This is a genomic window from Pseudoalteromonas sp. PSi26, assembly GCF_054960575.1.
In genome coordinates this window covers 1-54,369 of sequence record NZ_JBHNYT010000022.1, presented here as the reverse complement: position 1 = coordinate 54,369, position 54,369 = coordinate 1, and the positions used below count along the sequence as shown (strand labels likewise).

General features: G+C 39.7%; 48 protein-coding genes. 17 read left to right on the top strand and 31 right to left on the bottom strand.

What is annotated here, in order from left to right:
* Positions 1 to 269 precede the first annotated feature (269 nt).
* Positions 270 to 1,127 carry a tetratricopeptide repeat protein gene (locus tag ACFI34_RS17865; protein WP_462674460.1) on the bottom strand — a complete coding sequence of 286 codons (858 nt, stop codon included), beginning with the start codon at positions 1,125 to 1,127 and terminating at the stop codon, positions 270 to 272.
* Between the two features lie 112 nt (positions 1,128 to 1,239).
* On the opposite strand from ACFI34_RS17865, the gene ACFI34_RS17860 reads away from it, so the two are divergent.
* A complete protein-coding gene (locus tag ACFI34_RS17860; RefSeq protein ID WP_462674459.1) occupies positions 1,240 to 2,553 on the top strand; it encodes a M20 metallopeptidase family protein in 1,314 nt (437 codons plus the stop codon).
* Positions 2,554 to 2,575: 22 nt separating this feature from the next.
* Here the strand turns inward: ACFI34_RS17860 and ACFI34_RS17855 are convergent, their stop codons facing one another.
* From ACFI34_RS17855 to pomA, 3 genes are all read right to left on the bottom strand, one after another.
* Positions 2,576 to 4,516, bottom strand: coding sequence for a DNA topoisomerase III (locus ACFI34_RS17855; protein ID WP_462674458.1), 1,941 nt, complete (start codon positions 4,514 to 4,516; stop codon positions 2,576 to 2,578).
* 159 nt (positions 4,517 to 4,675) lie between these two features.
* Positions 4,676 to 5,596 (bottom strand): flagellar motor protein MotB, encoded by a 921-nt coding sequence (locus tag ACFI34_RS17850; protein WP_006794258.1) that lies wholly within the window; start codon positions 5,594 to 5,596, stop codon positions 4,676 to 4,678.
* Between the two features lie 2 nt (positions 5,597 to 5,598).
* Positions 5,599 to 6,366: a flagellar motor protein PomA gene (pomA, locus tag ACFI34_RS17845; RefSeq protein ID WP_008132143.1), complete on the bottom strand. Its 768-nt coding sequence runs from the start codon at positions 6,364 to 6,366 to the stop codon at positions 5,599 to 5,601.
* Between the two features lie 294 nt (positions 6,367 to 6,660).
* On the opposite strand from pomA, the gene ACFI34_RS17840 reads away from it, so the two are divergent.
* The 3 genes from ACFI34_RS17840 to dxs all read left to right on the top strand — a co-directional run bounded on the left by ACFI34_RS17840 (position 6,661) and on the right by dxs (position 9,760).
* A complete protein-coding gene (locus tag ACFI34_RS17840) occupies positions 6,661 to 6,903 on the top strand; it encodes an exodeoxyribonuclease VII small subunit (RefSeq protein ID WP_462674457.1) in 243 nt (80 codons plus the stop codon).
* A 2-nt stretch (positions 6,904 to 6,905) separates the two neighbouring features.
* The gene (gene ispA, locus ACFI34_RS17835; protein WP_006794261.1) at positions 6,906 to 7,793 is read left to right on the top strand and encodes a (2E,6E)-farnesyl diphosphate synthase; all 888 of its coding nucleotides are present in this window, start codon (positions 6,906 to 6,908) and stop codon (positions 7,791 to 7,793) included.
* Between the two features lie 101 nt (positions 7,794 to 7,894).
* Complete coding sequence (dxs, locus tag ACFI34_RS17830) at positions 7,895 to 9,760, top strand: 1-deoxy-D-xylulose-5-phosphate synthase (RefSeq protein ID WP_462674456.1); 1,866 nt, start codon at positions 7,895 to 7,897, stop codon at positions 9,758 to 9,760.
* A gap of 63 nt (positions 9,761 to 9,823) precedes the next feature.
* Here dxs and ACFI34_RS17825 read toward each other — a convergent pair whose 3' ends face one another.
* From ACFI34_RS17825 to ACFI34_RS17760, 14 genes are all read right to left on the bottom strand, one after another.
* Positions 9,824 to 12,910 carry a diguanylate cyclase domain-containing protein gene (locus ACFI34_RS17825; RefSeq protein ID WP_462674455.1) on the bottom strand — a complete coding sequence of 1,029 codons (3,087 nt, stop codon included), beginning with the start codon at positions 12,908 to 12,910 and terminating at the stop codon, positions 9,824 to 9,826.
* A 36-nt stretch (positions 12,911 to 12,946) separates the two neighbouring features.
* A complete protein-coding gene (locus ACFI34_RS17820; protein WP_006794265.1) occupies positions 12,947 to 13,432 on the bottom strand; it encodes a phosphatidylglycerophosphatase A family protein in 486 nt (161 codons plus the stop codon).
* Positions 13,429 to 14,403: a thiamine-phosphate kinase gene (thiL, locus tag ACFI34_RS17815; RefSeq protein WP_462674454.1), complete on the bottom strand. Its 975-nt coding sequence runs from the start codon at positions 14,401 to 14,403 to the stop codon at positions 13,429 to 13,431. The genes ACFI34_RS17820 and thiL overlap by 4 nt, the downstream gene beginning before the upstream one ends.
* Before the next feature lie 85 nt (positions 14,404 to 14,488).
* Positions 14,489 to 14,899, bottom strand: a complete 411-nt coding sequence (nusB, locus tag ACFI34_RS17810) for a transcription antitermination factor NusB (RefSeq protein ID WP_006794267.1) — start codon at positions 14,897 to 14,899, stop codon at positions 14,489 to 14,491.
* Positions 14,900 to 14,914: 15 nt separating this feature from the next.
* Positions 14,915 to 15,379 carry a 6,7-dimethyl-8-ribityllumazine synthase gene (gene ribH, locus ACFI34_RS17805; protein ID WP_006794268.1) on the bottom strand — a complete coding sequence of 155 codons (465 nt, stop codon included), beginning with the start codon at positions 15,377 to 15,379 and terminating at the stop codon, positions 14,915 to 14,917.
* Positions 15,380 to 15,478: 99 nt separating this feature from the next.
* A complete protein-coding gene (ribBA, locus tag ACFI34_RS17800; protein ID WP_006794269.1) occupies positions 15,479 to 16,591 on the bottom strand; it encodes a bifunctional 3,4-dihydroxy-2-butanone-4-phosphate synthase/GTP cyclohydrolase II in 1,113 nt (370 codons plus the stop codon).
* A gap of 29 nt (positions 16,592 to 16,620) precedes the next feature.
* Positions 16,621 to 17,274, bottom strand: a complete 654-nt coding sequence (locus ACFI34_RS17795; protein ID WP_006794270.1) for a riboflavin synthase — start codon at positions 17,272 to 17,274, stop codon at positions 16,621 to 16,623.
* Between the two features lie 4 nt (positions 17,275 to 17,278).
* Complete coding sequence (gene ribD, locus ACFI34_RS17790; protein WP_277053554.1) at positions 17,279 to 18,430, bottom strand: bifunctional diaminohydroxyphosphoribosylaminopyrimidine deaminase/5-amino-6-(5-phosphoribosylamino)uracil reductase RibD; 1,152 nt, start codon at positions 18,428 to 18,430, stop codon at positions 17,279 to 17,281.
* Positions 18,431 to 18,432: 2 nt separating this feature from the next.
* Positions 18,433 to 18,882, bottom strand: coding sequence for a transcriptional regulator NrdR (nrdR, locus tag ACFI34_RS17785; RefSeq protein WP_006794272.1), 450 nt, complete (start codon positions 18,880 to 18,882; stop codon positions 18,433 to 18,435).
* A 97-nt stretch (positions 18,883 to 18,979) separates the two neighbouring features.
* Entirely contained in the window at positions 18,980 to 20,236 is a 1,257-nt protein-coding gene (glyA, locus tag ACFI34_RS17780) for a serine hydroxymethyltransferase (RefSeq protein ID WP_006794273.1), read from the bottom strand.
* Between the two features lie 268 nt (positions 20,237 to 20,504).
* A complete protein-coding gene (gene thrC / locus ACFI34_RS17775) occupies positions 20,505 to 21,788 on the bottom strand; it encodes a threonine synthase (protein ID WP_462674453.1) in 1,284 nt (427 codons plus the stop codon).
* 11 nt (positions 21,789 to 21,799) lie between these two features.
* Positions 21,800 to 22,735, bottom strand: coding sequence for a homoserine kinase (gene thrB, locus ACFI34_RS17770; protein ID WP_462674452.1), 936 nt, complete (start codon positions 22,733 to 22,735; stop codon positions 21,800 to 21,802).
* 9 nt (positions 22,736 to 22,744) lie between these two features.
* Positions 22,745 to 25,162, bottom strand: a complete 2,418-nt coding sequence (gene thrA / locus ACFI34_RS17765; protein WP_462674451.1) for a bifunctional aspartate kinase/homoserine dehydrogenase I — start codon at positions 25,160 to 25,162, stop codon at positions 22,745 to 22,747.
* Positions 25,163 to 25,390: 228 nt separating this feature from the next.
* A complete protein-coding gene (locus ACFI34_RS17760; RefSeq protein WP_462674450.1) occupies positions 25,391 to 25,756 on the bottom strand; it encodes a response regulator in 366 nt (121 codons plus the stop codon).
* Between the two features lie 384 nt (positions 25,757 to 26,140).
* On the opposite strand from ACFI34_RS17760, the gene ACFI34_RS17755 reads away from it, so the two are divergent.
* Positions 26,141 to 27,907, top strand: a complete 1,767-nt coding sequence (locus ACFI34_RS17755; protein WP_462674449.1) for a sensor histidine kinase — start codon at positions 26,141 to 26,143, stop codon at positions 27,905 to 27,907.
* An 84-nt stretch (positions 27,908 to 27,991) separates the two neighbouring features.
* Positions 27,992 to 28,909 carry a recombination-associated protein RdgC gene (gene rdgC / locus ACFI34_RS17750; protein WP_462674448.1) on the top strand — a complete coding sequence of 306 codons (918 nt, stop codon included), beginning with the start codon at positions 27,992 to 27,994 and terminating at the stop codon, positions 28,907 to 28,909.
* 72 nt (positions 28,910 to 28,981) lie between these two features.
* Here rdgC and ACFI34_RS17745 read toward each other — a convergent pair whose 3' ends face one another.
* Positions 28,982 to 29,821, bottom strand: coding sequence for an HDOD domain-containing protein (locus ACFI34_RS17745; protein WP_462674447.1), 840 nt, complete (start codon positions 29,819 to 29,821; stop codon positions 28,982 to 28,984).
* Between the two features lie 288 nt (positions 29,822 to 30,109).
* Between ACFI34_RS17745 and ACFI34_RS17740 the strand changes: the two genes are divergently transcribed.
* A complete protein-coding gene (locus ACFI34_RS17740; RefSeq protein WP_462674446.1) occupies positions 30,110 to 31,798 on the top strand; it encodes a dipeptidyl-peptidase 3 family protein in 1,689 nt (562 codons plus the stop codon).
* A gap of 46 nt (positions 31,799 to 31,844) precedes the next feature.
* On the opposite strand, the gene ACFI34_RS17735 is transcribed toward ACFI34_RS17740, so the two are convergent.
* Complete coding sequence (locus ACFI34_RS17735) at positions 31,845 to 32,372, bottom strand: protein tyrosine phosphatase family protein (protein ID WP_462674445.1); 528 nt, start codon at positions 32,370 to 32,372, stop codon at positions 31,845 to 31,847.
* A gap of 32 nt (positions 32,373 to 32,404) precedes the next feature.
* Positions 32,405 to 32,803 carry an HIT domain-containing protein gene (locus ACFI34_RS17730; protein ID WP_462674444.1) on the bottom strand — a complete coding sequence of 133 codons (399 nt, stop codon included), beginning with the start codon at positions 32,801 to 32,803 and terminating at the stop codon, positions 32,405 to 32,407.
* Between the two features lie 113 nt (positions 32,804 to 32,916).
* Here ACFI34_RS17730 and ACFI34_RS17725 point away from each other — a divergent pair, with 113 nt between their 5' ends.
* Together ACFI34_RS17725 and ACFI34_RS17720 are read left to right on the top strand one after the other, a co-directional pair.
* The gene (locus tag ACFI34_RS17725) at positions 32,917 to 35,142 is read left to right on the top strand and encodes a S9 family peptidase (RefSeq protein WP_462674443.1); all 2,226 of its coding nucleotides are present in this window, start codon (positions 32,917 to 32,919) and stop codon (positions 35,140 to 35,142) included.
* Between the two features lie 201 nt (positions 35,143 to 35,343).
* Positions 35,344 to 36,981 (top strand): methyl-accepting chemotaxis protein, encoded by a 1,638-nt coding sequence (locus ACFI34_RS17720; protein WP_462674442.1) that lies wholly within the window; start codon positions 35,344 to 35,346, stop codon positions 36,979 to 36,981.
* A gap of 50 nt (positions 36,982 to 37,031) precedes the next feature.
* Here ACFI34_RS17720 and ACFI34_RS17715 read toward each other — a convergent pair whose 3' ends face one another.
* The 3 genes from ACFI34_RS17715 to ACFI34_RS17705 form a co-directional block, all read right to left on the bottom strand.
* Positions 37,032 to 38,567: a M17 family metallopeptidase gene (locus ACFI34_RS17715; protein ID WP_462674441.1), complete on the bottom strand. Its 1,536-nt coding sequence runs from the start codon at positions 38,565 to 38,567 to the stop codon at positions 37,032 to 37,034.
* Positions 38,568 to 38,683: 116 nt separating this feature from the next.
* Entirely contained in the window at positions 38,684 to 39,736 is a 1,053-nt protein-coding gene (gene dinB / locus ACFI34_RS17710) for a DNA polymerase IV (RefSeq protein WP_462674440.1), read from the bottom strand.
* Positions 39,737 to 39,809: 73 nt separating this feature from the next.
* A complete protein-coding gene (locus ACFI34_RS17705) occupies positions 39,810 to 39,986 on the bottom strand; it encodes a hypothetical protein (protein WP_462674439.1) in 177 nt (58 codons plus the stop codon).
* A 145-nt stretch (positions 39,987 to 40,131) separates the two neighbouring features.
* On the opposite strand from ACFI34_RS17705, the gene ACFI34_RS17700 reads away from it, so the two are divergent.
* From ACFI34_RS17700 to ACFI34_RS17690, 3 genes are all read left to right on the top strand, one after another.
* Positions 40,132 to 40,563, top strand: coding sequence for an acyl-CoA thioesterase (locus ACFI34_RS17700; RefSeq protein WP_462674438.1), 432 nt, complete (start codon positions 40,132 to 40,134; stop codon positions 40,561 to 40,563).
* Between the two features lie 12 nt (positions 40,564 to 40,575).
* Complete coding sequence (locus ACFI34_RS17695) at positions 40,576 to 41,628, top strand: aldo/keto reductase (RefSeq protein ID WP_462674437.1); 1,053 nt, start codon at positions 40,576 to 40,578, stop codon at positions 41,626 to 41,628.
* A gap of 136 nt (positions 41,629 to 41,764) precedes the next feature.
* Positions 41,765 to 42,688, top strand: coding sequence for an ABC transporter substrate-binding protein (locus ACFI34_RS17690; RefSeq protein ID WP_462674436.1), 924 nt, complete (start codon positions 41,765 to 41,767; stop codon positions 42,686 to 42,688).
* Here ACFI34_RS17690 and ACFI34_RS17685 read toward each other — a convergent pair.
* The 6 genes from ACFI34_RS17685 to ACFI34_RS17660 are packed head-to-tail and all read right to left on the bottom strand — an operon-like array spanning position 42,639 to position 48,801.
* Positions 42,639 to 43,259, bottom strand: a complete 621-nt coding sequence (locus tag ACFI34_RS17685; protein ID WP_462674435.1) for a fumarylacetoacetate hydrolase family protein — start codon at positions 43,257 to 43,259, stop codon at positions 42,639 to 42,641. The two genes, ACFI34_RS17690 and ACFI34_RS17685, sit on opposite strands and share 50 nt — an antisense overlap.
* 19 nt (positions 43,260 to 43,278) lie before the next feature.
* A complete protein-coding gene (locus ACFI34_RS17680; RefSeq protein WP_462674434.1) occupies positions 43,279 to 45,243 on the bottom strand; it encodes a response regulator in 1,965 nt (654 codons plus the stop codon).
* 10 nt (positions 45,244 to 45,253) lie between these two features.
* The gene (locus ACFI34_RS17675) at positions 45,254 to 45,715 is read right to left on the bottom strand and encodes a response regulator (protein ID WP_462674433.1); all 462 of its coding nucleotides are present in this window, start codon (positions 45,713 to 45,715) and stop codon (positions 45,254 to 45,256) included.
* The gene (locus tag ACFI34_RS17670; RefSeq protein WP_462674461.1) at positions 45,716 to 47,200 is read right to left on the bottom strand and encodes a sensor histidine kinase; all 1,485 of its coding nucleotides are present in this window, start codon (positions 47,198 to 47,200) and stop codon (positions 45,716 to 45,718) included. It lies immediately after the preceding gene.
* A 34-nt stretch (positions 47,201 to 47,234) separates the two neighbouring features.
* Entirely contained in the window at positions 47,235 to 47,444 is a 210-nt protein-coding gene (locus ACFI34_RS17665; protein ID WP_006793673.1) for a hypothetical protein, read from the bottom strand.
* A 13-nt stretch (positions 47,445 to 47,457) separates the two neighbouring features.
* A complete protein-coding gene (locus ACFI34_RS17660) occupies positions 47,458 to 48,801 on the bottom strand; it encodes a sigma-54-dependent transcriptional regulator (RefSeq protein ID WP_462674432.1) in 1,344 nt (447 codons plus the stop codon).
* A 217-nt stretch (positions 48,802 to 49,018) separates the two neighbouring features.
* On the opposite strand from ACFI34_RS17660, the gene ACFI34_RS17655 reads away from it, so the two are divergent.
* From ACFI34_RS17655 to ACFI34_RS17640, 4 genes are all read left to right on the top strand, one after another.
* Positions 49,019 to 49,534, top strand: coding sequence for an NUDIX hydrolase (locus ACFI34_RS17655; RefSeq protein ID WP_462674431.1), 516 nt, complete (start codon positions 49,019 to 49,021; stop codon positions 49,532 to 49,534).
* Positions 49,535 to 49,746: 212 nt separating this feature from the next.
* Entirely contained in the window at positions 49,747 to 51,126 is a 1,380-nt protein-coding gene (locus tag ACFI34_RS17650; protein WP_462674430.1) for an NAD-dependent succinate-semialdehyde dehydrogenase, read from the top strand.
* Positions 51,127 to 51,403: 277 nt separating this feature from the next.
* A complete protein-coding gene (locus ACFI34_RS17645) occupies positions 51,404 to 51,592 on the top strand; it encodes a hypothetical protein (protein ID WP_006793677.1) in 189 nt (62 codons plus the stop codon).
* A gap of 285 nt (positions 51,593 to 51,877) precedes the next feature.
* The gene (locus ACFI34_RS17640) at positions 51,878 to 52,234 is read left to right on the top strand and encodes a hypothetical protein (protein WP_462674429.1); all 357 of its coding nucleotides are present in this window, start codon (positions 51,878 to 51,880) and stop codon (positions 52,232 to 52,234) included.
* A 44-nt stretch (positions 52,235 to 52,278) separates the two neighbouring features.
* On the opposite strand, the gene ACFI34_RS17635 is transcribed toward ACFI34_RS17640, so the two are convergent.
* Complete coding sequence (locus tag ACFI34_RS17635; protein WP_462674428.1) at positions 52,279 to 53,541, bottom strand: IS110 family RNA-guided transposase; 1,263 nt, start codon at positions 53,539 to 53,541, stop codon at positions 52,279 to 52,281.
* 339 nt (positions 53,542 to 53,880) lie between these two features.
* Between ACFI34_RS17635 and ACFI34_RS17630 the strand changes: the two genes are divergently transcribed.
* On the top strand, positions 53,881 to 54,369 hold a 489-nt coding region (locus tag ACFI34_RS17630), incomplete at its 3' end, for a hypothetical protein (RefSeq protein WP_462674427.1).

Sequence of the window (54,369 nt, the reverse complement as noted above, 5' to 3'; positions counted from 1 at the left end):
CTTGCCTGCAGCTTAAGCGTTGCCTGCTCTGCCGTCTCAGTGGGGTCGCATTATAGGGAGCCGCGAATTTAACGCAAGCCTTTTTTAGCTAAAAAAGCGATTTAAATTGCACCCAAAGCAAGCGCACACCCTAAACACAAGTTACTCACAAAACCCTGTGTATAACTTTACTTTTTAAGCTTATCTTCTCAGCTTCAACATTTAATAGTCATCAATAAAAAGCACCTTTAATAAAGGTGCTTTTATTTAGCCGAACTTATAGTCAGCTTTTAATATAAAATACTGTATAGCTTTCTACGATATTTAGCTGCGAGCGCATCGCCATCTGGTAGAGAAGCTATTATAGCTAAAAAGCTTGGTTTAGCTTCGTTATAGTTAAGGTCCTTTTGTAGTACTTTGAATAGCACTTCTAAAGCCTCTTCTTTTCTTCCTGCTTCGTTTAGTAAAGCACTGAGCTCTTCTTTAAGTTCTAAATCGTTCGGATACTTATCTACTTGCTCTTGCTTTTGTTGTATCTCTGGAGAATCTTTTGCATCTAAAGCAGCTTCGCATTTTGCTTTAATGTTATTGAAGTACGCATCTTGATCTTGCGAGTCAATCGTTTCTATTAATGCTTGAGCTTCATCTAATTTGTGAATTTGAATACAAATATCTGCAAGCACTAATTTAATACGTACATTAGTATTATCTATTTCGTATGCTTGCTTTGCATAATTAAACGCTGCATTGAGGTCTGACTTAAGTAGCGCCTGCTTAGCTTGTTCTAATAGCAGATCCTGTTGAGCAGGTAAGTGCTTAGATAGGGCTTCCCGTATTTGTGACTCAGTTTGAGTACCTGCAAGCAAATCGACAGGGGCTGAGTCTTTTAATAGCACAAGCGTAGGCAGCGTTTGTAAGCCAACCTGTTGTGCTAATTGTGAAGCTAGTGCTTGCTCAACATCACAATCTAAATTCGCTATTACTATATGGCTTGTATATTCAGCCGCTATTTTATCTAAAATTGCAGCCTGCCCAATACAGTCAGGACTTTGAGGTGAGAAAAAGTTAAGTAATACTAATTTTTGTTGTGATGTTTCCCCAAGGACCTGCTGAAGGTTTTGTGCATTAATACTTACTATATTACTCATTGAATTGATTGCCATACTTATCTATTTAGGGTTTTATATGGTGATTAACATAATAAATACAAGTCGTATAACTAAATCACTCGGCATACATAATCAATTAATGAGGCAAATCATGAAACTATCTTACCTTAGCGCTGCATTTTTATTTGCAGCTCCGCTTTTGCAAGCTAAAGGACTTGACCTAGACCTAAACAAAACAATGCCTAGTATTGAAAAGTTTTACCTCGATTTACATCAATCGCCAGAACTTTCATACAGCGAAAAAAATACAGGTAAAAAAATAGCTAACAAGCTTAATATGCTTGGATTTGAGGTTACAGAAAATGTAGGTGGGTATGGTGTTGTTGGTATTTTTAAAAATGGCAATGGCCCAACAGTTATGATACGCACAGATACGGACGGCTTACCTATCACCGAGCAAACAGGTAAACCCTACGCTTCAACTGTAAAAGTTATTGACGAGCATGGTGCAAAAGTTGGTGTTATGCATGGCTGTGGCCATGATATTCATATGAGCTCATTTATAGGCACTGCCGAGCAACTCATTACTCATAAAAATAAATGGAAAGGTACATTAATGATGGTTGCACAACCTGCAGAAGAGGTTGGAGGTGGAGCTAAAGCGATGCTAAATGAAGGGTTATTTAGTAAATACGCAAAGCCCGACCACGTTATTGCATTGCATGTTAGTGCCAGTGTACCTGCGGGTAAAGTAACTATGAAAAATGAATATACCATGGCAAGTGTGGATTCTGTTGATATTAATATAAAAGGTAAAGGCGGCCATGGCGCGTACCCTCATACCACTATTGACCCGGTAGTTATTGCTGCGCGCACAGTACTTGCTTTGCAAACGATTACAAGTCGCGAACTTTCACCTTTAGAACCATCTGTTATAACAGTCGGTTCTATACATGGCGGCTCTAAACATAATGTTATTTCTGATGAAGTGAAACTGCAACTTACACTGCGTAGTTACAACCCAGATGTACGCAATGCGCAAATTGCTGCAATAAAACGCATAACCGCAGGTATTGCGCAAAGCGCAGGGCTTGATGAAAGTGATTACCCTGTTGTTATAGTTCATGAGGATGAATCAATTCCATCTACTTATAATAATCCTTCGCAAACTAATATAGTACGAAGTGCTATTAAAAATGCGATAGGCGATACAAACGTACTTGAAACCCAAGCCGTAATGGCAGGTGAAGACTTTGGTCTTTATGGCCGAACCGACGAAAATATCCCAATTACATTATTTTGGTTAGGCGGTGTTAATCAACAGCAATACGCAAAAGCAATAAAAAACAACGAAACACTCCCTTCATTGCACTCAAGTAAATTTGCACCAGATTATAAAGTAGCTTTACCTACTGGTATAAAAGCCATGAGTAATGCGGCAGTTGCATTATTTAATACAAAATAAATCCCACTTAAGGGCTCAGCCATTAAACTGTTGTTGAGCTCTTTTTATAATTAGATTTTTTAAATGGTGCTTTTTTACTGCGCATGCCAAAACGCTTTTTAGGCGGTGTTTGGGGCAGTTTTGAAAATACATGGCTATCGCAATTAGCTGCTTGCATTACAAAGCCTTCAAGCTCCACCAGCAGCGGTTGTAAAAATTGTTGGTAGCTCATTGCTTGTTGAGCAATACTGCCTAAACTCGCCTCCCACTTTGCTGTTAAGTCAGGACTTGCTAAACCTTCAGGCAAAACACTAATTAATGCAAGACCTGTTTCAGTAGCTTTAATTATTTTGCCTTCACGCTTTAAAAAACGCCGTTTAAATAACAACTCTATAATGCCTGCACGAGTAGCCTCTGTACCTAAACCATCAGTATCTTTTAATATTTTTTTGATATGTGGATCTTTTACATAACGGCTAATCCCCGTCATAGCACCTAGTAAAGTTGCATCAGTAAAATGAGCGGGAGGTGAAGTATGCTTTTCTACTACATTACCTTGTGTACATAGCAGGTCCATCCCTTTTTCAAGGTAAGGTAAAGTAGCCTCTTCTTTTAATTCTGATTTACCCATTAATACCTTAAACCCCAAACTGACTTCTTGTTTAGCGTTGGCTTTAAATAACCCACCAGCAATTGTCACCTCTGCTTTAGTTTCGTTATAAATATAGTCTGGGTAAAACTGAATCAAATAATGTCTACAAATAAGCTGATACACTTTTGCTTCATCCTTGGCTAAGCTAGCTGACTTTAATTGCTTTGCCGTAGGTACTATAGCGTGATGCGCAGCTACTTTTGAGTCATTAAAGCACTTACTGCGCTGCTTATCATTTGCACCATTTACTAACTCCACTTTTTGACCGTCATTAGTTGCAATTGCTTTTAAAATTGAAGGTGCATCTAAATGATGTTCTTTAGGCAAATATCGATTATCTGAGCGAGGATAAGTAATTAATTTATGGCGCTCATAAAGTGTTTGGCAAATATCAAGCACCTGTTGGGCAGCCATACCAAATGCCTTTGCTGCATCTATTTGCAGTGCTGATAGATTATAAGGTAGAGGTGCACTTTGCTTTTTTTGTTTTTGTTCAAGCGATGTCACCTCTCCTGTTTGATTAGTTATACGCGAAGCCACGTTTTCGGCCAATGCTTTATTTAGCACTCGCCCCTCTTCATCTTGATAAGGTTCGCAAGCTTTACTCGGTACCCATTTTGCTTTAAATACCTGCTTCTCAGGAGTAACTAAACTAGCTAGCACCTCATAAAATGGTTTTGATATAAAATTAGCTATCTCAGTGTCACGATTTACCACTAAACCCAAAATTGGCGTTTGTACGCGCCCAACTGAGAGTACATTACCAAACCCTGCTTTTTGTCCCGCTAAAGTATAAGCCCGAGTGAGGTTCATACCAAAAAGCCAATCAGCTCGAGAACGTGCAAGTGCTGATACACTTAGTGGAATAAATTCCCGATTAGAGTGCATACTACCAAGCGCTTTTTTAACTGCAGCTAAGTTTAAATCGCTTATAAGTAGACGCTGAATACCTTGCTTTTTAGCTTTGCTTATTTTGGCTTGTTCTATCACTTCATCTACAAGTAACTGCCCTTCACGGTCGGGATCGCCAGCATGAACTAACGTTGATGCCTGTTTAATTAGTTTTTTTAAAATAGTTAATTGCTTACGAGTTTTAGGTTTAGCTTTTAACCGCCATTGCTCAGGTACTATAGGGAGATGTTCTAATTGCCATTTTTTATAGCGTGTATCGTAATCATCTGGTTCAGCTTGTTCTAACAAATGGCCAATACACCACGAGACACAATCACCATTGGCGACTTCAATGTAACCGTCGTGTTTTTTATGTGGTTTTGGGAGCGCATCTGCAATTGCACGTCCAAGTGATGGTTTTTCTGCGATGTAGAGTTTCATGCGCTAGCCTACAACTGGTTATATAAACAGTAGTTTAGCATAACTATTTTAAAGAGGGGGAGTTTTTGATTTATTGTCGGTTCAATAGATAGATACTGGTAATAATTTGTAAAACTCAAAGCTGGGCTACTAATTAAGCCCAGCTTTATAATTTGAGCATTACCTCACATCAATAGGGTCAGACTCTTTTGCCTTACCTTGTAATATAGATATTTCAACTCGGCGATTCCGGCGTCGGTCTTCATTTGTCTCGTTAGGCACAAGCGGCCGAGTTTCAGCTCGCCCTACAACCATCATTCGTGTTTTATCAAACCCTTGAACTGTTTGCAATTCGCTAGCAACAGCCACTGCACGCTTAGACGACAAATCCCAGTTATTTACATATAACTCATTTGATACCTGAAAATCATCTGTATGCCCTGATACTGTAATTTCACCTGGTACGTCTTTTAAAAGTTCGCCAATGTCTTGAATAATCGGTTTAAACTTAGGTTGTAAAAAAGCACTGCCCGAAGGAAACGAGCCATTTTCTCTAATACGAATAATAATTTGCTGACCTAATGATTCAAGTTCTATGGCACCATCTATTATTTGCCTTTCTAACTGCTGCGCTATTTTTTTAACTAGCTCATTTGTTTGCTCTTGATCTGCAGCGGATATTGCTTGTTCTGATGACTGCTCTTGTGAGGTGCTTCTAGATTCACCGCCACGTTTATCGCCTCGCTGTTCTTGCCTGCCGCCCGCTGAACTTTCATCACCAGCCTGAAACTCTAGCATTTGCTGGGTCATTTCAACGGTTTGCTGTTGAATAGTTTCAATAGGTGTAGGTTCTGGCTTACCTGGGGTAAATTCCATAGCGATAACCGATGTCCCTTTTGGGATATCTTTAACCTCAATTTTATTTTGCACACCAAAAGCAAACTTCATAGAACCTGCAATTTGTTTAAATTTAAGTACATCCATTTCTGAGAATGCCAATAAGAGTACAAAAAAGCACATCAATAGCGACATTAAATCAGCAAATGTACCCATCCAAGCAGGCAAACCGGGGGGCGGGCATTTGCACTCTTCATCAGACATGGTTACTCCTCGGTATCAACTTTACGTTTAGACTCAGCCAAGTAATTTTTCAAAATACCTTCAATAACTTTGGGGTTTTGACCATCTTGAATTCCTAAAATAGCATCAAGAATCAAACGCTGATTCATCGCTTCTTCGTCTTTACGCAGCTCGAGTTTTACCTGAATTGGAATTGCTACTACATTCGCCAAAAATGCCCCATACAGGGTGGTCAATAGTGCCACGGCCATTGCAGGTCCGATCGCTTTGGGGTCGTCCATGTTTGATAACATGGCAACGAGGCCTATCAATGTACCAATCATTCCCATTGCGGGAGCTATGTCGGCAAGTGCTTTAAATAAGCCAGCACCTAGTTCATGACGGGTGGTGGTTAGAGAAATATCTTTTTGAAGTGTAGCGCGCACAACATCTGCGTCATGACCGTCAACAAGCATGTCAACGCCTTTACGCATAAATGGGTTTGGGATTTCTGCTTCTTCGAGTGCTAAAAAGCCACCTTTACGAGCAGAATCCGCAAGCTCTACTGCTTTTTCTATTAACTCTTCAGGCGACTCAATTTTAAACATGAATGCCTTACCAACTACCTTACCTATCCCTAAAAACTGAGACATAGTGAAGTTTGATAAAACAATAAACAGCGAGCCACCAAATACAATTACACTTGAAGGCGCATCGGCAAACATGCCCATTTCACCGCTACTACTCATAAACATAGACATGACAATTAAGCCTATTGCGCCTAGGATCCCTATTATGGTTGCTAAATCCACATTTCCTCCAGAGATTTCATGTTTAAATGCCTTATCATAAACTTTTTATTATTAACTGCTTATCGGCAACATACTGAATTGCTTAAGTCATTTTTGTAAATAAACATAAAAGTTATATTTATTATTTTATATCAAGTTAGACGCTCTGCCTAATTATCGAGTTTTCCTGACTAATTACACTGATTGACACGCGATTAATCGTGCTAAATGTAAAAAACTCATATCATCCTTTGACCTAGTTTAGCATTCCCCCTAAAATTGGCTCCTAAATTTATCATGCAAGCTGAAATAAAGATGGCGACTAAAAAACCTGAAAACTTAAGTTTCGAAAAAGCACTAGAAGAATTATCAACAATTGTTAGTGAAATGGAACAAGGTGATTTATCGCTTGAACAATCATTAAAGCAGTTCGAGCGTGGTATTGCACTCGCTGGTGCGTCATCTGAAAAATTACAGCAAGCAGAACAAAAAGTATCTATCCTAATGGGCAGTGGCGAAAAGTCAGCACTTACAAACTTTAATAATGATATGGAATAGTTGTGAGCATAAAAGACTATATTGAACGTGCTCAAATAGATGTAGCTACTACACTCAATAGCTACTTTGAACAACCGCTCGATAGTGATAAAACAATAAAAGAAGCCACTCATTACAGTTTATTTAATGGTGGAAAAAGGCTACGCCCTTTTTTGGTGTACGCTGTTGGTGAAATGCTAGGCGCTAAAAAAAGTGACTTAGACGTTTTGGCTGCAGCCATAGAATGCATTCATAGTTATTCATTAGTACATGACGACCTACCAGCTATGGATGATGATGATTTACGCCGCGGCTACCCCACTTGTCATATTGTATATGGTGAAGCGCAAGCCATTTTAGCGGGTGATGCATTACAAACTCTCGCCTTTGAACTTATAGCCACACATAACTTTAATTGCTCAGCCCAATCACAAGTAAAAATGATTGCTGCACTTGCACATGCATCAGGTATTGAAGGGATGGTGGCAGGACAAGGTTTAGACATTGCCGCAACTGACAAAGTTGTTTCTGTACAAGAGCTTGAGCGCATCCATAAGTTAAAAACCGGTGCACTAATTAACTGTGCGATAACACTAGGTGCACTGTGCAGTGAAAAAGCAGATGAACAAACTTTAGAAAACTTAAGCGTTTTTGGGTATGCTATAGGGCTGGCATTTCAAGTACACGACGATATTTTAGACGTGGAAGGCGACACCTTTATACTAGGTAAACCACAAGGCTCAGATATAGAAGCGAATAAAGCGACATACCCGGCGTTATTAGGTATGCTAGGCGCTAAAGAAAAGGCGCAAAATTTAATAACACAAGCCCACGAAGCGTTAGCACTTATTGATGCAGATACCACGCTTCTTGCGTCGCTGGCAAATTACCTTATTGAACGTGACCACTAGTCACAGTTTAAGCGTATTGCAAATAGCACTGACATTATTACTTAACATTCGTTGTTCACTCCCATTTGAAAGCGAATGTGATCGAAGGATATAAAAAAGCCATGACACTTGATAGTAGCAAGTATCCATTACTTAACTTGGTTGACAAACCAGCTCAATTACGAGACTTAGCGCAAGATAAACTTCCCGAGTTTAGCAATGAACTACGAGAGTATTTACTTAACTCTGTATCGCAAAGTAGCGGTCATTTAGCGTCTGGTTTAGGCACAGTTGAGCTTACAGTTGCACTTCATTATGTATATAACACACCAGAAGATCGTGTAGTGTGGGATGTTGGGCATCAAGCCTACCCGCATAAAATCTTAACGGGTCGCCGCGACCAAATGCATACTATTCGCCAAAAGGATGGTCTGCACCCATTCCCATTTAGGGATGAAAGTGACTACGACACATTCAGTGTTGGCCATTCTAGCACCTCAATTTCTGCAGCTTTGGGCATGTCAATTGCAGCGCAAAAAGAAGGCGCAGGACGTAAAACGGTTGCAGTTATTGGTGATGGCGCTATTACTGCGGGTATGGCATTTGAGGCGATGAACCATTTAGGCGATGTAAAATCAGACATGCTTATTATTCTAAATGATAACGAAATGTCGATTTCAGAAAACGTTGGCGCATTAACCAACCACTTTGCGCGTATTCTATCTGGTAGCTTTTACACCAACATTCGCGAAGGAAGTAAAAAGTTACTGTCTGGCGTACCGCCTGTTAAAGAACTTGCCAGCAGAATGGAAGAACATCTTAAAGGCATGGTTATCCCTGGTACGTTTTTTGAAGAACTTGGCTTAAATTATATTGGCCCAATTGATGGGCACGATGTAAACATGCTGGTTGATACATTACGTAATATGCGTAATTTAAAAGGTCCACAACTTCTTCATATAAAAACGCAAAAAGGCAAGGGTTACAAGCCAGCTGAAGCCGACCCTATTGGTTACCACGGCGTCCCTAAGTTTGATCCAAACACATCTAGCTTGCCTAAATCAAAACCGGGCGCCCCTACTTTTTCAAAAGTATTTGGCGACTGGCTATGCGACATGGCGCAGCAAGATGATAAGTTAATGGCTATCACTCCTGCCATGCGTGAAGGCTCGGGCATGGTGCGCTTTTCAAAAGAACATGCTGATAAATATTTTGACGTCGCAATTGCTGAACAACATGCAGTAACTCTAGCCGCAGGTTTTGCATGTGAAGGCTTAAAGCCTGTTGTTGCTATCTATTCAAGCTTTTTACAACGCGCGTACGATCAATTAATTCACGATGTTGCACTGCAAAACTTACCCGTATTATTTGCCATAGACCGAGCAGGTATTGTGGGTGCCGATGGCGAAACACACCAAGGCGCATACGATCTCAGCTTTATGCGTTGTATTCCTAATATGGTTATTATGGCACCTAGCGATACTAATGAATGCCGCCAAATGTTGTACACCGGTTACAAAGCTAATTGCCCGGTTGCTATTCGTTACCCTCGCGGAAGCGCTGGTACGGCAGATATTCAGAGCGATATGCAACTTTTCGAAATTGGTAAAGCAAATACAGTAAAAGAAGGTTCAAAGATTGCCATTTTGTCATTTGGTACATTGCTTGAAAACGCACAACTTGCTGCAACTGAACTTAATGCAACACTTGTTAACATGCGCTTTATAAAGCCACTTGATACCTCTCTGCTAAACGACATTATTAAAAATCACGATGTTATAGTTACCCTCGAAGATAACGCCATTGCCGGAGGTGCAGGCTCTGCGGTTAACGAATACTTAGCTAGCCAACAGGCCAATGTTAAAATACTTAACCTAGGTATTCCTGATGAGTTTATTAAGCACGGCACGCAAGACGAAATGCACGATGAAATGGGCTTAGGCGAGCAAGGTATCCTTAGCGCTATTGAATCCTTTATGCTTAAGTAATCTTGCGCTATATAAAAAGAGGCCAACAACTGGCCTCTTTTTATACCTATTTACCTTTCCTGCTTAACGCATCCACACTTTTATATCAGCCAAACCATTTCGCTGTAACATACTTAGCTGCTGCTCTACGTTAGAATTCTGCTCAAACTCAAATGCATCTAGCTGCTCGTCAAAAGTAATGTGGGCTACGCCATCACCGCCGCGTTTTTTAACTTGATGAAGTGAAATATCAGCTAAATTAATAGAGGTTTCCCAACCAATTACCTGTCCACCAAGTAAAGGTAATGGGTAGAAAGACCAACCAATTGAGGCTGTTATATTTGTCATATTACCGTTAGGTAGTTGGAATGAATACTCTGCAATCGCTTTGCAAAGTTCTGACGCGTAACTATCTATTTTATTGCATTTAAAGTCGCGTAATAGCAGTAAAAACTCATCACCACTCCAGCGCGCTACATAATCAGAACCTTGGGTACGCGAGTTTAGTAAAGCTGCCATTTGCTGTAAGCAGCTATCACCAGCAATTGGACCAAATGCATCATTTATACGGCTAAAGTTGTCAAAATTAATTATTACAAGCACCAGTGATTTACCCTGTGCCTGTAATGATTGCGAATTACGTTGAAAGTGTTCTATGTCTTTTGGTAGCTGATCAAACAAAAAGCGACGGCTACGCAAGCCTGTTAGCTCATCTGAGTGACTAACTAGCTTCAGCTGTGAATTAACTTGCCCTAATTTATCATTTGCTTGGCGCAGCTCTAAAGTCCGCTCTGTAATTAAACCTTCAAGCACCTTTTGTTTTCTGCGCTCTTGCGCCTTGAGCACCCAGAATACTAAATAAAGGAGTAAAATAAAGCCACTTGTGATCAGCAACCTAAAATAAATTGTTTCATCAAAACGCTCAGGCACTATAAAGCCATACTCTACATCTTGTGCCTTTGACCAATCTTCACCTTGGCGTTTTGCCTCTAACTGAAATAGGAATGCCCCTGCAGGTAAGTTAGTATAAATAGCCTCACGACGAGTATTTGCATAACGCCAATCAGTATCTAAGCCACTTAGTTTATATCTAAACTCAATACTATTTGGCGCGTAATAATCAATAGCAGTATAGGTAAGTGTTATATCTCGTTCGTCGGTTTCAAGTGTTGGCTTATTACCCAATACTGCTGTTGTGAGGCTTCGCTCAGGTGTGTTAATTGTTTCAATGGTCGGCTTTAACGACAGTACACCGAACAACTCTACGTTTTTAGGTATTTCAACAACACCTTGCAGACTTGGGTACCACATTGAGTTACCCATACTGACTACCGCATCATGACCCAATCCACTACAACATTGGTTTGCTTTACCATCAAGCTGTCGGTCGAATGACGAAATCACCTCTTCTACTTTTAAACTTTGAATATCTGTTTTAAACTGCCCTGCTGGCATTCTGTAAACCCCTTTCATGGTGCTTACCCAAACATTATTTAATTTTTCGTCGTATTCTAAGCTAAATATCGAGCCATACGGCAAGCCATTTGCCGCATCAAGCTGTCGCCATTGCCCTTGCGCGCTGCGGTAAAACAATCCATCATTAAGCGAACCAATTAAAATACCCACGCCATCAATATGCAAAACACTGGTGATATATGCACTTTCAAGCGAGGTTTGATCCCCTACTTTTTCAATACCGCGGTCAGTAAAATAATAAGCGCCTTTACTCGTCCCAATAACACCAAAGTTTTCTTTGTCCAACACGTAAGTTATAAATTTACTGCCTAAAAACGCGTTGTAAGCAAAAGGAGTTAAACCTGCAAAATTAAGCCTATATAAACCTCGGCCTGTGCCTATCCAAAACCCGCCTTTACTTGAACGACTAATTGCAAACACCGGGTTATCACGCAGTGCACGCCCAGGCACACTAAAGAGTTTATCGTCTTCGTATACGAACAACCCTCGCCCTGTGGCGATGTATACGCGCTCTCCATCAAACTGTAAATCGTGTACTGAGGCACGCCCATACTGACTACTTGGAATTAAGTTAATATAGCTTTTATTCAAGTCAAAATAACCAACACCACTTTTATTAGCGACCCATAATTTACCATCTGGAGCTTGGCTCAGCGCCATAACAGCTTCGGTCATTTTTGAAACTGCCGCGTGTCTTTCGACTCGGCCTTCGTGAGCAAGCCACAACCCTTCACTGAAGCTTGCTAACCAAATATTATTTTTATCATCTCTAAAAATATCAGCAAACCAAATACTTTGATCTAGCTGGCTCGGTTCAACCCATTGCCATTGGCTGGATTTATCTCTGAATAACAAACGCCCATAAGTCGAAATCCATAAACCACCATCGCTGTCACTCATAAATTTATACACAGCAGAGTTATTTGCATTGGGTAATGGAAAGGGCCTTAACTCGTCGTCTAAATCTAAAAAGTAAGCACCTAGCTCCGAAGCTAAATATAAATTCCCATTTAAAAATGCAAGATCATGAACGATAGTTTGAGCTAAACGCTCGGGTAACGATATTTTAGCAGTAAGCTCTAAACGCAGTTTGGCAAAATCGGAGGAGTTTTTAGTTAAGCGTAACAAGTGACGATCGTTTACAAGCCAAATACCTTCTGGCGAAAGCGCCATTTGACTCACTGAACCCACTATTTGAGTTATAACGGTTGCATTAGCCGTTGGTAAAATAGCTTTAGATTGACCGCGTAAGTTAACTTGACCACGACCAACGTAATATAACCCGTTTGCGGCTATCCAAGTGCCCCCTTTGGAGTCTTCAAGAATATCCCTTACAGGGCCTTTAATGTTAAATGCCTGCGCTGAAAAAGTAGCTGGGTTTATTACAACTAACCCACTTTTGGTGCCCACCCACAGTAATCCGTTCGAATCGATTAAAAGCTTATTAATGCCATTACTCGGTAAAAAAGCGCTATTTTGGGTATTGTAGTTTGTAAACGTAGTGCCATCAAAGCGGCTCAAACCAAACTGTGTGCCTAGCCAAATGTAGCCTTGCTGATCTTGCACTACGCTTTTTAGCGATTGCGATGGCAAACCATCTTTAATATTCCATTGTTTAACAACATAGTCCGTAATCGAAGCCCCACTTGGCATTGCGCACAACATAAGTACACACACCAGTAAAAATCGCATCATACGCTGCCACCTAGTTAAACTAATTAAATATAAACATTAAAACGGTAGTAAACCTGCTTTTATTAATGCTTGCAAACAAATCAATGAAAAAATACCCGCTAACACGTCATCCGCCATAATCCCAAAGCCACCATGTACGCGTTTGTCTAACATACGAATCGGGCCTGGTTTTGCAATATCAAAAAAGCGAAAAAGTAAAAAGCCAACTAATAAAGTTTGCCAATTTAATGCTGCACCTATCATGGTGATGTAGTAGCCAGCGACTTCATCCCACACAATAGCAGGATGGTCATGCACCCCCAAATCATCGGCTGTTTTACCGCATGCCCAAATACCAAATACACTGATCACAACTGCAAATACTATTTGTAACCAGATTGGATAATGCATTGTTATAAATATAAATGGCAATGCTGCAAATGTGCCAAATGTACCTGGCGCTTTTGGTGCAAGGCCAGTACCAAACCCTAAACCAAAAAACTGGTGTGGGCGTTTTAAGTTAAATAATCGGTTTTTATTCAAACCTGCTCCTTTGTAAAATGCTCAAAGCCCTGTTGCTCAAAGTTAAACATTTCACCATTTTGTAAAAGCTCAATCTTACCGTTACCGCTTTTTATCTGCCCAATGCAGGTAATATTCACACCATATTGGCTTAGCTTTAAATCAAGCATACCTTTATTGTTATCGGGAACAGTAAAAATTAATTCATAGTCATCACCGTAGCTAAGAATAAACGGTAACTGCTTATTAAAATCTAAGCTTGCTTTCATTGCCTCTGATGTAGGAATACTCTCAATATTAATCTCTGCATTTACTTGCGACATTTCAAGAATATGTGTTAAATCGGCAAGTAATCCATCTGATACGTCAATAGCTGACGTTGCAAGCCCACGGATGACCTGACCCGCAGCAACGCGCGGTGTTGGGTAGTCAAATCGATTGTTTAAGTATTCTAAATGCGTTGGATCTATATTAATACCTTGCTTACGTGCTTCAATAGCAAGACCCGCGTCCCCTAAAGGACCCGTAACATAAATCCAATCACCTACTTTTGCACCACTTCTACGAAGTGCCTTACCTTCCGGCACGGTACCTTTTGCGCAAATAGTAATGGTAAGTGGCCCTTGAGTGGTATCGCCACCAATAATTTGTACATTGAAGTATTCTGCAATTTCATGCATGCCTTCAGTAAATTCTGCAATCCACTGAGGATCTATTTTAGGTAACGTTAGTGCAACAGATACCCACGTAGGTTCAGCACCCATTGCAGCTAAATCACTTAAATTAACAGCAAGCGCTCTATGCCCCAATGCGCGAGGAGAAATATCTTCAAAAAAGTGCACGCCTTCAACCAAAGTATCGGTTGTGACTGCAAGTTGGCAGTTTTGTGGAACAGTGACAAGCGCGCAATCATCCCCTATACCTAGGTTAACATCACGACGAGAAATACCGCGACCTTTAAAGTAGCGGTTAATTAATTCAAATTCCTTCATACACAAAAAAGCCGACCTATGCCGGCTCTCCTTTTAACGGTTATATAAAGTAAATCTCTGAAAGCAAAGTCAGAGAAAAATACTATTACTTGCGTAAATGCTTTACAGCTTTATCAAGTACACCGTTTACAAATTTATGACTGTCTTCTGCGCCAAATATTTTGGCAAGCTCAATACCTTCGTTGATAGCAACTTTGTAAGGTACATCTTCACGGAACTTAAGTTCGTAGCTGCTTAAACGTAAAATTGCTCGTTCAACCATATCTAAGTCATCAAATGGACGCGTTAAATGAGGCGATACTGATTCATCAAGTAGCTTGTAATTTACAGCTACACCTGAGGCTAAATCTTTAAAGTATTCAACATCAATTTTAGTAACGTCGTTTTCGATCAACATTTGTTGCTCGATGTCGGCAATTGCATTACCGCTTAATTGCCAAGAATAAACGGCTTGAAGTGCTAAGATACGTGCTTTACGTCTTGCTGCTGGTTTCACAAAAATTCCTTAAACTTAAATTTTATCTAACACATTAACCATTTCAAGCGCACCCAAAGCAGCTTCGCCGCCTTTGTTACCCATTTTGGTACCTGCGCGCTCAATAGCTTGTTCAATGCTTTCAGTGGTTAATACGCCAAATGCAACCGGTATATCATACTCAAGTGATACTTGCGCAAGACCTTTGTTTGACTCGCCAGCAACAAGGTCAAAGTGTGGTGTTCCACCTCTGATCACTACGCCTAAAGCGATGATTGCATCATACTCTTTTTTTGCCGCAACACGTTTTGCCGCTAAAGGTAATTCAACTGCACCTGGTACATAAATCACAGTAATGTCGTCATCAGATACACCACCAGTACGTTTTAGCTCATCAACAGCACCTTCAAGTAGGCTGCTACCAATAAAGTCATTAAAACGAGAAATGACAATGGCAAATTTTTTGCCCGGTGCGTACTTATTACCTTCAATAATTTTCATTTGATAACCCTAAAAATAAGTTCAAGCGGTTGCGATTGCGCAAAAATTGCTGCGCATCATACCATAATAATAATAAAATAGCCTAGTTTAAGCGTTTGCCTATTGTGGCTCAATGTAATCAATAACTTCTAAATGAAAGCCCGAAAGTGCATGGTATTTTTTAGGGCGGCTCATTAATCGCATTTGCTCAATTCCTAAATCTGCAAGAATTTGTGAGCCTACACCAACGGTACGAGATGTTCCTTGAAATTTACGCGGTGTAACATTTTCACCCGCGTCTGCAGCAGCAAATGCTTTTACTGTTGCTTCAAGCTCTTCAGTACTTTCCTGCTTACCCAAAATAACGAGTACACCATCATTTTTAGCAATGTATGCCATTGCATCAGATAAGCCCCAGCTTCTGTCCGCACTTCGGTCAGAAAGTAAAATATCGTTAAACGTACTTTGCAAATGCACACGGACCAAAGTTGGTTCTTGCGCTTTAATCTCACCTTTGAGTAGTACGTAATGTAACTGACCGTCGATCGTATCTTTATAAGTGACTAAATCAAACTCACCATGCTCTGTAGGTAATTTACACTTAGCTACTTTTTCGATTGTGGTTTCGTTTAAATTGCGGTATTCAATTAAATCAGCAATTGTGCCAATTTTAATGTCGTGCTCTTTAGCAAAAACTTCTAAATCAGGACGACGCGCCATAGTGCCATCAGCATTTAAAATTTCAACAATAACAGAAGACGCTTCAAGCCCGGCTAAGCGCGCTAAATCACAACCGGCTTCTGTATGACCTGCTCGTGTTAGTACACCACCTGGCTGTGCCATAATCGGAAAAATATGACCCGGCTGTACTATATCGCTAGGAACAGCACCTTTAGCGATAGCTGCTTGTACCGTGCGTGCTCTATCTGCTGCTGATATACCTGTGGTTACGCCTTTTGATGCTTCTATCGACATAGTAAAGTTAGTTGAAAACGCAGCGCCATTATTTTTAACCATTAAAGGCAAGTCTAGTTGCTCACAACGCTCTTGTGTCATCGTTAAACAAATTAAGCCACGGCCATGAGTTGCCATAAAGTTAATTGCTTCTGCGCTAATATGTTCCGCAGCAATGATTAAATCGCCTTCATTCTCTCTGTCTTCATCGTCCATTAAAATAACCATTTTACCGGCTTTAATGTCATCTATAATTTCTTGTGCGCTGTGTAAATTCATAAATTCGCTCGTGTAAGTTGTCAGTTTCGTTATTTAATAAAGCCCGCTTTTGCGAGTAAGCTCATTGATATATCTGCGCCGGTTGGCTGCTCTGCGCCTTTGATAAGACGCTCTAAATAACGTGCAATTTGATCGACTTCTAAATTAACTTGAGTGCCTACTTTAAAGTCGGCAATTGTTGTTTGACCGCTGGTGTGCGGCACAATTGTTAATTTAAATTTATTACCTTCAACAGCGTTAACTGTCAGGCTTATACCATCAATACATACCGACCCTTTGTACGGTATGTATTTCATTAAACTTTCATCGGTTGTCAGCCAATATTCAGTAGCTCTTGCATTAGCTGTAATCGCCGTTATTGTTGCAATACCATCAACATGGCCAGACACTAAATGCCCACCTAAACGCGAAACCGGTTGCATCGCTTTTTCAAGGTTAACTGTTTGCCCTATTGAATAATGTGCAAAACCAGTTAAATGAATTGTTTCGTTAGATAAATCAGCGCTAAAACCATCAACATGTTTATCAACTACCGTTAAACACACGCCATTTGTTGCAATACTGTCACCCAGCTTTACGTCACTCATATCAAGGTCGGCGCTTTGAATACGAATGGCTAAATCGCCTTGTTTTTTTTGTAATAAAGCAATTTTGCCTGTGGCTTCTATTATCCCAGTAAACATAGCGCTACTCTTCTTTGTTAAATGATTTTAATGCGTGCGTTTTTAACGCGTTGATACGTAAATCGTCACCAATGCGAACACACTCATTAAAAGATAAATCGATAGTATCTTGCATACTCGTCAATTCAGGGAAGTTTACTAAACTTTTAGCATCATAACCCATCAGTTTTGGTGCGATATAAAAAACATACTCGTCAATTAAATCAAGCTCGGTCATTTTCCCCGCAAGGGTTGCCCCAGCTTCCAGCCATATATTATTAAACTGATGCTTTGCTAGTGTTTGTAATACATCGGTTAAATCAACCTTACCCTGTTGCTCGCGCACCGCTATGTGCTTAACAAAATGCGGCCACTGCATTGAATTATCAACCTTGGTAGTAAATATAATTACCGGGTGCGCTATTTTAAATAGCGCAAGGTCAGGTGTTAATCTGTTTTGCGAGTCTATTATAACACGCACCGGCTGACGTAGCGGTAAGTTGGTTGGTAATGAATATGGTAACTCACTTGGTCGAACATTGAGTTTTGCATTATCAACAAGAACCGTATCGGCCCCCGTTAAAATGGCACAGCTTTGAGCGCGGTATAGCTGCACATCTTTTCGTGCAGCAGGGCCTGTGATCCACTTACTTTTTCCGTTTTTTAGCGCTGTTTTGCCGTCTATACTGGCTGCTAATTTACAGGTTACATAAGGAAGCCCTTGCTCCATACGTTTAAAAAAGCCAAAGTTTAATGCGCGAGCCTCTTGTTCAAGCAACCCATGAGCAACTTCTATTCCGGCGTCACTCAGTATTTTAAGGCCTTTACCTGCCACTTGCGGGTTGGTATCAACCATGGCTGCAATAACCTTTTTAATACCAGCAGCCTTGAGTCCTTCAGCACAGGGTGGCGTGCGCCCGTAATGGCTACAAGGCTCAAGTGTTACATAGGCAGTTGCACCCTTTGCTTTTTCACCGGCTACAGCAAGTGCATTTACCTCTGCATGTCCTTGCCCTGCTAATTGATGAAACCCTTCACCAATTATCTGATTATCTTTTACAAGTACACAGCCAACATTAGGATTAGGCGTTGTGGTAAATCGACCTTTTTTAGCAAGCTCAATAGCACGCGCCATATATAGTTTATCGTGCTCGGTAAATGCTGATTGGCTGCTCATGCTTATTCCCCTAAGCGGGCAATTTCTTCGCCAAACTCTCGTATATCCTCAAACGAGCGATATACTGATGCAAACCTTACATAAGCGACTTTATCTAGTTTTTTAAGCGCTTCCATAATGCATTCACCCACCAAATGGCTCGAAATTTCTCGCTCACCCGTTGCGCGTAATTGCGACTTTATTATATTTACTACTTCATCAACTTGTTCTGTACTGACGGGGCGCTTCTCAAGCGCACGATTTAAACCATTTAGTAACTTATCTTCATTAAATGGTTCGCGACTGCCGTCTTGTTTTACAACACGCGGCATAACCAGCTCTGCCCCTTCAAACGTGGTAAAACGTTCGTGGCAATCGTTACACTCACGACGGCGGCGAACTTGATGGCCACCGCCAACAAGGCGCGAATCTATAACTTTGGTGTCTTTTGCTGTACAAAATGGGCAATGCATAACTAAAGGTATCCGTTTTAAAAACAAAAAAGCCGCTAAAAAGCGGCTTTTATAATAGCATGTTTGCTTATGTGATCTAAATTACCGTTTTACTTTATTAAGCGTAAACAGGTAGTTTTGCACAAATTGCTTTCACTTTTTCTTTTACTTGTGCTTGAACAGACTCATCAGCAATGTTGTCTAGTACATCACAAATCCAGCCAGCAAGCTCTTTAGATTCAGCCTCTTTGAAACCACGGCGCGTGATTGCAGGAGAACCAATACGTAAGCCAGACGTTACAAACGGAGAACGCGGATCATTAGGAACTGAGTTTTTGTTAACCGTAATGTTCGCATTACCTAATGCTGCATCAGCATCTTTACCCGTAATGTCTTTATCGATTAAATCAAGTAAGAACAAGTGATTGTCTGTTTTACCAGAAACAACTTTGTAGCCACGCTCTTGTAACACGCTAACCATTGCTTGGGCATTTTTAACAACTTGTGTTTGGTATTCTTTAAATTCTGGTTGTAAAGCTTCTTTGAATGCCACTGCTTTTGCAGCAATAACGTGACATAAAGGACCACCTTGGCCACCAGGGAATACAGCACTGTTAAGCTTTTTGTAAATTGCTTCGTCACCACATGCAGAAATAATCAAACCGCCACGAGGGCCCGCTAATGTTTTATGCGTCGTTGTAGTAACAACATGTGCAAATGGTACTGGGCTTGGGTAAACACCCGCAGCAATTAAACCTGCAACATGCGCCATATCAACAAACAAGTAAGCATCTACTTTATCTGCAATTTCGCGAAACTTAGCCCAATCAACAATACCTGAATAAGCAGAAAAACCTGCAATAATCATTTTTGGCTTGTGCTCTAGTGCTAACGCTTCAACTTGTGCGTAGTCAATTTCACCAGTCTCTTCGTTTAGGCCATACTGAATTGCGTTATATGTTTTACCTGAAAAGTTTACGTGTGAACCATGAGTTAAATGGCCACCGTGTGCTAGGCTCATGCCAAGTACGGTATCAAGCGGGCTTAATAAGGCTTGGAAAACAGCGGCATTGGCTTGCGAACCTGCATGCGGCTGAACGTTTGCGTAGTCAGTACCAAACAATTCGTTTGCGCGGTCAATAGCTAATTGCTCAACCACGTCTACGTGCTCACAGCCACCGTAGTAACGCTTGCCAGGATAACCTTCAGCATATTTGTTAGTAAGTTGAGAACCCTGTGCTTCAAGTACGCGTGGGCTACAGTAGTTTTCAGATGCAATTAACTCAATGTGCTCTTCTTGACGTGATGTTTCTTTGCTCATCGCGTCAAATAACTCTGGATCAAAGTCCGAAATATTCATGCTTCGTTCTAACATTGGGGGCTCCTGGGCAACGTGTATGGTATTTTTTAGAGGCTATATTGTACGCTTAAAACCGCACTTTGCCTACGTTCTTAAGTTGAGGATATTTAATCAGGGATTAAAACTATTTCACACCCTTTTTAAGATGATATTTTTAAATAACTTACATAATTATTTTAAATGTTTTGTATTTATTACATTTAATTAGTTAATTAACAAAGCTATTTCACGGTTTAAAATGTGCAAAAAAGCGGCCATAGCCGCTTTCGTGTTTACTTAATATTTAAGCTAACTTAGCCAGTATTTCTGTACGCAAAGCGTCGTAATCGGCGTTTATGTCGCTTGCAAGACACGGTTTAGCCAATGCGTCGCTCAATGGCTTTGGCATATCAAGTTCAATATTTAGTATACCTTCTACACTTTCTTTAAACTTAGCTGGATGTGCAGTTGCTAAAAAGATGCCCGCAGCACCCGGAGCTCGGTTATTGACTAAACCTTGGTAGGCAATTGCTGTATGTGGCTCTGCAACATACCCTGTTTGATGAATATTTTTCATCACCGTTTGAGTGTTTTCTTCGTCAACACTAATTGAGTAAAAGTTGTCGTAACTAAACCAGTTGTTGTCCAACATAGTTTGCACACGTGGCCAGTTATTCGGCTTACTCACGTCCATCGCATTTGAAAGCGATTCTAGCGTTGCATTAGGCAACCAATTTTTATCAAGTATAAAACGAGGAACGGTGTCGTTTTGGTTTGTTGTTGCACTTAACTTTCCAACTGGCAACCCTATTACAGCGCCAATCATTGCAGCGCATACATTACCAAAGTTACCACTTGGTACAGAAATATGCGCTGTTGCACGCTTTTCTTTTGGCAGTTGTGCAATCGCTTCAAAGTAATAACATACCTGAGCGACTAAGCGGCTTATGTTTATCGAATTTGCTGAATTTAAGCCAAGTGTAGATTTAACTTCTTCATCTAAAAACGACTTCTTAACAAGTTCTTGGCAATCGTCAAAACTGCCATCAACCGCGTAACAATGAATATTGCCACCTAAGGTAGTAAATAGCTTTTGCTGAGCAAGTGAAATTTTTCCTTTGGGGTAAAGAATAACCACATCAATGTTTGGTTTATTGTAAAATGCATGTGCAACCGCTGCACCAGTATCACCTGATGTTGCTGTTAGAATAGTCACCTTTTCACCTTGGTTAAACTGCGCTAAGCATTCAGCCATAAAGCGCCCACCAAAATCTTTAAAGGCAAGCGTAGGACCATGAAATAGCTCCAAACAATAGGTGTTTTCTTCTACCTCGACTAACTTAACTGGAAAATTAAACGCATTTTTAACCATGTCGGCAACAGTGCTACTTGGCAACTCATCACCAATTAAATGGGATAAAATTTTGCTACTGCGCGTAACAAAATCCATATCAAGTAATGCGTCAACATCAGCCATAGGCGCTAACGCTTCAGGAAAAAACACACCTTGGTTACGTCCAAGTCCTGTTTTTACTGCTTCTACAAACGACACTTTTTGTGAGTTATCTTTTAAATTATGTAATTGCATGACTTCTAATCCTATAAAACATTTAATTGACGCGTGCCGTCGTTGTCTAACTTACAAATATGGCAAAAACCTTGCTCATTTATGTAATTATCTTTTAACCATTTAGCGCATTGTTCAGCCGCTTCAAGTGTTTTACATACAGTAAATAAGGTAGGCCCTGCGCCTGAAATACTAACTGCCTCAGCTCCAAGTGCGGGTAAACTTGCTTTCGCCTCGCTAAAACCAGTAATAAGCGGTGCACGGTAAGGTTCTGCTATTTCGTCTTTCATTATGCTTAATGCATCGTCAAAACGTGCTGTTAATAACAAGCTACTAAAAGAGGATAAACGCTGCGCAAACTCAACGCTTGCATGCATGCTAAGATCTTTTGGCAAAACAGAACGCGCTTTTGCTGTATTAAGCGAAAAGCCTGGAAACGCCGCAACGTAATACCAGTTTTCATCAACAGGTAGTTCTATAGATTTATTAGGAATTAAATCGCCAGTTAGCTGCAAACCGCCTAAATAACAAGGCGTAATATTATCGTAATGGCGTCCGCCACTTACAACGGCTTCAAAATCTGCCATCAACTCAATTAGCTGTACTTGACTTAACTGTGTTTTTGCAAACTTATCAAGCGCTGCAAATGTAGCAACCACCGAACAAGCACTCGATCCTAATCCAGAACCAATTGGCAGGTTTTTTTTAAGCTCTAGCTTTACCGTTGGCATATCTGGTGCGACATGAGCTCTAAAGTGCACTAAACACTGATATGCTAAGTTTTCTTTCGCATCGCTTGGTAATTTATGAGCATATTCGCCTGAACAAACAAACTCATCACAAGGGGCTGCGCTAACAAGTGCTACATCTCCCAATAAACTACCATCAATTGGCGCAAGAGCAGCACCTAGCGCATCAAATCCAACTGCAAAATTACCAATAGATGCAGGCGCATATACTTCAATCATTTTCGACTCCTAGCGCGATAATGTTTTTAAAACGTCTGCAAATACACCTGCAGCAGTTACTTCAGAGCCAGCGCCGTAACCACGAATAACAAAAGGACGTGGTTGGTAGTATTGACTTAAAATTGCAAGCGCATTTTCACCATCGCGAATAACATTAAGCGCATGTGATGAATCAACCGCCTCAATACCTACTTTACAGTGGCCTTCTTTAATTGTCCCCACGTAACGAAGAACTTTTCCTTCACTTGCCGCTTGCTCAATACGTGCGTTAAAGTCAGCGTCTAAGCTAGGTAGTTTTGCCATAAACTCATCAATACTATCTCCTTCGGCAAACCCTTGTGGTAATACCGACTCTACTTCAATGTCGGATAGCTCTAATTTCATACCTGCTTCACGCGCAATAATTAACAACTTACGCGCAACATCAGTTCCCGATAAATCATCACGAGGATCTGGCTCTGTAAAACCACTTTCTTTTGCTTTAATGGTTGCCTCTGACAGTGACAAACCATCTTGCAAAGCGCCAAACATGTATGACAATGAGCCCGATAAAATACCGCTAAATTCAAGTAATTCATCTCCTGCACCAAATAAAGACTGTAAATTATCGATAACAGGAAGGCCTGCACCTACGTTTGTTTCGTATAAAAACTTGCGGTTATTTTTTTGTGTTGCTGCTATTAAATCTTGATAGTAAGTGTAAGAGCTAGTTGTTGCTTTTTTGTTGGCTGCTACAACGTGAAAACCCGCATTTAAAAAGTCAACATATTGCGCCGCCAGTGCATCAGACGATGTACAATCCACCAGCACAGGGTTAACTAAATGATTTTGCTTAACAAATTGCTCAACCAGTTTTAGGTCAAATGATTGCTCTGATACTGCTAATTTTTGCTGCCAATCACTAAAGGCGATACCCTCGCTATCAAGATGCAACTGACGAGAGTTAGCAACGCCGTACAAATTAAGTTTAATATTACGCTTTTCAAGCCATGCTTGTTGGCGCTCTAATTGAGATATCAGTTCTTGCCCTACTAAGCCACACCCTAGTAAAAACACATCAATTGAAGGCACATGCGTGAAAAAGTTCTCATGGCATATTTTCACTGCGTCGTTACATAACTCACCGTCAATCACAGCTGAAATAGCACTTTCAGTAGAATCCTGTGCAATTGCCACAATGTTTACTTGTGCTTGAGAAAGGGATGCAAAAAACTTAGCGGCTAAACCACGATGTGCTCGCATGTTATCACCCACAAGCGTTACTATGGCTAAATTACGCTGAACTTGAACAGGCTCAATTAAACCTGCTTGAGATTCAAGCTCAAACGCTGTTTGTAAAGCAGTTAAAGCAAGGGCTAAGTCGCTCTCATGTACACAAAAGCTGATGCTAAATTCACACGACGATTGCGTGATCAACACAATAGATACGTTATCGTGAGCAAGCGCATTAAAAACTTTAGAGGCCATGCCCACTTTGCCTTTCATTCCTGGACCCGAGACAGTCAGCATAGCTAAGTCTTGAAGGCTTGAAATTGCTTTTACGGGCTCTTCTGATGAATAGTCATTTCCGATTAGCGACCCTTGGGCATCAGGGTTATGCGTATTTTTTATTTCACACGGCACGCCCGCTTTGGCACAAGGCAAAATAGTTTTTGGGTGAAGTACTTTAGCGCCAAAGTAAGAAAGCTCCATTGCCTCTTTGTATGACAAAAAGTCAACTTTAGTGGCTTTTTTGATATAACGAGGATCTGCGCTATAAACACCATCAACATCAGTCCAAATTTGGCAAACATCTGCCTCTAAACACGCCGCTGCAATAGCCGCTGAGTAATCAGACCCATTGCGCCCAAGTGTTGTAAGCTCGCCTTTATCATTGCTTGCTGTAAAACCGGGCATAATATAAATCGTGGCTGGCTTTTCTTTCAATGCCGCTTGAAAATGCGCTTTACTTGCAACTAAATCAACTTCAGCATCAATAAAACCACCTGTTGATGCAACGCAACTTGTCGCCTCTAAATAAACCGCCTTATGTGAGTTTAATAAGCGCTGCATAAGCGACACACTCACTCGCTCGCCAAAGCTTATAACAAACGCACGCACTTGATCGGGGCAGCACTTAATTAAAGATACACCATCAAGCTTATTTTTTAGTTCTTCAAAATTTGGCCAGTGGTCAATTGGACCATACCCTTTTTCTACGGCTGCTTTTAGCTCGTTACAACGACTCGTTAAAGCTTCCCACAAAGAGCTAAAGTCTTGGCCTTGTTCTGCCGAACTAGCTAGAGCAACTAGTGAGTCGGTCATTCCACCGGGCGCCGATAATACCAAAAGCATTTCATCTTTTAATTGTGCTTTAACTAATTGAGCTACCTGCTCAAGGCAGGCAAAGTCGGCAAGTGATGATCCACCAAATTTTAAAACGCGCATTGTTTATGTTCCTCATCCCATAAAACGAAAAAAGGCCTGTGCTCTAAGTGAACACAGGCCTTTAAATTTGTTGCACCGACCTATGCCACTATCCAGAAAGAATGGTGGTTGTAATAATAATGGTCAGTACGCGATTAATTGTTTTCATGGGGTAAGACTGCCTTAACAAAGGCTATGCTGTCAAGTGCAAATTAAAAGATAAAACAGCCTTTTTCGATATAAAAAAACCTAATGAATGCCAAATTTATGCAAAATATTGTCCATTCTTGTTTTATCTATTGGTTTATTAATAAAATCGATAGCACCTAACTGGGCTACACGTAATTTCATTTTCTCTTGTATATCAGCAGAAATCACAAGTACAAAACACTCAATCTTGTTTGTTTTTATGTATTCAAGAACGCCAACGCCGTCAATCTCAGGCATAGTTAAATCCAAGCATAGCAAATCAAAGCGGCTAGTTTTCAGTAATTCAATAGCTTGCGCGCCATTTGTAGCTTGCTGAATATCTGCATCTATACACTGTTGCAAACATCTGATTACTTGTTTTCGTGCAACTGTTGAGTCATCACACACTAAAATAGAAAAATTCATATTATAAAACTACTAAATAAGCATAATTAATGTCGTTAAGCGCGGCTGTCGTTGGTAAACTCATATCCACACAGTAGTACCTATATTTACAACATAGTGCCTGGGCTTTTTGTCCACATTTTGTAACAATCTATTATTGAATAAACTTAACAAGCCAAAAGGGATAGTTTATTATCACTATAAAGTATAAAAAACAAACAAAAACTAGTTAATCAATAATATACAAACACTCATAAGCAGTAAGTATGTGGCAAAAAAAAGCAAAAATCAGCCCTTATTTATCATAAAATAAATCATTTATTATTTGTTTTTAAGCATTTATTGACTAAATTTTAAATAGTAGTGCAAATACTTAATTATATCCCAAGGAATTGTTGACCTCTCATGCTACAGAAAAGCCTTTCTAAAAGATTACTGACCAGTGTGTTATCGGTCTATTTTTTGCTTACCTTTGTAGTGACATGCGGGCAGGTGCTTGCTGAATATTTAAACACTAAAGATTACATAAAAGATGAACTAACAACCTTACAAAAAACCTTCAGCCGCAGCTTAACACGAGCTATTTGGGAGCTTAATACAAAACAAACAATCACCACCGCAGAAGGGCTACTCGCTATCCCAATGATAGAAGGGATCATAGTGCGTGATGACAGTGGTGAAGTTATTTCGCAACTTGGTCGCTCTTTAGATATTCATAAACTCTATAGCCAGCAACTTGTCCAAGAAGAAGCCATGCTAGAAGACTCTAAATCAGGCTTGTTTGGGTATACATTCCCACTTATATTCGAATTTTCAGGGCGAGCCACCCAAGTCGGTGATGTTACGTTATTTTCAAGCCGAGAAGTTGTATTAAGCAGAATAATGGTATCAATCTACTTTTTGATTGGTAATGCCATGATCAAGACTACATTTTTAATTATTTTATTTTTAATGGCCTTTAGAAAGCTACTTACCGACCCGCTTTATCAGCTCACCGAACAAATTGAAAACCTGCAACTCGATGAGCTAGAAGGACAGCGCATCGAAATTGAAACTGAAGAACACAATGAGCTTAAAGTAATGGAGCAATCTTTTAATAATCTAATCGATAAGGTTGTTCAGTACAGAAAAGAGCTCGAGCGAACTCAAAGCAAATTAATTGTGAGCAACGAGAAGTTAGACCAACATAATATTCAGCTAGAGCAAGATGTTGCTCGTAAAACGTCTAACTTAAGTCAAGCAATGATGGAATTACAACAACAAAAATATGAATTAGAAAAACAAAAAATAGTATTAACAGATGAGGTAGACCTTCGGCGCAGTACCGAAAAAGAACTGATCACGAAACAAGCGGAATCTCAACGCTACATTGATGAATTAAAACTGGCTCAAGAGCGGCTCGTTGGTACAGAAAAAATGGCTGCTTTAGGAGGGCTAGTTGCGGGGATCACTCACGACATAAATACCCCCATCGGCATTGGTGTAACTGCGGTATCATTTTTAGAAGAACGCTTAAATAAGCTCGAAAGTGCCTATGCTGAAAAAACACTTTCGCCAAAGGCGTTGGAAGAGTTTATTAACGAAGCCAAACAGAGCACAAGCTTGCTTACTACAAATTTAGACAGAGCCTCTGACCTCATTGCAAGTTTTAAGCAAATTGCTGTAGACCAAGCCAGTGAGGCTGTGCGTACCATAAACTTTAAAGATTATGTAAATGAAGTAATACGATCGCTTCACCCTAAATTGAAAAAAACATCGCACACTATTAATCTACACTGCCCTGATGATCTAGTATTAAATCTGCCAGCCGGCGCCATAAGCCAAATATTTACTAACCTCATTGTTAACTCACTCATTCATGGTTTTGAAGGTAAAACCAATGGTGTTATGGACATTAACATCACAAGTGACGAAACCAACCTAACCATTAACTACAAAGACAACGGCAACGGAGTCACCACTGAGCAGCTTGAAAAATTGTTTAACCCATTTTTCACCACCAAACGCGATGAAGGTGGAAGTGGTTTGGGTACTCACATAATGTTTAATTTAGTTAAACAGACACTAAGCGGCTCAATTGAAGCAACAAGTAAACCTGGTGAGGGGTTGCATTACTTTATACAGTTTCCTAAAAATATGGCTAAACCACTTTCTATATTCAATAAAAGTTAATTTAAATAGTCGTTAATCAGTCATTTCGAGGAGCGACTTTTATTGTTATGATTGAGCAAATTTTTCAGATGGATTATCTCCCCTATGTGGTTTAGTAACCTTATTTGTTACCGCTTTAAACAAGATGTTTCGTACACACAAGAAGACTTTGATAAAGCATTAGAGCAAGACCTATTTCGCCCTTGTACAGGCCAAGAGCTCTCTACCTTTGGCTGGACGAAAGCATTTGGAAAGCATAGCGAAGCACTTTCTCACTTCTCTCAAAAAAGTATTCTAGTGTGTGCTAAACGCGAAGAAAAAGTATTACCGGCTTCTGTAATAAACGAATTAGTTGCCGAAAAAGTTGATCAAATTGAAGCTGAAGAAAACCGCCCCGTTAAAAAGAAAGAAAAAGACGAATTAAAAGAAAATATTCTTCATAACTTACTCCCTCAAGCATTTAAAAAGTCGAGCTTACAATTTGCATTTATTGACCAAGAAAATGGATGGGTTGTGGTTAATAGTGCAAGCTTTAATAAAGCGGAAGAGCTGTTAGCACTGTTACGTAAATCGTTAGGTACGCTTCCAGTTGTGCCTGCATTTGCAAATTATGACCTTGATGTATTTTTAACTGATTGGTTAACTAATTTTACTACGCCAGAAGGTTTTGCAATTGGCTCTGACGCTGATCTTGAAGAAGCTGATGACAGTGGCGCGCAAGTTAAATTAAAAGGCCATGACCTGTCATGTGATGAAGTTAAATCGCACCTTGAAAGTGGTAAACGCGTTACTAAACTTGCCCTAGATTGGCAAGAGCGTGTTAAATTCATGCTGCAAAATGATGGTTCAATCAAACGTTTGAGTTATTCAGATACATTAAAAGAAGAAAACGCTGACATACCTAAAGAAGACATGGCAGTAAAACTTGATGCCGATTTTATTTTAGCATCTGAAGAAATTAAACAATTGCTAGAAGAGCTAACCCAAGGTTTAGGCGATGCTGACGATTTAGTTACCTCCTAAAACAAGCGTTTAATAGCAATAAAAAAGCACGATTTAATCGTGCTTTTTTATTGCGCTAAATTGAAGGCTTAATTAGCTAAACATGTCTTTTACATCTACAAGCATTTCATTGTATTCATCGCTTGAGAACAACTGCATAGATGAAATAACACCTTTATCTATATAAGTTTGCAGAGCTGCTGATTTATCAGATACCTGCAGAGTCCCCTCTAGAATAGCCCCTATTCGAATAAAATCTACATAACTTACTTGTTCTGGTTTATAGCTTGGGTCAGCCCAACTTAATGCCACATTTGAAAACTCCACAGGGAATTCCCAAGCATTCATGATTGATGACCCAATTTTGCCACTTAGCTTTTGAATGGCATGTGCTAAAAAGCTAGGCTTTGCAAACACCTCAGGGTGCCGCTCAGCCTCAGTTAATATAGGTAATACACCAATGTTATAAACTAAAGCCGCCAACGTAATTGAATCGCGATTTAGCGACGTACGTTTATTATTTTGTAAGTAAAACTCCATTAGCGTAATTGAATGACTCGCCACCGTTAATGTTTTTTGCCACGCCTTATCCATGTAGCCTTTAATAAGATCGTTGTTAGAAACAAATAATTGTTCCATAGCCATTGCTGTCGCTATGTTCTTAATTTGACGTAAACCAATGCGGGTAACTGCTTGATGTAAGGTAGATACCTTAACTGCACGCCCCATAATTGCACTATTAGCGACTTTAATCATACGAGCAGATAACGAAGGGTCTTGTGAAATAACCTCCGACATTTGCATTAAATTAACTTCAGGGTTGTCTGCAGCTTGGCGAACTTTAACAGCAACTTCAGGTAATGTAGGTAATACAAGTGTATCGTTATTTATTCTATCAACTAATATTGTTAATAATGCATTCTCTGTAGACATAAAGCAGTCATCCTTTTTAGTTGTAATAGTACTACACGCTATAACAGTTAATTTTTTTAATAATGAACTTACAATCAGTATTGCCTAACTTACCGTTAAAGTTAAGGAAATTATTTAATTTTATTTTGCTCTCTTATTTTCAACAACACAATTACCATACACCGCCGAATACTTGCTATTTACTGTTTAGATTTGCTTTAATGCTGTCACAATATAGTAGCGTGCCGCCAATGAGCCCCAGGACAAGCGTCTACCTATTATTAAATTAACTGTTAAATAGGCAAAATAATGATCTTAAATAAAATTAGCCAAGCCATTTTACTCTCTGGTGTTGTTTTTCTGAGCGCATGTTCAGAACACCCCTCCTCATCTACAGAGACAACATCGCAAACACCCGTAAAAGTAATGGGGCCTGAGCTTATTAATGTTGATAAACAACGCTTAAATATATACACCGACTTTAGCTTACAAAGCGATTTATCACACTTAAGTGACAATCAAAAGGCAATGGTTGCTATTTTGATAGACGCGTCAAAAATAATGGATGCCTTATTTTGGAAACAAGCATTTGGTGAAGATAAAGATGCCTTTTTAGCAAAACTAACTGATCAACACATTCGCAAATTTGCCGATATAAACTACGGCCCGTGGGACCGTTTAAATGGCGATGAAACGTTTCTTTCAGGCTATAAAGAAAAGCCACTGGGTGCACAGTTTTATCCTGCTGATATAACTAAAGAAGAACTTAATAACGCGGACGTAGAAGACAAAACAGGCTTATACTCAATAATCAAACGTGACGAACAAGGTAAGCTTTACAGCGTACCTTACTCAAAAGAGTACGCAACAGAACTTGCAAAAGCAGCCGATTTACTTCGCCAAGCCAGCAAACTTGCCGACAATAAAGAATTTGCAAATTACTTAAATCTCCGTGCTGACGCGCTTCAAAAAGATGATTTTCAGGTATCTGACTTTGCATGGATGGACATGAAAAATAACCCAATCGATGTGGTTATTGGGCCAATTGAAACCTACGAAGACCAACTATTTGGTTATCGTACTGCCTATGAATCTTATGTATTAATTAAAGATTTAAAATGGAGCGAGCGTCTTGCCAAGTTTGCAGCATTTTTACCTGAGCTTCAAAAAGGTTTACCTGTTGATGATAAATATAAGCATGAAGTCCCCGGTTCAGATGCAGACTTAAACGCGTATGACGTTGTTTATTATGCAGGTCATTCAAATGCCGGCAGCAAAACCATCGCAATTAACTTACCAAACGATGAACAGGTGCAGTTAGAAAAAGGCACGCGCCGCCTACAACTTAAAAATGCTATGCGGGCTAAATTTGATAAAATTTTAGTGCCTATTTCAGAGCAGTTAATCGTGCCTGAGCAACGAAAGCACATTACCTTTGATGCTTTTTTTGCTAACACTATGTTTCATGAAGTAGCTCATGGTTTAGGCATTAAAAATACGATTACAGGTAAAGGAACTGTTCGCCAATCATTACAAGAGCACGCAAGCGCACTTGAAGAAGGTAAAGCCGACATTTTAGGCTTATACATGGTTGAGCAATTATTAAATAAAGGCGAGATCAGCGAAGGAACCATTGAAGATTACTACATTACTTTTATGGCCGGTATTTTCCGCTCAGTGCGCTTTGGCGCGTCAAGTGCACACGGAAAAGCGAATATGATCCGCTTTAACTTTTTTGCACAAGAAGGGGCATTTTCTAAAAATGAAGAAGGCTTTTACCGCGTCAATATGGAAAAAATGAGTATTGCTATGGCTAAACTTTCTCGTCTAATTTTAACTTTGCAAGGTGACGGCGATTACCAAAAAGTCGACCAGCTGATTGCAACCCATGGTGATATTAAAGAGTCTCTTACCAAAGATTTAGAAAAACTAAGCCAAGCAAACATCCCAGTAGATGTGACCTTTAAACAAGGTAAAGACGTACTTGGTCTTAACTAATCAAAACTAAAAAGGCGTTACAGTTATCCTTGTAACGCCTTTATTTTTATTTGCTTATAACATCACGCACTTTAGATTCAAGGCTTTTCATCCCCCAACGTCTTCCTTTTTCTAGTGCTTCGTCAACGCTCAATCCGTCTTCATGGGCTGATATAGCGACTAAAGCACCGACCCGATTACTACTTGCACAATGAACCAAAACCGGCTCACCGTTTAGCTTTTTAAGTAAACTGGCTAAGTTGCGGGCATTTTCTACTGTAATATCTTGCGCACCAGAAATAGGTAATGCGTGATAACCCATACCAAGCGTTTGAACAAACTCGCCTTCATCCCAATCTTGTTCATTTGCTCCACGTAAATTTATAACGTGCTTCACATCTGCTTTAGACAATTGCTTTAATTGCTCTTTACTAGGCTGCGCAGCAGAATACACAAGGTTGCTATGAGCAGCAAAGTTCTTAATATCTGCCTTTTTTACAACCTCAGTATTATTTAGCGGCTCAGTAGCTGTAACATAACCGCCCGATAGCGCAATAATAAATAAGCTAGTACTCAGGGTTTTAAGTAATTTCATATTAATCCTCACTTGTGTAAATGTTTTCGCTTTTAAAAACGTGCTTTTATTTTTTCTATTTGTTCTTCAGTGTAAGGGACCGCCGCAAACTTACCCCATATTGGCGCAGGCCACGCTTTATCAGTTTTGAATCGTGCAATATGATGAATGTGTAATTGCGACACCATATTCCCTAAAGCCGCGACGTTTAATTTATCTGGGTTAAAAACCTCAATAAGTAACTTACTTAGTTTTGCAGACTCTTTTAAATACACCTCTTGATCGTCTTCAGATAAGTCGATGATTTCTTTTAAACCAGCTTGCCTTGGCACTAATACAAACCACGGGTACAGGCTATCGTTTAATAAAAGCACCTTGCACAGTGGCCAATCGGCTAACTCTATACAATCTCGTTTAAGTTCTACGGCCAGTTCAAATTCGCTATCTGTCATTGTGTTTTCCCTTGTTAATCCTTAATAATTGCTACTTTATAGCATTTAGTTGCAGTTGCACACGCTTGGCTTTACCATTCAAAATAATATTTATACTGAGCTAAGGTAACCTTGTGCTAAAAAAAATAAAACACCTCTCACTCGCTGTACCACTTATTGTGGGCGCTATCAGTGTTCAAGCAAAACCTTTATCGCTAGAACGCATTTTTGATGATCCAAGCCTGTCAGGTAAATCTCCCGTTCAACTTAAATTTTCGCCAGATGGAAGCCGTGTAACTTACCTACAGGGTAAAACTGACGACTACAACCGCTACGATTTGTGGGAATACAACCTAAAAGATAACACTAATCGTGTATTGGTCGATTCAGCTGAATTATTTTCTGGCCCTGAAAACCTATCAGACGAAGAAAAAGCACGCCGCGAACGCCAACGTATTTTTGGTAAAGGTATTCTAGAGTACACATGGTCAGCCGATGGCAAAGCACTTTTATTTCCGCTTAATGGCGATCTGTACTACTACGACTTAGCCTCAGCCAAAAGTAAAAAACTGACCAACACAGATGCATTTGAAACCGACGCACGCTTTTCGCCAAAAGGTAACTACGTATCGTTTATACGAGAGCAAAACCTATATGCGTTAGCACTTAATTCAGGTAAAGAAATTCAATTAAGCCAAGATGGCGGCGGTGTTATTAAAAATGGTATGGCCGAATTTGTAGCGCAAGAAGAAATGAGCCGCATGACAGGTTACTGGTGGTCGGGCGATGAAACTAAAATTGCTTACACCCGTGTTGATGAGTCACCTGTTAAAGAAGCTATTCGTAACGAAATATACGCTGACGAAGTAAAGTTATTTAATCAGCGCTACCCTTTTACCGGTACTGACAACGTAAAAATTCAGTTAGGTGTGGTTAAATTAAACGATCAAAAAGTTGATTGGATTGACTTAGGTAAAGACGAAGATATTTACATTGCCCGCGCAAAATGGTTAAAAGACAGCAAAACGCTTTCTTACCAATGGCAAAACCGCTCACAGCAAACTTTAGAACTACGCTTTTATGACTCTGAGTCTAAAAAGCAAAAAGTAGCCCTAACCGAAAACAGCGATACATGGATCAATTTGCATTTTGACCTCGTTTTTTTAAAAGACAAAAAACACTTTGTGTGGGCATCTGAGCGCGATGGGTTCAAGCACCTATACCTTTACCGCACAAATGGACAGTTAGTTCGTCAAATTACATCGGGTGACTGGGCTGTTGATAGCTTAAAAGGCGTTGATGAGAAAAAAGGCATAGTGTATTTTGCTGGCAGAAAAGATACACCTCTTGAAAGCCATTTATACAGCGCGCCTTTATTTAAAAAAGGCGACTCTAAACGAATCACTGAAAAAGGCCAGTACCACAACATAGTGCTTGCAAAAGATAGTAAAACGTTTATCGATACAAGTTCTTCAGTAAACAAACCAAACTCAGCAGCACTGCGCAAAGTTAACGGCGAATTTATTACTTGGCTTGAAGAAAACAAGTTAGATAACAGCCACCCACTTACACCTTATTTAAGCAATTTAGCAACACCTGAGTACGGCACGTTAAAAGCCGACGATGGACAAATAATGTATTACCGCTTGTTCAAACCAACTAATATGAGTGCGGGTAAAAAGCACCCAGTCATTGTTAACGTATACGGCGGCCCGCATGCTCAACGCGTTACAAACAGCTGGCGCAGCAAAAATTTATACTTTCAATATATGGCGCAGCAAGGTTATGTAATTTTTCAACTTGATAACCGTGGTTCGTACAACCGTGGTAAAAAGTTTGAAGACGCTATATATAAAAACCTAGGTGACGTTGAAGTAGCAGACCAAATTAAAGGGGTCGAATTTTTACGTACACTTGACTACGTAGATACTAAACGCATTGGTATATACGGCCATAGCTACGGTGGCTATATGGCTCTTATGACCATGTTTAAAGCTGGTGACTACTTTACTGCCGGTGTATCAGGTGCGCCTGTAACTGATTGGGCATTATACGACACTCATTACACCGAGCGTTATTTAGGTCACCCTGATACAAATGCAAAAGGGTATGAAGCTAGCGCAGTATTTCCATATACCGATGGTCTAAAGGGACCACTTATGATTTATCACGGTATGGCAGACGACAATGTATTGTTTACTCATGCAACTAAACTATTTAAACAACTGCAAGACAGTGAAAAACAGTTTGAAATGATGACCTACCCAGGTTCAAAACATAGCTTGCGCGGTAAGCAAGTTCAAACTCATTTACACCAAACTATTACGAATTTCTTTAACCGTCATTTTGATGTTAAATAACAAACAGTAACTAACTTATTAAGGCTGATTTTTTAATCAGCCTTTTTTATTTAAAACGAGTATTAAACTCAGTCTTGGTTAAATGGCTCAAATACAGCTGCAGATTTAACCTCGAAATATAAACAAGCCCTAGATTAAATGCATATTTTTACTAAACTTATTTGATGCACTTTTTTGTGCAAATAAATAAAGGATACGCACATGCTTAATCTTCGACGTTTTAGTATTTTTCAGCGTTTTGCTATGTTGGTTGGCATTGTTATTTTTGGCTTAATTGTGTTGAGTGTTTCTAGCTTAAATAACCAATATAAAGCCCTTAAATACGAACAATACCTAAAAACACAAAATGTAGTGGAAACCGCTTATAGTATTATTGAACACTTTTACACACTCGAACAAAACAACACACTCACACAGCAACAGGCGCAAACGCAGGCAATAAGTGCAATACGTGCCCTTCGCTACGATAAAACTAATTATTTTTGGATAAACAACTACCAACCAGAAATGGTAATGCACCCAATAAAACCTGCCCTAGAGGGTAAAGATTTAACAAACAATAAAGACCCAGACGGTAAAGCGTTGTTTGTTGAAATGGTAAATATTACTAAAAAAGACGGCGAAGGCTTTATTCCTTACAAATGGCCAAAACCCGGCGAAGAGCAACCCGTTGATAAAGTTGCCTTTGTAAAAGGGTTTAACCAATGGCAATGGATAATTGGCTCGGGTGTATATTTAGATACCATAGATGCTGCTTTTTCGTCTCAACGTAACCTTATTATTATAAATGCTGTGGTGATGATTGTAGCTGTTATTGCATTTAGCTACTTTATAGGGCGAAGTGTGTTACTACCGACACGACTTGCCGCTAACATGATGAAAGATATTTCGCAGGGTGAAGGCGACTTAACCCGCACTTTAAATGAAGAAGGTAACGATGAAATTTCGAAGCTATCGCATTCATTTAATTTATTTGTTTCAAAAATGCGTGAATCGTTGGTACATGTGTCGCAAAGCGCAAACGATGTTAACGAACACGCCCATACCGTTGATGACTCAACAAAAACTAGTCAATCATTCATAGAGCTACAAAACGACAGCTCGACACAAGTTGCAGCAGCAATGGAGCAAATGACCCATCAAATACATGATGTGAGCAGCAACGCAGAAGCCGCAGAGCAAGCCGCTAACGATGCCGCACAAAATGCATCAACGGGTAAACACGTAGTCGCAGAAACAATAACCGCTATAGAAACACTCTCGACAAACATCGAAACAGTAAGCCGTGTAACAGAAGACTTAGCAAATGAAAGCCAAAACATAGGCTCTGTACTTGATGTAATTAGAAGTATTTCTGAACAAACAAACCTACTCGCGCTTAATGCTGCGATTGAAGCCGCACGTGCTGGTGAGCATGGTCGGGGGTTTGCTGTGGTTGCTGACGAAGTGCGCACACTTGCCAGTAGAACGGGGCAAAGCACGGATGAAATTCAATCAATGATCAGTAAGCTACAAGAAGGTACCCGTGCGGCTGTAGATGCAGTAAGAGCCAGCCAAGCGCTTTCTGTATCAACGGTCGAACAGGTATCTTCTGCTAATAACTCACTCAATGAAATTGAAAGACTCGTTTCTATTATCACTGAAATGAATAGCCAAATTGCACGTGCAACAGAGCAGCAAACTCAAGCTGCAGATGAGGTAAACTTACGCATAAACGATTTATCTCAATCAACTGAGCAATCGTTAGATAACACCAAGCAACTTAACAGCGCAAGTAACAAGCTCAAACAAAGTAGTACGGAGCTTTCATCTGTTGTTAATCGATTCAAATTAAATTAAGTAAAAAAAGCCCTGTTTAACAGGGCTTTCTCATTTAAGCAGTTAACTACTTATAAGCAGTAACAGGCAAATAAACTAGCAACAGATGCTGCTGTTGGTTTGCCATGTTGCCAATCACCGCCTTCAACACCACTTCCTGCAATATCCATATGCACGTAGGGTAATGGCTGTGTAGAGTCTGTTCCGTGTTTATCAAGCCCGCCAACTACAGCTAAAAACGCCATAGGAAATTGATGACCACGTGCAGTAACCGCTGAGGCGGCGTTATTACTTGAAAGAACATCATCTGCTAACGTACGTGGCTTAATAAAATCGTAATCTTCACGGCGCGACCGCGATACTTCAGCACCATCTGCCCATAAATCGCCACAATCAGCAATTTGGCGAGACACTTTAGCAAGCCTTGCTGGGCCATTTTCTACATAGGCACCATAAGGGCCCATTGCTCGTGCGGCATGACCTGTAAGCGTTGCAACAGTAAATAGTGTAGGGTTAACCTCGGCTTTAGCTAAATCTTTCATTTCGCTTAGTAGATCACCCATTGCTAAACGCCCTTCAGCATCAGTATTACCAATGCGTACGCGCACACCTTCACGGCTGGTAATTATCTCATCAGGTACAAAACAATCAGACCCAATTGAATTACGCACAACCGCTAAAGAAGCAATAACCTTTACACCTTTTGGTTGATAATCAGCAACGGCCTTCATAAAGCCTGCAACCGACGCTGCCCCCCCCTTATCACGACTCATACCAGCCATGTAACCACCCACTTTTAAATCAGCACCGCCGGTATCGTAAACAAGGCCTTTACCAACAAACATAAGTGTACGGGTCACTTCGCCCTCAGGTACATACTCAAGTTTTACAACGCGTGGATGATGGCGTTCAACCGCATAAGATGCACGCGCAACAGTACTTAACATGGGGTAATTTTTATTAATAGCCGTAATATCGTCTATTACATCAACGGCTATATTTGTGCCTTTAAATAAATCAACACAGTAATCAGCAAAGCGAGGTGGCGCCATGCGCTCAGGCTCGGTACCACATAAGTCACGAGCAGCGTACTGGCCAGCCGCAATAGCATTAGCAGCTTTAACTGTTTGTGAACTCGCATTAATTAGCCCAATAGTGGCTATCGGCTCAATCTCTTCGCCGTAGTACTCACGCGCTTCTAAAGGCTGCCAAAGCGCTTGGCACATACCTAAAAATGCAACTTCTAGCGCATGCTGATAACGGCTATCACCTGACAAACTTGGTAAAAATAAGGCCGGGTTTACACTACCTGATAACTTAGCTTCATTGATTGCCAGTTTAGCGGCATCAAAATAACGACGAACATCGTCGTAGTCTCTATTTAGCGGCCCCGTTGGCGCTAAAATTACACGCTTATTTTCAATAACAAGTAAGGTTACCTGCTTGCCAATGCGCGCATCAATTTTTGACTGAGCTAAAACTGCATCACGTAGCGAATTATTAGGTAATTGAGAAAAGTCATCACTTATGATGATCAGTGCGTCATGTGATGCACATTCAAGGCTAGCGCTTGTTACTTGGGCTAACACTGCTTTAGGGTATGCCATAAATACAGGTCCTGTTAAAAACATAGACCTTTATTATCGTCGATTTGTATATTGAAGACCAGTAAGATGCGATAAGCGTTTAATTTATCTAAAACGCTTGTTAAAAATTTTACGCATTAATCCAAAATGCTCAATTGTAAGTTACGCTCTGGCTGGCTTTTAATACCGACGCCAATACCTAATAATCTAACAGGCTGCTGCAACCCTCGTTGGTACGCCTTAGTAAGTAACTGCACAAAAATTTCGGTGTTTAATTGGTGATAAGCCTGATCGGCTGACGTAACCACAAAATTAGCAAATTTCACTTTTACACTCAGTTTGTTGATACGACTTTGTAATTGTTGCTTATCAAGCCTACGCGTTAATTCATCAATTAAGCTAGGGATCTGATCCAAACATTCTTGGAGGCTGGTTTTATTGTATTCGTAGGTGTGTTCAACACTTAGCGACTTACGTATCCGCTCAGTTGAAACGCTACCAATGTATTCTCCCGCACATTTTTGATAAAGCGATACACCAAAATTACCCACATGCTGCTGCATCCAGTTCACCCCTTTTTCACGCACATCTTTCCCTGTATAAAGCCCTTTAAGATTTAATCTCTCTAATGTCACTTTACCCACACCAGGAATTTTCCCTAGCGGCAGCTGTTCTAAAAATGGGTCAACCTCATTAGGCAGTACAACAAATTGGCCATTTGGCTTATTTTCGTCACTGGCTATTTTGGCAATAAATTTAACTGGGGCCACACCAGCAGAAGCAGTTAGCCCTGTTGCGTTATATATATCAGCTCTTATTTGCTGAGCAATGAGTGTAGCACTGCCTTTACAGGCTTGGCTGTCAGTAACATCAAGGTAGGCTTCGTCAAGAGAAAGTGGTTCTACAAGGTGGGTATAGCGACTAAACACTTCGCGTATTTGGCTCGATACTTCTTTATAAACAGCCATACGTCCGGGCACAATAACCAAATCAGGACATAATTGCTTAGCATGGTAATTAGACATCGCAGAGCGCACGCCGAACTTTCTGGCTATATAGTTAGCGGTAGATAACACGCCACGCCTACTGTTGCCGCCAATAGCAAGCGGTACATTTGCAAGCTTTGGGTTGTCTCGCATTTCTACCGCCGCATAAAAGCAGTCCATATCTATGTGTATAAACTTTTTCATCACCACAATAAAGACTGTTTATTTATACAGTTATTATCATGTAATTACTATTGATAATCAAGCTTAGTGACAATTAAAAAAGACGTTTCGTGTTTTCTTGCTCTTTCATACTTCGTAGCCAAAGCAAAACTTCAAAAAAGAACCCTGCCAAAATAAGAATAATAGCACCTGAGGCGTTACCCATTGCATAACAGGTAAACGACGCTATAAAAACTAAACTAGCTAATAACCAATTAATTATATTTTGCATGTGTGTGCTCCTGTGTGTGTTTTTTAACTGTATACCAAAATCAATTGGTTACAAAGTTTTTTAAAGCCACCTAATTATAAATTCCCTTGAGCTCACTAGTTCATATTGATAATCTAAGTACTTTAAAGTTAAGAGCTATAAGTACATGCAAAGGTTCAAAGATAATCACCCTATTCATACCGACATCACTGTAGCATGGGCCGACATGGACGCCCTTCAGCACGTTAACAACGTGGTATACCTGCGTTATTTTGAAATAGCCCGAATAGACTTTTTAAATAAACTAAACTTATTCGACACCATTAAACCTGGTGGTATTGGCCCTGTTATAAGTGAAAATACTATTCGCTATAAACGCCCGGTTACCTTTCCAGACACCCTGACTGTTGGCGTGACTATTTCAGATATTAAAACCGACCGATTTGTAATGAATTACAGTATATTTAGTCACGCACAAAATGCGATAACCACTACGGGCACATCAAAAGTAGTCATGTTTGATTTTAAAACGGGTGAAAAATCGCCTATTAAAGAGCCACTTTTATCAGCCTTAGTAAAATACGCCCAAGACGAGTAATGAGGAATTCCTATGCAATACAGCCCACTTGGTAGTAGCGGTGTTAACGTTTCAAGAGTCTGCTTAGGGAGTATGACCTGGGGCGTTCAAAACACCCAACGCGATGCAGACGAGCAAATAGCCTATGCATTAGAGCGTGGCGTAAATTTTATTGATACAGCTGAAATGTATGCCGTACCTCCCTCGCCTGAAACCTACGGTAAAACAGAGCAAATTATTGGCGACTGGCTTTCTCGTAATAAACAAAAACGAAGCGACATAGTACTGGCAACAAAAGTAGCGGGTAATGGACTATCGTGGGTACGAGAGGGTGGCGATATAACGCGCCAAGCAGTTATAGAAGCGGTTGATAATTCCCTTAAGCGCTTGCAAACCGATTATATTGATTTGTACCAATTACATTGGCCTAATCGTTCAACACCGCATTTTGCAAGACAGTGGCCAGGAATACTAAAATTTAGTGATGTAGATACCCAAGCTCACCAAGCTGGCATGCTTGATATTTTAGAAGGCCTTAACGACTGTGTTAAAGCGGGAAAAATTAAACATTGCGGACTGTCTGATGATACACCTTGGGGTATTAGCCAGTTTGTAAGTTTGGCAAAAGAGCACAACTTGCCACGCATGGTGTCTATTCAAAATGAATTTAGCTTAGCTCATGCTAAAGATTGGCCTTATTTGATTGAGCAATGTGTACATGAAGATATTGCTTACCTGCCTTGGTCGCCTTTAGCTGCTGGTTTGCTAACAGGTAAATACCTAGAGGGTGCTCGTCCTAAAGGCTCGCGGTGGAGCTTCGCACAACGTAATGGTATTTTTAGAGATACCCCTAATGCCCAACAAGCAACCAAGCTATATGCAGAGCTCGCACATGCAAACAATATCACGCCAGCACAACTTGCTCTTGCGTGGTGTAATCAGGTAGATGGAGTAACGTCTTCTATAATTGGCGCCACGACAATGGCACAGTTAAAAGAAGACATAGACGCTTTTAATATCACTTTAAACGACGAAACCTTAACGAGCATTGAAACTATTTTTAAAAACTTCCCTATGCCTTATTAGCATAAGTTTGTACCTTAAAATTAATATTAAAGCAGGTAAATCACTACCTGCTTTTTTTTAACTAATAAAAATGAATGTTTATTATTGTTAATTATTACCTATACTAAAAGTATTACTTTTTAAAAAAGTCTGTGCAATGGCAAAACGCGTATTATTAATTAGTTTGTTACTTACATCGTTTACAGCGCTTGGCACTGCTAAGAAAGTAGAGCCCATTAAAGAAATAATTTGGCTACAAAGCTACACCCCTCCGTTTCACATAACTAAAAGCGATAAAGCGCCACAGGGTGGCCTTTGCGATAATCTGACAGAGCAACTAATTAACACTATCACTGATGTAAAGCATACACGGCTTGTTGTTCCACAGCAGCGCATTAATAAGTATTTAAATGAAGGTAAAAGTGTATGCTTTCCATGTGTTATTTATAAAAAGAATAATAATCACATACTCAAACTATCAAATCCAACAACGGTTTACCCACCATTTTCCGTATTAACAACCACAGAATTAGCCCCAAAATTAACAAAAAAACACGGCTCACCAATCAATTTAATTAATTTATTAGCCGATCAACACTACATTTACGGCCAAGCCGCTGCACGAAAGTTCTCAAATAAAATAAACACAATTATTAGCAATACAAAAAGCAATAATAGCTCGTCACTTAGTTGGAGTAGTGAAAATGAAAGCCAGGCTGTCATTGCGCGCTTAAGTCATGGTTTTATAGATTACTCTATTGATTACCCATTTATGGCTGACTATTTTAATAGGCAAGAAAGGTTTAATAACATAGTCAGTCTCCCTTTAGCTGGAAATGAAACTGACTTTATACGAGGTGCCGTGGGCTGTGCTGTAAAAGCAAAAAATAACTTTGCATCTCAAGCTATTAAAAAAATTAATGACGCATTAAAGGCGACCATTTTACAATCACCTGAATACATTAAAAGCCAGCATATTTTTTTAAACTCTAATTTTGCTGACTTTAATAAACATTATCAACAGCAGGTTATTAACTTTGAACAACCTTCCATTGCTGCTCCAACAAACACTGCTCATTAGCGAATAAAGCAACGGTAAATGTACTGTTTGCAACAACCTCACCAACCCCGGAAGGTGTGCCAGTCATCACTACGTCGCCATCATCTAAGTGCATAAACTCGCTAATCTCTTGTAAAATTTCATCAGGTTTATGCAACATAAAATGAGTATCGCCTTGTTGCGTAACAACGCCATTAATTTTTAGCTCAAATGTAAAATGTTGGGTGCTATCACTTAGCGCAATAAAATCACTAAAAACAACAGAGCCATCAAATGCCTTTGCGCGCTCCCAAGGTAACCCTTTATTTTTTAATTTGCTTTGTACGGTACGCTTTGTTAAATCAAGGCCTAATCCTATACCTACAAACTTTTTATTTTTTACTACAAAACATAATTCTGTCTCGTAGTGTAAAACATCATCATTATGAAGCGCTTTTAAAGAATGAGTAATGGCACTATTAGGTTTGTTAAATAACACCATTTGCTCGGGGGTTTCGTTATTTAACTCTGCAATATGGGCTGTGTAATTTCGACCCACACACACCACTTTTGAAGGCGTTAATCTTTCAGAGTCTAGTGTTATAAACTGCATATAATTTAAACCTTATGCTTTAACTTATAAGTGTTTCTAATAAGCCTAAATTTATAGGTTTTAATAAAACACGATCAATATTTAAATCCTTTATCTCTGTAGGATCAGGTTCCGCACCACTTACAATAACTAGGCGAAGTTCAGGGTAACGTTCATTAACCTGCTCACCTAAATCAATTCCACTGCCATCGGGTAAATGCATATCTAGCAATACTTTATCAAATTGCTGATCGTGGTTAAGTATTTGCAAACACTGCGCACAGCTTGATGCTATAACCGTCTCTACTCCTAAGCTTTCTAAAAGCAACTGGGTTATTTGTGCAGCATCGTCATCGTCCTCGACGAGTAAAAAGCGCTGCCTTTTTTTACTTAGCGCTTTAACTTGAATACCTTTTGCCTGAGGGGCATTTTCCGGCGACACTAAATAATCTTGAAGACATTGATATAGCGAACTGCTATCTACTGGTTTGGGTATTACATCGTTGAAACCAAGCGCGGCAAGCTCTTCGTGTATGCCTTTCATTGTGGCAGCCGTAAGCGCAATTATTGGGCCTTTGTAGCCCATTTTTCTAAGCTCAATGGTTGCTTCTTTACCACCCATTATTGGCATATGAATATCAATAAAAATGATATCGTAAGGTGCTTTGTAGGCGTCGGCTATACGTACTTTCTCAAGTGCTTGTTGGCCATGCTCTGCGTAGTCTACTCGCGCACCGCAGCTACTGATCATGTGCCCTACCAGCATACGTAGGTCGCGTAAATCATCAACAACCAATACACGCCCATGTACTTTACTGGGTGTTAATTTACTTTGTAACTGTGGGGCACTGCTAAAGTTGAGCACTTGTCGTTCAACACCACTTATGTCACCTGGGTATACCGAAATAGTAAAGGTAGACCCTTTGCCTATTTCTGAATACAAACTTATATTGCCCTGCATACGAGACAATAGCTCGGCACATATTGCCAAGCCTAACCCCGCACCGCCGACTGAGCGCGATTCAACATCCGCTATTTGTTCAAACGGTTTAAAAATAAGCTGTTGTTTTTCAGGGGCAATACCCATGCCTGAATCTTTAATGCTAAAAAAGAGCATTTCTTTGTTATCAACATGCTGCGTCCATGCCTTAACAACTATCTCGCCTTTATCTGTAAACTTAACGGCGTTATTAATTAAATTTATTAATATTTGACGAACACGCGTCGCATCAAGGCGAGCAACAAGCGGGAGTGCTTGGTCGGATTCAAAGCGTAAAGTTAAGCCTTTATCAAGCACCGACACTCGCATTAACGTATATACATCAGCAAGCATGCTATCAAGGTTTACTTCACTGAGGGTAAGCTCTAGCTTATCTGCGGCTATTTTTGATAAGTCTAATACATCATTAAGAAGGCTAAGTAAGTGCTTACCATTTCGATAAATAACCCCTAGCTCGTTTTCAGCTTGCTGACTAAAGTCGCTTTGCATTAACAATTCTGTGTAACCTAAAATAGACGAAAGCGGTGTACGTAACTCATGACTTAGGTGTGCTAAAAAACGGTCTTTTGAACGGTTTTCAGCTTCCGCTTTTAAGCGCTCTACGCGCTCACCCTCAACATCTTTTCGGGCAAGGGCGTAACGAATTGCACGGGCAAAACGGCTTGAGCTCATTTCTCCTTTAATCAAGTAATCAACAGCTCCAGCGTCAAGTGCCGCAGAATCTAGTTCATCATCCGATTGCCCAGTAAGCATAATAATAGGCCCGCTAAAGCCATTTGCTATTGCCTCTTTTAAAACATCAAGCCCATTAGATGCACCCAAGCGGTAATCTAGCAAACAAATGTCGTGCTCGTTTTTACTGAGCGTTTCTATTGCTTGCTCTGGAGAACTTATCCATTGAACGTTAAACGTATGTGAGTCTAATTGTTCCAAATAGTCGCAGGTGAGTATGTAATCATCTTCATCGTCTTCTACAAGCAGCAATTGAGTCACTTTATCTAACATACAATCTCCATTAATCGTTAAAAGTACTTGGTAGCTCTACAAATTCAACCCAGTATTTGCCTAGTACTTTCATTAAATCAACTAAGCCGTCAAAGGTAACTGGCTTGGTAATATATGAAGCAGCACCTAAGTTGTAACCTTTAACCATATCTTCTTCTTGTTTCGATGTAGTTAAAATAACAACTGGAATCCCTTTTAAATTTGGGTTTGCTTTAATCGCTTCTAACGCCTCGCGTCCATCCATTCTTGGCATGTTTAAATCAAGCAAAATAAGTCCAGGGCGAGGAGAAATCTCTTTATCAGCAAACTTGCCCTTTCGCTCTAAGTACTCAAGAAGCTCAACACCATCTTCAACAAAGTGAAGCTCATTGAGCACTCGACTTTCAGCGAGTGCATCTTGCGTTAATAAGCGATCATCTTCGTCGTCGTCAGCCATTAAAATAGTAATTGGTTTAACTTTTGTGTAGGGCATTTAAGCCTCTCCTTGCAAAGTGAAAAGCGCAGCTTCCACTGGTAGTTTTATAATGAAGGTTGCACCTTCACCGTCTTTACTTTGAGCTGTAATAGTACCGCCATGGCGCTCTACAATCCGTCTGCACACAGAAAGACCAATACCTGTCCCTTTATATTGTGAGCGACCATGTAAACGCTGAAACGGTACAAATATTTTATCAGCATAGTCTTGAGAGAACCCTATGCCATTATCCTTTATAGTAATTACTTGAAAGCTTAATTCCGCATTGTGATCTTCATTAAAAATAGCCTCATGTTCGTAACTAATTTTTATATGCGGACTCACATCTGGGCGTCTAAACTTAACCGCATTCGAGAGTAAGTTTAAAAAAAGTTGCTGCATTTGGCTTTTATCTGCTTGAATAACAGGCAACTCTGCCACTTCAATTTGTGCATCTGACTCTTTTATTGCAATCTCTAAGTCGCTAAGAATATCGTCAACTACTTCATTTAAGTTAGTATCATCAAAGTCTTTACCACGCGTAGTAACACGCGAAAACTCTAACAAGTCGTTAATTAAGTTCGACATTCGCTGTGCGGCGTTTTTCATACGGCCAATATAATCTAAGCCTTTTTCACCTAAATCATCTTTGAACATGGTTTCTAACCGGTCACTAAATGCTTGAATTTTACGAAGTGGCTCTTGCAAATCATGGCTTGCCACAAAGGCAAACTCCTCCAGCTCTCGGTTACTTCGGCTTAACTCGTCTGAATACAAAGTGAGCTCTTGTGTGCGCTCAGATACCTTACTAGCCAATTTTTCGTTTTGTTTCTCAAGATCAAATCGATATTGAGCGGCATTTCTGAGGTTTAAGCGTGTCATTACAAACATACCAATAATCAGTATTGCGCTAGTAATAGCGGTAATAGCAAACGTAATTTTAGCTTCGTTTTTAATTTGAGCGAGTTTAGAGAAATGGCTTACCTTAAACAGTAATTCACGGTCTTGAATATCATTAACCCGTTCACGAATTTGCTTATAAAGCTCTCGGCCTTTGTGGGTGTTTAAAATAGCGAGTGCACGGCGCTCTTTGTCATCAAGCGCTAAGTTAACTGTTTTTTTAAGCTCTTTAATTTTACTTTGTACTAAAACAAGCAGTTGGGCTATTCGTTCAGACTGACCATCAATTTCCGAATGCAGTGATTTAACATGGTCTGTTTGTGCTTCTAACTGGCCAATTGCATCGAAATAAGGTGTAAGGTAATCATCTTCTTCCGTTAATAAATAGCCACGCTGCCCAGACTCAGCCTGTACAATAGATAAATGCAATTGCTCTATTGCCGAACTTAGCATGCTAGTGTTGTCTAAGCTTTTTTGTGTTTGGGTTAACCCTTGAATTGTATTTAATGCCAAAAAAGCATTACCCACAATAATAGATAACACCACAACTATAAAAGCCGCCCATGTAACATTCGCTTTACCTTGTTGTTTTTGCATGCTTATTTAGTTTCCTGTTTGCGCATAAAACACGCTTTCATCATTGTGAATCAACAATTTTTTGTAAGCTTTCACTGCATTGTTGGCAATTGCTAATAATTTTATTTAGTGCCTCGAGTGCCTTTTCTTTTGGCATATCGTTTTCAAGTACTAACTTAATTAGTTCAGCATTCATTGAAATACGATTTAAAGGGGCTCTTGCGTCATGAACTAATTTATTAAGCGGCTCCGGTTGATTGTTCTGTGTCATGTTACCTCTCAACTTATTTATACTCGCCAATACCACCGTAAGCATTAAGGCGGTTATAAAGTGTTTTAGTGCTTATACCTAGCATTTGTGCGGCAAGTGTTTTATTCCCTTGTACCTTGTCGAGCGTTGCATGAATAAGCTCTTTTTCAACTTCTTCTATGGTTTGTCCAGCCGACACTGCGTTATCAGCACTTTGATTATTGACACGTGAAAATGGCGACTCTAGATTATCAGGCAGTGTCACTTCGCCTGATTTAGGGTCACTCATTATAAAGGCGCGGTGAATAGCATGGCGAATTTCACGCACATTGCCCGGCCACTCATAACTTTGTAGCTCTTTAAGCTGTGCAGCAGTCCAACTAAATGCGGTGCCATTCTCATCGTTTAGCTGGTCTAAAAATGCTTTTGCTAATAATGGAATGTCGTCTTTTCGATCTCTTAAAGGTGGTATATCAATAGGAAACACTGCGAGTCTAAAGTAAATATCTTCACGAATAACGTTGTTTTGAGCCAAATCTTCTAACGAACGGTTAGTTGCAGAGATTACTCGACAATTGGTTGGAATTTCTTTATTGCCCCCTACACGCGTTACTTTTTTAGTCTCAAGAACACGTAATAAATTAGGCTGCATATCAATGGGCATTTCGGTTACTTCATCTAAAAACAAAGTACCGTCGTTTGATTGCTCAAACACCCCTTCTTTACGCGCAATTGCACCTGTAAATGCGCCTTTTTCATGGCCAAATAATTCACTGCCAATCAGTTCTTTTGAAAGTGCACCACAGTTACTAGCCACTAAAGGGCCTTCGCACTGGCTTGCATTGTGTATTGCCTGAGCCACTACCTCTTTACCTGCACCACTTTCGCCCATTAACATGACATTGGCATTTGTTTTAGCAACGCGCTCAATCATGTTGTAAAGTTTTTGCATTGGCTCTGACTCGCCAATTAAGCTGCCAAAATGACGCGTAATACCACTGGTTTTAGCCTTTTTAACGGCTACTTTTTTAGGGCCATTTAAAACAAGCTCTAAATCTTCCCGTTGTAGTGGTTTTAGAAGGTGGCTAATATTAGGCTCGCACATATCAGCTAATATTCCCTTCACTGAAGGGTGGCCCGATATGAGTGTAATTTTTGGAGACTGGCCAATTATTTTTAAATGGTCAAGCAAATGAAGTCCGCTTCCATCAGGTAACATGAAATCAAGTAGCACATGATCAAAGGTATTATTTTCAAACCATTGGTGTGCTTCTTTTAAACTGGTTGCGGTGCTTATATTATGGCCGAGGAATTCGACTATGTGGCAAACAACGTCACTAAATTCAACGTCATCATCTACTAAAAGTATGTTTAACATGATAAATCCCTGTTCTTTTTTTTTATTCTACGCACCCTAAGAACTAATTTAAAGGTGCGTATTGAGCTAATCTTTTAAAAATTAATGATTTGTTGTTCCATAATATCAGCCTTCTATTTACGTAAGCTGAAAAAAAACGATCACAATAAAAATAATTTTTATTTGCAACTAATACTTATACCACTGATATACTCACTTTTTAATAGAAGGAGATGAAATGCAGCAATTAAAAACCCTAATCCACTCTGGTATTAATATAAACCAAGGCACTCATTTCACACGCATCACAGCGCGTGCCATAGTAATAAAAGGTAATAAAATACTGCTTATGTACACCAATCGTTATGACGATTACAGCCTACCGGGCGGTGGTGTAGATGAGGGCGAAAGCATTGAAAAAGGCTTAATTCGCGAACTAAATGAAGAAACCGGTGCGCAGAATATCACGGTAATTAAAGACTTCGGGCTCTACGAAGAATACCGCCCTTGGTATAAAGACGACTTTGATATTATTCATATTAAATCGTATTGCTACGTGTGTAATATTGCCGATGAGTTTGGAAAAGCAAAATTAGAGCACTACGAACAGCAAAATGGCATGACTGCAAAGTGGGTTGATATAAACGATGCAATTGCACACAACGAGCGCACATTAGCTAATAGTGAAAAACAAGGCCTTTCTATTTTACGAGAAACCTACCTGCTCAAACAAATTGCACAAACACTTTTCTAACGCTATTTAACCCATTTATAAGTTTGTAAATTTTGCACTGACCAGTATTTTTTACCTTCCCTAATTTAAAAAATTATAAAAGAAAAAGTAAAACAATAATTTAAAAACAAAATAGCCATTATTAATCAAAAGGTTAACCTTAGATTATTTATTAGATTATATTGGCCTTTGTTTTGCACCTACTTGCTTACATAAATTGTAAGGAGATAGGAATGAGCAATACAGTTAAAACGATTAATCCGGCAACTGAGCAAACCATCGATACCTACACGCTACTTTCTCAACATGAGGCTGAGCAAGTAATCGAAAAATCTCACGAAACATATTTAAAATGGCGTTTGACGTCGTTTGAAGAACGTGCAAAACATTTAAATGCCCTAGCAACCCTTTTTGAAGAACAAAAAGAAGCCATTGCTAAATTAATGACCGAAGAAATGGGTAAAGTGTATGAGCAAGGCTTTCAAGAAGTTGAACTATGTGCCGGAATTTGTCGTTATACCGCTGAAAACGGCCCACAAGTTTTAGCGGATGAAGAACGAGACATGGACGGTGGCCGCGCCATTATTAGTTACCAACCTACGGGTGTTTTATTAGGCATTCAACCTTGGAACTTCCCGCTTTATCAAGTTATTCGCTACAGCGCAGCTAACATTATGGCCGGCAACACGACCGTACTTAAGCACGCAGGTAACGTTTTTGGCATGGCTGAAAAAATCGAAGCCCTATTTAAACAAGCTGGTTTTCCTGAATACTGTTTTAGTAATTTATTAATTGATGGCAAAACGGCAAGCAGCCTAATTGCCCACAAAGCAATTAGCGGTGTGACCTTCACTGGTAGTGATGGTACGGGTAAAAAAGTAGCCGAAGAAGCCGGTAAACACGTTAAAAAAACAGTACTAGAACTTGGCAGTAACGACGCTTACTTAGTGTTAGACGATGCTGATTTAGAACTAGCAGTTAAAACCTGCGTAATGGGCCGAATTATTAACAACGGTGAAACCTGTGTATCAGCAAAACGTTTTGTAGTGGTTGAGTCACTTTACGATGACTTTAAAGCACAAATTAAAGAACAATTTGAAGCCCTTAAAATGGGCGACCCCATGGCTGATGACACAGACCTTGGCCCAATGGCACGTGAAGATTTACGCGACGGTATTCATGACCAAGTCATGCAATCGGTTAAAGCAGGTGCAAATATTGTAACGGGTGGTGAAATTCCATCGCAAACGGGTTACTACTACCCGCCTACAATTCTCGATAACTTATCGCCGGGCATGCCTGCATACGACGACGAATTATTTGGCCCTGTCGCTTCACTTATTAAAGCAAAAGACAACGACGATGCTATGCGCATTGCCAACGACTCTCGCTATGGTTTAGGCGGGGGTATTTTTTCAAAAGATGAGAAAAAAGCCATTGAACTAGCTAAAAAGCACTTTGACACCGGTATGATCAACATTAACGGTTACGGCCTTGCACAGCCTAATCTACCGTTTGGTGGTGTTAAAGAAAGTGGCTACGGCCGAGAGCATGGTGGCTTTGGTATGCGCGAATTTGTGAATATTAAAAGCATTATGATTGCCAACGCATAATAAAATGCAACTACCTGTTATTGAATAAAATAGCAGCAATAAATATTAAACCTAAAAGCGAATTGCCGCTTTTAGGCTTTTTTATGCTTAACAAATAAAAGCTCGCAAAGCGCTAATAATCAAAAATAGTTTAGCAAACATACACTGTTACAAATTTAGGGTTTTAAGCCAGCTTAATGGCTGCTAACTTATTTACTACTTATTAAATATTTCATAAAAAGCTGAGTGCCTTAATAGCAAAAGTCTCAATTAAGTAGAGCAGCATAAAGGATTAAATATGAATAAAACGATAAAAAAATTAGTCGTTATTGCAGCGGTTGCATTGTCAGCAGGCGCTTTAGCACAAACCTACAATGCATATAACCACAAAAAAATGGCTGCCATTGAATGCGGTGGTGAACAAAACATAAAAAGCGTTACAAGTAAAAAGTTTGAATGCATTGAGCAAGCTAGAAAAACACTATAAATGCGACAAAATCAGAGCTTAAAAATAAGATAAAAACCCGAGGGTTGGCCTAAAAGGCAACGATGAATTCACAATGCAAAGCAACCTTTACCAAGGTGAGCGCTAGTTTGGGAATAATAAGAGGAAACTTTCCTTTTTTCTACATGCTTAAATAACCTAAATTAAGCATAATATTTATAGCTGGCAATAAGTTACACTATTTGCTAATAATAGAAACTCATAAAATAAGGACCTTTTTACGCAAATATGGGGAAAGTGTCCTTTGATTAAATTGTTAGGTATACAATGAGAAACGTCTTACTATTACTATTACTATTCGTATCTAGCTGCGCTCAAGTAGAATACGTCAATGAAGAATCACCAAGTTTTTGGCTGAAAAAAGCGAAGTTTGACTTACCGCAAGGCACTAAAAAAGAAGACGTTATTTCTTGGTTTCTAGATAATGGTTTTAAAAATTATAAGTATGAAGCGCCAAATAAAGAGTATAAATTTATGTTTGGCTTTAGTAATGTATCGGCTCTCGTATCTACAAGCTCTGGTGGCATTGCTTGTAATTGGTATCATACTACGCTTGTGATCAAGCTTACTCCCGAGGGGGTGGTTCATGGTCATGACTTAACGGGTTCAGGTCAGTGTTTGTAGCTGTATACCTAACAACACGCCCTGAGGTGGACGACTAGTGAAATTTAGCTATTAATTGCAAATTTTAAAAGTGGTGAGCCTCTGCGTTTCAATGCTGCTAAATACGTCGATTCATCGTAGGGTGTATTCGTTTTCCAACACCTAAATACAATCCTTATCCATTTAAATGCCAGTGATCTAATAATGCTGTTATGCGGCTTACCCTTGGCTTTTTGTTGCTCATAATACGCTTTAGCCCAAAATGAATATCGAATAGAAAAGCCTGCCCATTCTACAAATGTTTGCCTTAAAAAAGTGGGGCAACTATAACGCCAATGCGTCCACATTTTTTGACCACTGCGCTCAATAACAGGTGCTATACCAGCGTACTTTTGAAGTTCTGCAGCATCATTGTAACGCGCACGATTACTCCCAAAAGCAACAAGTAAACGTGGGCCGAGTTGTGGTCCTGCGCCGGGTAAGCTATCAAATATCTTTTTATCCTGCTGGGCTTTATAAGCCGATTTTATTGCTTTATCGAGCTTTTCAATGCCCTTTAATAACACTTTAAATTGCGTGATAAGCACTTCAACGAGCATTTGATTAGGCACAATTACTCCTTCGTCCAGAGTTAATGGCATCGCATTTTTAATACTGTCTAATCGTGCATTATTAACCGTGCAATAGTGTGAATTATGACTCTCAAAAAAGTCGAGTAAAGTCTGTTTTCTTGCTTTTTTAACTGCAGTGAGCGATGGCCATTTCTGAATGAAGTCGCAGAATATATACGTGTCCTTTTCTTTAAACCATTCAAGCGCCTGCGGGTAATAATTCTTTAATGTCGCCGTTATTTTATTGGATAAATCGACACTGTCTTGCACTAAACTTCGGCGATATTCAACAAGCTGAGACAGCGTTCGCATAGCTGCTGACTCGGGCTCAATGACAGAGAGCTTATCCATGTGTAACTTAAGAATTTCAACTTGCAGAAAGGCATCTGATGGGTCATCTTTTGCGCCACTGGGCGTAAAAGCCTGGCGATATTTAGCAACAGCACAAGGATTAACGGTGAATAAAGTAAGGTGGTCGTATTTAGCTAATGCATAAATAAGCGGGCCTTTTTTAAGTTCGCAAACAATCGCTATTTTCTGGTCTGGATAACGCTGTTTAATATCCATAGCCCATTTATGCAACGCTTCAGGTCTGTGTGTAACAACGGTGTAATGATATTTATTAGTGCTTGTTGGATGCTCACAAATATCATGTTTTTTATCGGCCCAATCGATGCCAATGAGTGCAGCAAAATTATCAACGTTATATGCTTTCATTTTATAGCGCCTACGGTTAAAGTTAAGGACGGAATGTGCTTAAATCTCGTTTCTCGCAGGTCTTATAGATAGTCTTGGTCGGCAATCCCTGAGTATGCGTTTTGAAATCGAGGTGCTCTGTTGGCTCGAACGTCTTGTTAAAAACATTGGATGTTTGTCATTCAATATTCGTAACCAACAGAAGCATATTCCACTTAATATAATAGTCAGTTACTTTTAAATTAAGTGGCTTGGTCGAACTATAAGTCACTTAAAAGGACAAAAAACAGTTGGTTTTCACTCCTTCGTCGTTTATTTTAACCAACAATTTTTTGCCTCTTAGTGAGGCGTTAGGTTTATATGAAGCTATATCACATTACAGATCCCGCAATCGCAGAAAAACTTATAGTAGAAAGAATTTTTATACCCGGTGGGAAAGGCGAGTTTAACAACGACAATGGTATGAACTTATTTTCCTTTAAAGCGGGTTATAGAAAATCCCAATATTTCGAACATGAAGGTGTTAAGCTCATAGTTAAATGGGAAAGAAATTGTGTCATAAAAACACATCAAAACACCTCACCTCCATTAAAGGGAAACGTACTGCATTATCAATATCCTTGGCGATGTTTTGTTAGAGATAATGGGGAAAACAAAAATTTAAGAGTGTTAGGGGTGTTGCCGCAAGACGACGAAATATTCGACTCGTTTTTAACTAATCAGAAAAGCAAAATTGTTAAGTATCCTTTTCTTAGAACTCTTAACATTGAAGAGAAACGAAAATTCTATTTAAAAAGTGTTTATGATTTTTGTAAAACTAACCCTGTTTATATTCAAGTGGCTAAAACC

Coding starts and splice junctions, on each gene's coding strand:
- ACFI34_RS17660 (WP_462674432.1), bottom strand. CDS start 48,801: ATGTTAAACATACTTTTAGTAGATGATGACGTTGAATTTAGTGACGTT.
- ACFI34_RS17715 (WP_462674441.1), bottom strand. CDS start 38,567: ATGGCATACCCTAAAGCAGTGTTAGCCCAAGTAACAAGCGCTAGCCTT.
- ACFI34_RS17720 (WP_462674442.1), top strand. CDS start 35,344: ATGCTTAATCTTCGACGTTTTAGTATTTTTCAGCGTTTTGCTATGTTG.
- ACFI34_RS17685 (WP_462674435.1), bottom strand. CDS start 43,259: ATGCAGTTTATAACACTAGACTCTGAAAGATTAACGCCTTCAAAAGTG.
- ACFI34_RS17735 (WP_462674445.1), bottom strand. CDS start 32,372: ATGAAATTACTTAAAACCCTGAGTACTAGCTTATTTATTATTGCGCTA.
- ACFI34_RS17745 (WP_462674447.1), bottom strand. CDS start 29,821: ATGTCTACAGAGAATGCATTATTAACAATATTAGTTGATAGAATAAAT.
- ACFI34_RS17755 (WP_462674449.1), top strand. CDS start 26,141: ATGCTACAGAAAAGCCTTTCTAAAAGATTACTGACCAGTGTGTTATCG.
- ACFI34_RS17760 (WP_462674450.1), bottom strand. CDS start 25,756: ATGAATTTTTCTATTTTAGTGTGTGATGACTCAACAGTTGCACGAAAA.
- ACFI34_RS17860 (WP_462674459.1), top strand. CDS start 1,240: ATGAAACTATCTTACCTTAGCGCTGCATTTTTATTTGCAGCTCCGCTT.
- thrB (WP_462674452.1), bottom strand. CDS start 22,735: ATGATTGAAGTATATGCGCCTGCATCTATTGGTAATTTTGCAGTTGGA.
- ACFI34_RS17640 (WP_462674429.1), top strand. CDS start 51,878: ATGAGAAACGTCTTACTATTACTATTACTATTCGTATCTAGCTGCGCT.
- ACFI34_RS17695 (WP_462674437.1), top strand. CDS start 40,576: ATGCAATACAGCCCACTTGGTAGTAGCGGTGTTAACGTTTCAAGAGTC.
- ACFI34_RS17740 (WP_462674446.1), top strand. CDS start 30,110: ATGATCTTAAATAAAATTAGCCAAGCCATTTTACTCTCTGGTGTTGTT.
- ribD (WP_277053554.1), bottom strand. CDS start 18,430: ATGAGCAGCCAATCAGCATTTACCGAGCACGATAAACTATATATGGCG.
- ACFI34_RS17730 (WP_462674444.1), bottom strand. CDS start 32,803: ATGACAGATAGCGAATTTGAACTGGCCGTAGAACTTAAACGAGATTGT.
- ACFI34_RS17705 (WP_462674439.1), bottom strand. CDS start 39,986: ATGCAAAATATAATTAATTGGTTATTAGCTAGTTTAGTTTTTATAGCG.
- ACFI34_RS17675 (WP_462674433.1), bottom strand. CDS start 45,715: ATGCCCTACACAAAAGTTAAACCAATTACTATTTTAATGGCTGACGAC.
- ribBA (WP_006794269.1), bottom strand. CDS start 16,591: ATGAATTTACACAGCGCACAAGAAATTATAGATGACATTAAAGCCGGT.
- glyA (WP_006794273.1), bottom strand. CDS start 20,236: ATGTTAGAACGAAGCATGAATATTTCGGACTTTGATCCAGAGTTATTT.
- dinB (WP_462674440.1), bottom strand. CDS start 39,736: ATGAAAAAGTTTATACACATAGATATGGACTGCTTTTATGCGGCGGTA.
- ACFI34_RS17855 (WP_462674458.1), bottom strand. CDS start 4,516: ATGAAACTCTACATCGCAGAAAAACCATCACTTGGACGTGCAATTGCA.
- ACFI34_RS17850 (WP_006794258.1), bottom strand. CDS start 5,596: ATGTCTGATGAAGAGTGCAAATGCCCGCCCCCCGGTTTGCCTGCTTGG.
- ACFI34_RS17650 (WP_462674430.1), top strand. CDS start 49,747: ATGAGCAATACAGTTAAAACGATTAATCCGGCAACTGAGCAAACCATC.
- thiL (WP_462674454.1), bottom strand. CDS start 14,403: ATGAAGGAATTTGAATTAATTAACCGCTACTTTAAAGGTCGCGGTATT.
- ACFI34_RS17680 (WP_462674434.1), bottom strand. CDS start 45,243: ATGTTAGATAAAGTGACTCAATTGCTGCTTGTAGAAGACGATGAAGAT.
- ACFI34_RS17690 (WP_462674436.1), top strand. CDS start 41,765: ATGGCAAAACGCGTATTATTAATTAGTTTGTTACTTACATCGTTTACA.
- ACFI34_RS17655 (WP_462674431.1), top strand. CDS start 49,019: ATGCAGCAATTAAAAACCCTAATCCACTCTGGTATTAATATAAACCAA.
- ACFI34_RS17825 (WP_462674455.1), bottom strand. CDS start 12,910: ATGATGCGATTTTTACTGGTGTGTGTACTTATGTTGTGCGCAATGCCA.
- ACFI34_RS17840 (WP_462674457.1), top strand. CDS start 6,661: ATGGCGACTAAAAAACCTGAAAACTTAAGTTTCGAAAAAGCACTAGAA.
- ACFI34_RS17795 (WP_006794270.1), bottom strand. CDS start 17,274: ATGTTTACTGGGATAATAGAAGCCACAGGCAAAATTGCTTTATTACAA.
- ACFI34_RS17865 (WP_462674460.1), bottom strand. CDS start 1,127: ATGAGTAATATAGTAAGTATTAATGCACAAAACCTTCAGCAGGTCCTT.
- ribH (WP_006794268.1), bottom strand. CDS start 15,379: ATGAAAATTATTGAAGGTAATAAGTACGCACCGGGCAAAAAATTTGCC.
- ACFI34_RS17700 (WP_462674438.1), top strand. CDS start 40,132: ATGCAAAGGTTCAAAGATAATCACCCTATTCATACCGACATCACTGTA.
- nrdR (WP_006794272.1), bottom strand. CDS start 18,882: ATGCATTGCCCATTTTGTACAGCAAAAGACACCAAAGTTATAGATTCG.
- dxs (WP_462674456.1), top strand. CDS start 7,895: ATGACACTTGATAGTAGCAAGTATCCATTACTTAACTTGGTTGACAAA.
- thrA (WP_462674451.1), bottom strand. CDS start 25,162: ATGCGCGTTTTAAAATTTGGTGGATCATCACTTGCCGACTTTGCCTGC.
- ACFI34_RS17645 (WP_006793677.1), top strand. CDS start 51,404: ATGAATAAAACGATAAAAAAATTAGTCGTTATTGCAGCGGTTGCATTG.
- rdgC (WP_462674448.1), top strand. CDS start 27,992: ATGTGGTTTAGTAACCTTATTTGTTACCGCTTTAAACAAGATGTTTCG.
- thrC (WP_462674453.1), bottom strand. CDS start 21,788: ATGCAATTACATAATTTAAAAGATAACTCACAAAAAGTGTCGTTTGTA.
- ACFI34_RS17665 (WP_006793673.1), bottom strand. CDS start 47,444: ATGACACAGAACAATCAACCGGAGCCGCTTAATAAATTAGTTCATGAC.
- ACFI34_RS17635 (WP_462674428.1), bottom strand. CDS start 53,541: ATGAAAGCATATAACGTTGATAATTTTGCTGCACTCATTGGCATCGAT.